At 32.1% G+C, this 56,426-nt stretch carries 69 protein-coding genes, 1 pseudogene and 1 riboswitch (1 of these 71 running past the window's edge); of the genes and pseudogenes, 64 read left to right on the top strand and 6 right to left on the bottom strand.

Annotation, left to right across the window (positions count from 1 at the left end):
* The 45 genes from rplC to BR66_RS0112505 form a co-directional block, all read left to right on the top strand.
* Nucleotides 1-481: the 3' portion of a 50S ribosomal protein L3 gene (gene rplC, locus BR66_RS0112725; protein WP_026883285.1), read on the top strand. It extends 152 nt beyond the left edge of the window; 481 of the gene's 633 nt are visible here — the last part of the coding sequence; the start codon falls outside the window, past its left edge; its stop codon occupies nt 479-481.
* A gap of 23 nt (nt 482-504) precedes the next feature.
* A complete protein-coding gene (rplD, locus tag BR66_RS0112720; protein WP_026883284.1) occupies nt 505-1,125 on the top strand; it encodes a 50S ribosomal protein L4 in 621 nt (206 codons plus the stop codon).
* A complete protein-coding gene (gene rplW, locus BR66_RS0112715) occupies nt 1,125-1,421 on the top strand; it encodes a 50S ribosomal protein L23 (protein WP_026883283.1) in 297 nt (98 codons plus the stop codon). Before rplD ends, rplW begins: the two co-directional genes overlap by 1 nt.
* A 61-nt stretch (nt 1,422-1,482) precedes the next feature.
* Nucleotides 1,483-2,316: a 50S ribosomal protein L2 gene (rplB, locus tag BR66_RS0112710; RefSeq protein WP_026883282.1), complete on the top strand. Its 834-nt coding sequence runs from the start codon at nt 1,483-1,485 to the stop codon at nt 2,314-2,316.
* 59 nt (nt 2,317-2,375) lie between these two features.
* Complete coding sequence (rpsS, locus tag BR66_RS0112705; protein WP_026883281.1) at nt 2,376-2,660, top strand: 30S ribosomal protein S19; 285 nt, start codon at nt 2,376-2,378, stop codon at nt 2,658-2,660.
* Nucleotides 2,661-2,681: 21 nt separating this feature from the next.
* A complete protein-coding gene (gene rplV / locus BR66_RS0112700; protein ID WP_026883280.1) occupies nt 2,682-3,017 on the top strand; it encodes a 50S ribosomal protein L22 in 336 nt (111 codons plus the stop codon).
* A 15-nt stretch (nt 3,018-3,032) separates the two neighbouring features.
* Nucleotides 3,033-3,704, top strand: a complete 672-nt coding sequence (gene rpsC / locus BR66_RS0112695; protein WP_026883279.1) for a 30S ribosomal protein S3 — start codon at nt 3,033-3,035, stop codon at nt 3,702-3,704.
* A gap of 18 nt (nt 3,705-3,722) precedes the next feature.
* Nucleotides 3,723-4,166, top strand: coding sequence for a 50S ribosomal protein L16 (gene rplP / locus BR66_RS0112690; RefSeq protein WP_026883278.1), 444 nt, complete (start codon nt 3,723-3,725; stop codon nt 4,164-4,166).
* Nucleotides 4,156-4,359 (top strand): 50S ribosomal protein L29, encoded by a 204-nt coding sequence (gene rpmC, locus BR66_RS0112685; RefSeq protein WP_035796198.1) that lies wholly within the window; start codon nt 4,156-4,158, stop codon nt 4,357-4,359. Before rplP ends, rpmC begins: the two co-directional genes overlap by 11 nt.
* Nucleotides 4,360-4,380: 21 nt before the next feature.
* Complete coding sequence (gene rpsQ, locus BR66_RS0112680) at nt 4,381-4,635, top strand: 30S ribosomal protein S17 (RefSeq protein ID WP_026883276.1); 255 nt, start codon at nt 4,381-4,383, stop codon at nt 4,633-4,635.
* A gap of 26 nt (nt 4,636-4,661) precedes the next feature.
* The gene (gene rplN, locus BR66_RS0112675; RefSeq protein WP_026883275.1) at nt 4,662-5,030 is read left to right on the top strand and encodes a 50S ribosomal protein L14; all 369 of its coding nucleotides are present in this window, start codon (nt 4,662-4,664) and stop codon (nt 5,028-5,030) included.
* Nucleotides 5,031-5,048: 18 nt separating this feature from the next.
* On the top strand, nt 5,049-5,372 hold the full coding sequence (gene rplX / locus BR66_RS0112670) for a 50S ribosomal protein L24 (protein ID WP_026883274.1): 324 nt from the start codon (nt 5,049-5,051) through the stop codon (nt 5,370-5,372).
* A 22-nt stretch (nt 5,373-5,394) separates the two neighbouring features.
* A complete protein-coding gene (gene rplE / locus BR66_RS0112665) occupies nt 5,395-5,937 on the top strand; it encodes a 50S ribosomal protein L5 (protein ID WP_026883273.1) in 543 nt (180 codons plus the stop codon).
* Nucleotides 5,938-5,951: 14 nt separating this feature from the next.
* On the top strand, nt 5,952-6,137 hold the full coding sequence (locus BR66_RS0112660; RefSeq protein WP_026883272.1) for a type Z 30S ribosomal protein S14: 186 nt from the start codon (nt 5,952-5,954) through the stop codon (nt 6,135-6,137).
* A 29-nt stretch (nt 6,138-6,166) separates the two neighbouring features.
* Nucleotides 6,167-6,562 carry a 30S ribosomal protein S8 gene (rpsH, locus tag BR66_RS0112655; RefSeq protein WP_026883271.1) on the top strand — a complete coding sequence of 132 codons (396 nt, stop codon included), beginning with the start codon at nt 6,167-6,169 and terminating at the stop codon, nt 6,560-6,562.
* 23 nt (nt 6,563-6,585) lie between these two features.
* Nucleotides 6,586-7,125 carry a 50S ribosomal protein L6 gene (gene rplF / locus BR66_RS0112650; protein WP_026883270.1) on the top strand — a complete coding sequence of 180 codons (540 nt, stop codon included), beginning with the start codon at nt 6,586-6,588 and terminating at the stop codon, nt 7,123-7,125.
* 23 nt (nt 7,126-7,148) lie between these two features.
* Nucleotides 7,149-7,511, top strand: coding sequence for a 50S ribosomal protein L18 (gene rplR / locus BR66_RS0112645; protein ID WP_026883269.1), 363 nt, complete (start codon nt 7,149-7,151; stop codon nt 7,509-7,511).
* 16 nt (nt 7,512-7,527) lie between these two features.
* Nucleotides 7,528-8,025 carry a 30S ribosomal protein S5 gene (gene rpsE / locus BR66_RS0112640; protein ID WP_026883268.1) on the top strand — a complete coding sequence of 166 codons (498 nt, stop codon included), beginning with the start codon at nt 7,528-7,530 and terminating at the stop codon, nt 8,023-8,025.
* An 11-nt stretch (nt 8,026-8,036) separates the two neighbouring features.
* Nucleotides 8,037-8,216 (top strand): 50S ribosomal protein L30, encoded by a 180-nt coding sequence (gene rpmD / locus BR66_RS0112635; protein WP_026883267.1) that lies wholly within the window; start codon nt 8,037-8,039, stop codon nt 8,214-8,216.
* Nucleotides 8,217-8,240: 24 nt separating this feature from the next.
* On the top strand, nt 8,241-8,681 hold the full coding sequence (gene rplO / locus BR66_RS0112630; RefSeq protein ID WP_026883266.1) for a 50S ribosomal protein L15: 441 nt from the start codon (nt 8,241-8,243) through the stop codon (nt 8,679-8,681).
* A gap of 1 nt (nt 8,682) precedes the next feature.
* Nucleotides 8,683-9,963 (top strand): preprotein translocase subunit SecY, encoded by a 1,281-nt coding sequence (gene secY / locus BR66_RS0112625; RefSeq protein ID WP_026883265.1) that lies wholly within the window; start codon nt 8,683-8,685, stop codon nt 9,961-9,963.
* A 17-nt stretch (nt 9,964-9,980) separates the two neighbouring features.
* Nucleotides 9,981-10,613: an adenylate kinase gene (locus BR66_RS0112620; protein ID WP_026883264.1), complete on the top strand. Its 633-nt coding sequence runs from the start codon at nt 9,981-9,983 to the stop codon at nt 10,611-10,613.
* 351 nt (nt 10,614-10,964) lie between these two features.
* The gene (locus BR66_RS0112615; RefSeq protein ID WP_026883263.1) at nt 10,965-11,231 is read left to right on the top strand and encodes a KOW domain-containing RNA-binding protein; all 267 of its coding nucleotides are present in this window, start codon (nt 10,965-10,967) and stop codon (nt 11,229-11,231) included.
* A gap of 7 nt (nt 11,232-11,238) precedes the next feature.
* Entirely contained in the window at nt 11,239-11,457 is a 219-nt protein-coding gene (gene infA / locus BR66_RS0112610; protein ID WP_026883262.1) for a translation initiation factor IF-1, read from the top strand.
* Between the two features lie 17 nt (nt 11,458-11,474).
* Entirely contained in the window at nt 11,475-11,588 is a 114-nt protein-coding gene (gene rpmJ, locus BR66_RS0112605; RefSeq protein ID WP_003373491.1) for a 50S ribosomal protein L36, read from the top strand.
* Between the two features lie 143 nt (nt 11,589-11,731).
* Nucleotides 11,732-12,103 carry a 30S ribosomal protein S13 gene (gene rpsM, locus BR66_RS0112600; RefSeq protein ID WP_026883261.1) on the top strand — a complete coding sequence of 124 codons (372 nt, stop codon included), beginning with the start codon at nt 11,732-11,734 and terminating at the stop codon, nt 12,101-12,103.
* Between the two features lie 15 nt (nt 12,104-12,118).
* A complete protein-coding gene (gene rpsK / locus BR66_RS0112595) occupies nt 12,119-12,514 on the top strand; it encodes a 30S ribosomal protein S11 (protein ID WP_026883260.1) in 396 nt (131 codons plus the stop codon).
* A gap of 27 nt (nt 12,515-12,541) precedes the next feature.
* The gene (gene rpsD, locus BR66_RS0112590) at nt 12,542-13,162 is read left to right on the top strand and encodes a 30S ribosomal protein S4 (RefSeq protein WP_026883259.1); all 621 of its coding nucleotides are present in this window, start codon (nt 12,542-12,544) and stop codon (nt 13,160-13,162) included.
* A 60-nt stretch (nt 13,163-13,222) separates the two neighbouring features.
* Nucleotides 13,223-14,170 carry a DNA-directed RNA polymerase subunit alpha gene (locus BR66_RS0112585; RefSeq protein ID WP_026883258.1) on the top strand — a complete coding sequence of 316 codons (948 nt, stop codon included), beginning with the start codon at nt 13,223-13,225 and terminating at the stop codon, nt 14,168-14,170.
* Nucleotides 14,171-14,251: 81 nt separating this feature from the next.
* Nucleotides 14,252-14,593 (top strand): 50S ribosomal protein L17, encoded by a 342-nt coding sequence (gene rplQ, locus BR66_RS0112580; protein ID WP_026883257.1) that lies wholly within the window; start codon nt 14,252-14,254, stop codon nt 14,591-14,593.
* A 64-nt stretch (nt 14,594-14,657) separates the two neighbouring features.
* Entirely contained in the window at nt 14,658-15,503 is an 846-nt protein-coding gene (locus BR66_RS0112575; protein ID WP_026883256.1) for an energy-coupling factor transporter ATPase, read from the top strand.
* Nucleotides 15,488-16,351, top strand: a complete 864-nt coding sequence (locus BR66_RS0112570) for an energy-coupling factor transporter ATPase (protein WP_026883255.1) — start codon at nt 15,488-15,490, stop codon at nt 16,349-16,351. The genes BR66_RS0112575 and BR66_RS0112570 overlap by 16 nt, the downstream gene beginning before the upstream one ends.
* Complete coding sequence (locus tag BR66_RS0112565; protein ID WP_026883254.1) at nt 16,344-17,144, top strand: energy-coupling factor transporter transmembrane component T family protein; 801 nt, start codon at nt 16,344-16,346, stop codon at nt 17,142-17,144. The genes BR66_RS0112570 and BR66_RS0112565 overlap by 8 nt, the downstream gene beginning before the upstream one ends.
* A 24-nt stretch (nt 17,145-17,168) precedes the next feature.
* Entirely contained in the window at nt 17,169-17,903 is a 735-nt protein-coding gene (gene truA / locus BR66_RS0112560) for a tRNA pseudouridine(38-40) synthase TruA (protein WP_026883253.1), read from the top strand.
* 131 nt (nt 17,904-18,034) lie between these two features.
* Nucleotides 18,035-18,469 (top strand): 50S ribosomal protein L13, encoded by a 435-nt coding sequence (gene rplM / locus BR66_RS0112555; protein WP_026883252.1) that lies wholly within the window; start codon nt 18,035-18,037, stop codon nt 18,467-18,469.
* A gap of 26 nt (nt 18,470-18,495) precedes the next feature.
* The gene (rpsI, locus tag BR66_RS0112550) at nt 18,496-18,888 is read left to right on the top strand and encodes a 30S ribosomal protein S9 (protein ID WP_026883251.1); all 393 of its coding nucleotides are present in this window, start codon (nt 18,496-18,498) and stop codon (nt 18,886-18,888) included.
* A 145-nt stretch (nt 18,889-19,033) separates the two neighbouring features.
* A complete protein-coding gene (locus BR66_RS0112545) occupies nt 19,034-19,657 on the top strand; it encodes a DUF47 domain-containing protein (RefSeq protein ID WP_026883250.1) in 624 nt (207 codons plus the stop codon).
* Nucleotides 19,650-20,651, top strand: coding sequence for an inorganic phosphate transporter (locus tag BR66_RS0112540; protein WP_026883249.1), 1,002 nt, complete (start codon nt 19,650-19,652; stop codon nt 20,649-20,651). The genes BR66_RS0112545 and BR66_RS0112540 overlap by 8 nt, the downstream gene beginning before the upstream one ends.
* A 146-nt stretch (nt 20,652-20,797) precedes the next feature.
* Nucleotides 20,798-21,490 (top strand): N-acetylmuramoyl-L-alanine amidase CwlD, encoded by a 693-nt coding sequence (gene cwlD / locus BR66_RS0112535; protein WP_026883248.1) that lies wholly within the window; start codon nt 20,798-20,800, stop codon nt 21,488-21,490.
* Nucleotides 21,491-21,683: 193 nt separating this feature from the next.
* Nucleotides 21,684-22,205 (top strand): citrate lyase holo-[acyl-carrier protein] synthase, encoded by a 522-nt coding sequence (locus BR66_RS23780; protein ID WP_051624226.1) that lies wholly within the window; start codon nt 21,684-21,686, stop codon nt 22,203-22,205.
* Between the two features lie 78 nt (nt 22,206-22,283).
* Complete coding sequence (locus tag BR66_RS0112525) at nt 22,284-22,997, top strand: tetratricopeptide repeat protein (protein ID WP_051624225.1); 714 nt, start codon at nt 22,284-22,286, stop codon at nt 22,995-22,997.
* A 260-nt stretch (nt 22,998-23,257) separates the two neighbouring features.
* Nucleotides 23,258-24,121 carry a DeoR/GlpR family DNA-binding transcription regulator gene (locus tag BR66_RS0112520; protein ID WP_278246815.1) on the top strand — a complete coding sequence of 288 codons (864 nt, stop codon included), beginning with the start codon at nt 23,258-23,260 and terminating at the stop codon, nt 24,119-24,121.
* A gap of 14 nt (nt 24,122-24,135) precedes the next feature.
* A complete protein-coding gene (gene pfkB, locus BR66_RS0112515) occupies nt 24,136-25,074 on the top strand; it encodes a 1-phosphofructokinase (RefSeq protein ID WP_026883245.1) in 939 nt (312 codons plus the stop codon).
* Complete coding sequence (locus BR66_RS0112510) at nt 25,074-25,517, top strand: PTS sugar transporter subunit IIA (protein ID WP_026883244.1); 444 nt, start codon at nt 25,074-25,076, stop codon at nt 25,515-25,517. The genes pfkB and BR66_RS0112510 overlap by 1 nt, the downstream gene beginning before the upstream one ends.
* Before the next feature lie 76 nt (nt 25,518-25,593).
* The gene (locus BR66_RS0112505; RefSeq protein WP_026883243.1) at nt 25,594-27,000 is read left to right on the top strand and encodes a PTS fructose transporter subunit IIC; all 1,407 of its coding nucleotides are present in this window, start codon (nt 25,594-25,596) and stop codon (nt 26,998-27,000) included.
* Nucleotides 27,001-27,114: 114 nt separating this feature from the next.
* On the opposite strand, the gene BR66_RS0112500 is transcribed toward BR66_RS0112505, so the two are convergent.
* On the bottom strand, nt 27,115-29,121 hold the full coding sequence (locus tag BR66_RS0112500; RefSeq protein ID WP_026883242.1) for a sigma 54-interacting transcriptional regulator: 2,007 nt from the start codon (nt 29,119-29,121) through the stop codon (nt 27,115-27,117).
* Nucleotides 29,122-29,442: 321 nt separating this feature from the next.
* On the opposite strand from BR66_RS0112500, the gene ptsP reads away from it, so the two are divergent.
* The 4 genes from ptsP (at nt 29,443) to BR66_RS0112480 (ending at nt 34,257) form a co-directional block, all read left to right on the top strand.
* The gene (gene ptsP, locus BR66_RS0112495) at nt 29,443-31,062 is read left to right on the top strand and encodes a phosphoenolpyruvate--protein phosphotransferase (protein ID WP_026883241.1); all 1,620 of its coding nucleotides are present in this window, start codon (nt 29,443-29,445) and stop codon (nt 31,060-31,062) included.
* A 193-nt stretch (nt 31,063-31,255) separates the two neighbouring features.
* Nucleotides 31,256-32,482, top strand: a complete 1,227-nt coding sequence (locus tag BR66_RS0112490; protein ID WP_026883240.1) for a tetratricopeptide repeat protein — start codon at nt 31,256-31,258, stop codon at nt 32,480-32,482.
* Nucleotides 32,483-32,965: 483 nt separating this feature from the next.
* Entirely contained in the window at nt 32,966-33,277 is a 312-nt protein-coding gene (trxA, locus tag BR66_RS0112485; RefSeq protein WP_026883239.1) for a thioredoxin, read from the top strand.
* Between the two features lie 119 nt (nt 33,278-33,396).
* The gene (locus BR66_RS0112480) at nt 33,397-34,257 is read left to right on the top strand and encodes an NAD(P)/FAD-dependent oxidoreductase (RefSeq protein WP_026883238.1); all 861 of its coding nucleotides are present in this window, start codon (nt 33,397-33,399) and stop codon (nt 34,255-34,257) included.
* Between the two features lie 110 nt (nt 34,258-34,367).
* Here the strand turns inward: BR66_RS0112480 and BR66_RS0112475 are convergent, their stop codons facing one another.
* From BR66_RS0112475 to BR66_RS0112465, 3 genes are all read right to left on the bottom strand, one after another.
* The gene (locus tag BR66_RS0112475) at nt 34,368-34,937 is read right to left on the bottom strand and encodes a cell wall hydrolase (protein WP_026883237.1); all 570 of its coding nucleotides are present in this window, start codon (nt 34,935-34,937) and stop codon (nt 34,368-34,370) included.
* A 128-nt stretch (nt 34,938-35,065) separates the two neighbouring features.
* A riboswitch (cyclic di-AMP (ydaO/yuaA leader) is annotated at nt 35,066-35,182 on the bottom strand.
* Between the two features lie 113 nt (nt 35,183-35,295).
* Nucleotides 35,296-36,273: a hypothetical protein gene (locus BR66_RS0112470; RefSeq protein WP_026883236.1), complete on the bottom strand. Its 978-nt coding sequence runs from the start codon at nt 36,271-36,273 to the stop codon at nt 35,296-35,298.
* A 106-nt stretch (nt 36,274-36,379) separates the two neighbouring features.
* On the bottom strand, nt 36,380-37,054 hold the full coding sequence (locus BR66_RS0112465; protein ID WP_026883235.1) for a BON domain-containing protein: 675 nt from the start codon (nt 37,052-37,054) through the stop codon (nt 36,380-36,382).
* Between the two features lie 159 nt (nt 37,055-37,213).
* Between BR66_RS0112465 and cdaA the strand changes: the two genes are divergently transcribed.
* From cdaA to glmM, 10 genes are all read left to right on the top strand, one after another.
* A complete protein-coding gene (cdaA, locus tag BR66_RS0112460) occupies nt 37,214-38,047 on the top strand; it encodes a diadenylate cyclase CdaA (protein WP_423219381.1) in 834 nt (277 codons plus the stop codon).
* Nucleotides 38,017-39,288 (top strand): CdaR family protein, encoded by a 1,272-nt coding sequence (locus BR66_RS0112455; protein ID WP_026883233.1) that lies wholly within the window; start codon nt 38,017-38,019, stop codon nt 39,286-39,288. Before cdaA ends, BR66_RS0112455 begins: the two co-directional genes overlap by 31 nt.
* A gap of 15 nt (nt 39,289-39,303) precedes the next feature.
* A complete protein-coding gene (locus tag BR66_RS0112450; RefSeq protein WP_026883232.1) occupies nt 39,304-40,938 on the top strand; it encodes an NAD(P)/FAD-dependent oxidoreductase in 1,635 nt (544 codons plus the stop codon).
* Nucleotides 40,939-41,048: 110 nt separating this feature from the next.
* A complete protein-coding gene (ptb, locus tag BR66_RS0112445) occupies nt 41,049-41,954 on the top strand; it encodes a phosphate butyryltransferase (RefSeq protein WP_026883231.1) in 906 nt (301 codons plus the stop codon).
* A 45-nt stretch (nt 41,955-41,999) separates the two neighbouring features.
* On the top strand, nt 42,000-43,067 hold the full coding sequence (gene buk, locus BR66_RS0112440) for a butyrate kinase (protein ID WP_026883230.1): 1,068 nt from the start codon (nt 42,000-42,002) through the stop codon (nt 43,065-43,067).
* 255 nt (nt 43,068-43,322) lie between these two features.
* Entirely contained in the window at nt 43,323-43,955 is a 633-nt protein-coding gene (locus BR66_RS0112435) for a YhbD family protein (RefSeq protein ID WP_026883229.1), read from the top strand.
* Complete coding sequence (locus BR66_RS0112430; protein ID WP_026883228.1) at nt 43,956-44,738, top strand: polymer-forming cytoskeletal protein; 783 nt, start codon at nt 43,956-43,958, stop codon at nt 44,736-44,738.
* Nucleotides 44,722-45,972 carry an MFS transporter gene (locus tag BR66_RS0112425; protein WP_026883227.1) on the top strand — a complete coding sequence of 417 codons (1,251 nt, stop codon included), beginning with the start codon at nt 44,722-44,724 and terminating at the stop codon, nt 45,970-45,972. Before BR66_RS0112430 ends, BR66_RS0112425 begins: the two co-directional genes overlap by 17 nt.
* Entirely contained in the window at nt 45,969-47,267 is a 1,299-nt protein-coding gene (locus tag BR66_RS0112420; protein ID WP_026883226.1) for an MFS transporter, read from the top strand. The genes BR66_RS0112425 and BR66_RS0112420 overlap by 4 nt, the downstream gene beginning before the upstream one ends.
* Nucleotides 47,268-47,402: 135 nt before the next feature.
* Nucleotides 47,403-48,752: a phosphoglucosamine mutase gene (gene glmM / locus BR66_RS0112415; RefSeq protein ID WP_026883225.1), complete on the top strand. Its 1,350-nt coding sequence runs from the start codon at nt 47,403-47,405 to the stop codon at nt 48,750-48,752.
* A gap of 124 nt (nt 48,753-48,876) precedes the next feature.
* Here glmM and BR66_RS0112405 read toward each other — a convergent pair whose 3' ends face one another.
* On the bottom strand, nt 48,877-49,911 hold the full coding sequence (locus BR66_RS0112405) for an LCP family protein (RefSeq protein WP_051624224.1): 1,035 nt from the start codon (nt 49,909-49,911) through the stop codon (nt 48,877-48,879).
* Nucleotides 49,912-50,159: 248 nt separating this feature from the next.
* Here BR66_RS0112405 and BR66_RS0112400 point away from each other — a divergent pair, with 248 nt between their 5' ends.
* The 5 genes from BR66_RS0112400 to BR66_RS0112380 all read left to right on the top strand — a co-directional run bounded on the left by BR66_RS0112400 (nt 50,160) and on the right by BR66_RS0112380 (nt 55,765).
* A complete protein-coding gene (locus BR66_RS0112400) occupies nt 50,160-51,053 on the top strand; it encodes an MYG1 family protein (protein ID WP_035796190.1) in 894 nt (297 codons plus the stop codon).
* A 241-nt stretch (nt 51,054-51,294) separates the two neighbouring features.
* Entirely contained in the window at nt 51,295-52,560 is a 1,266-nt protein-coding gene (locus BR66_RS0112395; protein ID WP_026883222.1) for an efflux RND transporter periplasmic adaptor subunit, read from the top strand.
* A gap of 93 nt (nt 52,561-52,653) precedes the next feature.
* On the top strand, nt 52,654-53,370 hold the full coding sequence (locus tag BR66_RS0112390; protein WP_026883221.1) for an ABC transporter ATP-binding protein: 717 nt from the start codon (nt 52,654-52,656) through the stop codon (nt 53,368-53,370).
* Entirely contained in the window at nt 53,367-54,557 is a 1,191-nt protein-coding gene (locus BR66_RS0112385; RefSeq protein WP_026883220.1) for an ABC transporter permease, read from the top strand. Before BR66_RS0112390 ends, BR66_RS0112385 begins: the two co-directional genes overlap by 4 nt.
* Before the next feature lie 128 nt (nt 54,558-54,685).
* On the top strand, nt 54,686-55,765 hold the full coding sequence (locus tag BR66_RS0112380; RefSeq protein WP_026883219.1) for a glycosyltransferase: 1,080 nt from the start codon (nt 54,686-54,688) through the stop codon (nt 55,763-55,765).
* Between the two features lie 131 nt (nt 55,766-55,896).
* On the opposite strand, the pseudogene BR66_RS26005 reads toward BR66_RS0112380, so the two are convergent.
* Nucleotides 55,897-56,426, bottom strand: a pseudogene (locus BR66_RS26005) (BclA C-terminal domain-containing protein); the annotation flags it as partial.

Raw genomic sequence — 56,426 nt, 5'->3', positions numbered from 1 at the left:
TGGTTTTCATGACAAAAGAGAAGGTTTGGTTAATAAACCGGTAAAAGGTCATTTTGCTAAAGCTGGAGTTACAACATATAAAAGATTCATAAAAGAATTAAGATTAGAAGATATAAGTACTTATGAACTTGGTGCTGAATTTAAAGCTGATATCTTTGCATTTGGTGACAAGGTAGATGTATCAGGAGTTTCAAAGGGTAAGGGATTTCAAGGAACAATTAAAAGATGGAATGCACATAGAGGACCTATGAGTCATGGTTCTAAGTTCCATAGAGCAGTTGGTTCAATGGGAGCTTCATCAGATCCATCAAGAACATTTAAAAACAAGAGAATGCCAGGACATATGGGCCATGTAAATACTACAGTTCAAAATTTGGAAATTGCTAGAATAATTCCAGAAAAGAATGTAATATTGATAAAAGGTGGAGTACCTGGACCAAACAAAGGTTTCGTAGTTATAAAAAGCGCAATTAAAGCTTAATTTATAAGAGAGGAGGATACAGAATGCCTACAGTAGGATTGTTTAATAAAGAAGGAAATAAAGTTGGAGATATAGAACTCTCAGAAAATGTATTTGGAGTTGAAATTAAAGCTTATGCTGTTCATCAAGTTGTAGTTGCTTTACTTGCAAACAAAAGACAAGGTAACCAAAGCGCTAAGACTAGATCAGAAGTTTCTGGAGGTGGAATTAAGCCTTGGAGACAAAAAGGTACTGGTAGAGCAAGACAAGGATCAATAAGAGCTCCACAATGGATTCATGGTGGAATTGTTTTTGCTCCAAAACCAAGAGACTATAGAATTTCAGTTCCAAAATCAATGAGAAGAGTTGCAATGAAATCAGCTTTAACTAGTAAAGTTGTTGAGAATGAAATTATTGTTCTAGAGAGTTTAGATATAGAAACTCCTAAAACAAAGGAAATGGTAAAAATGTTAGCAGCTTTGAAAACAAAAAAAGCACTAATAGTTGTAGCTGAATCAAATGAAAATGTATATAAATCACTAAGGAACATTGAAGGAGTTTCAGTAATACCTGCAAACAACTTAAATGTTTATGATATCCTTAAATATGATAATTTCATAATAACTAAGGATGCTGTATCAAAAATTGAGGAGGTGTATGCATAATGAATTTAACTAATTTTGATATTTTAAGAAAACCAATAATAACTGAAAAAAGTATGGTTGAAATGCCAGACAAAAAATACACCTTTAAAGTTGATGTGCATGCAAACAAATCCCAAATAAAAAGAGCTGTAGAAGAAGTTTTCAGTGTTAAAGTTGAAGACGTAAAAACAGCAAATATATTTGGAAAAACAAAAAGAGTTGGAGTACATGTTGGTAAAAGAGCTGACTATAAAAAAGCAATTGTTAAACTAACAGCTGATAGTACACCAATTGAGTTCTTTGAAGGAATGAAATAAGTAAATAGAATAGCTGTTATTGGCTGTAAGCCAGATAAGCGCAAAAAAGGAGGAATACAGAATGGCAATAAAGGGTTTTAAACCAACGACTCCTTCAAGAAGACATATGACTGTAAGTACATTTGATGAAATTACAACAAATGAACCAGAAAAATCTCTTCTTGTTGAACAGAAACGACAGGCGGGTAGAAATGCTCGTGGTAAAATAACTGTTCGTCATAGAGGCGGCGGAGCAAAGCAACAATATAGAATAATAGATTTTAAAAGAAATAAAGATGATATTCCTGCAAGAGTAAATAGCATAGAATATGATCCAAATAGAACAGCATACATTGCTCTTGTTTTTTATACAGATGGGGAAAAGAGATATATAATAGCGCCAGCCGGACTTAAAGTTGACGATATTGTTGTGTCAGGACCAAAATCAGATATAAAAATAGGAAATGTTTTACCACTTCAAAATATACCAGTTGGTACAACTGTACATAATGTTGAATTAGCAAAAGGCAAAGGCGCTCAACTTGTTAGATCAGCAGGTGCTAGTGCACAACTTATGGCTAAAGAAGGAAACTTCGCAACATTAAGACTTCCAAGTGGTGAAATGAGATATGTTAGAATCGAATGTAGAGCTGCAATAGGAACAGTTTCAAACCTTACACATGAAATTGTGAACATAGGTAAAGCTGGTAGAAAAAGACATATGGGATTCAGACCAACAGTCAGAGGTTCAGTAATGAATCCAAACGATCATCCACATGGTGGTGGTGAAGGTAAAGCACCAGTTGGACACCCAGGTCCACTTACTCCATGGGGTAAACCAGCGCTTGGTTATAAGACAAGAAAGAATAAGAAATATTCTAATAGACTTATTATTAAGGGTAGAAACACTAAATAGTTGAAGAGAATAGAAAATTCTCTTCTATAATAATAGTTAAGTGAAGGGAGGCCATCAACTTGAGTAGATCAGTAAAAAAAGGACCATTCGTACAAGAGATACTTCTTAAGAGAATTAATGAAATGAATAAGAGTGGCGAAAAGAAAGTTATAAAAACTTGGTCAAGAAGTTCAACAATTTTTCCACAAATGGTAGGTCACACTATAGCTGTTCACGACGGAAGAAAACATGTTCCAGTTTATATGAGTGAAGATATGGTTGGACACAAATTAGGAGAATTTGTTCTTACAAGAACTTTCAAAGGACACGGAGATAACACAGAGAAGTCTTCAGCACTTCGATAGTTTAGAAAGGAGGCAAAATCAATGGAAGCAAAATCTATAGTTAAATATGTTAGAATTTCTCAAATGAAAGTTGGAGTAGTTCTTGATTTGATAAGAGGAAAAAATGTTAACGAAGCTTTCGCAATATTACAATATACTCCGAAAGATGCAGCAGTTGTTATTAATAAAGCATTAAAGTCAGCAGTTGCTAATGCTGAAAACAATTTAAATCTAGATGTGAATAGTTTATATGTTGCTGATGCATTTACTGGTGCAGGTCCGACTTTAAAAAGATTCAGACCACATGCACAAGGTAGAGCATTTAAAATTAAAAAAAGAACTAGTCACATTACCCTAGTTGTAAAAGAAAGATCATAAAAGGAGGGAAATAGTGTGGGACAAAAAGTTAATCCGAATGGCCTAAGAGTGGGTATAATTAAAGATTGGAGTTCTAGATGGTATGCAGATAAGAAAAATTTTGCAGATTATTTAATTGAAGATAATACAGTTAGAAAGTATGTTAAAAACAAGCTTCAGAACTCAGGAATTTCTAAAATTGAAATTGAAAGAGCGGCTAAAAGAGTTAAATTAAACATTTTCACTGCTAAACCCGGAATGGTAATTGGTAAAGGTGGTACTGGAATTGAGTCTTTAAAGAAAGAACTTAAAGAATTAATTGCTAATAAAAATGTTTTAATCAATATTGTAGAAGTAAGAAATGCAGACAGCGATGCACAGCTTATGGCTGAAAACGTAGCTTCTCAATTAGTAAGAAGAATATCTTTTAGAAGAGCAATGAAACAAACTATACAAAGAGCAATGAAATTTGGAATAAAAGGAGTTAAGATCTCATGTTCAGGGAGACTTGCAGGAGCAGAAATTGCAAGAAACGAACAGTATCATGAAGGAACAATTCCACTTCAAACTTTAAGAGCTGATATTGATTATGGTTTTGCAGAAGCAGATACTACATACGGTAAAATTGGTGTAAAGGTATGGGTATATAAAGGTGAAGTTCTTCCTGTAAAGAAGACTATTGTAAAAAAGGAAGAAGCAAACGCGTAAAGGAAGGAGGAATACGGTATGTTAATGCCTAAAAGAGTTAAACGTCGTAAAGTTCAAAAAGGAAGAATGAAGGGTAAAGCTACAAGAGGTAACTTTATTGCTTATGGCGATTACGGTATACAGGCTTCGGAATGTGGTTGGATTACAAGTAATCAAATTGAAGCTGCCAGAGTTGCTATTAACAGATATGTAAAAAGGGGAGGAAAGCTTTGGATTAAGATTTTCCCTGATAAGCCAGTAACTGAAAAACCAGCAGAAACTCGTATGGGTTCTGGTAAAGGATCACCAGAATATTGGGTAGCAGTTGTTAAACCAGGTAGAGTATTATTTGAAATAGCAGGTGTAACTGAAGAACAAGCAAGAGAAGCTATGAGACTAGCTCAACATAAACTTCCTATAGCATCTAAATTTGTTACAAGGAAAGATTTTGAGGAAATGGGTGGTGAAATTCATGAAGGCTAAAGAATTAAGAGAAACAAGTCCTCAAGATCTACAGACAAAGTTGATCGATTTAAAAACTGAACTATTTAGACTAAGATTTCAGTTAGCTACTGGCCAACTTGAAAATCCTATGAGGATAAAAGAAGTGAAAAAATCTATAGCCCAGATTAAAACCATCCTTAGGGAAGAAGAACTAAGGGCGTTTGAACAGTAAAACTGAAAGGAGGTTTGTCCTGTGGAAAGAGGAAATAGAAAAACAAGAGTTGGTAAAGTTGTTTCAGATAAAATGGATAAAACTATTGTAGTGGCTGTTGAAACTAGAGTTCGTCATCCTTTGTATGGCAAAACTATAAACAGAACTACTAAATTTAAATCTCATGATGAAAATAATGATGCTAAAGTTAATGATAAAGTATTAATTATGGAAACAAGACCTTTGTCTAAAGATAAAAGATGGAGACTTGTAGAAATAGTTGAAAAGGCTAAATAGTCGGATTATGAAGGGAGGGTATTTAGATGATACAACAACAAACAGTATTAAAAGTTGCAGACAATTCTGGTGCTAAAGAAATTATGTGCATTAGAGTATTAGGTGGTTCCAAGAGAAAGTGGGGAAACATCGGAGATATAATTGTGGCTAGCGTTAAAAGCGCAACACCAGGCGGTGTTGTTAAAAAAGGTGAAGTTATTAAGGCTGTAATAGTGAGAACTGTAAAAGGTTTAAGAAGAGCAGATGGCTCATATATTAAATTCGATGAAAATGCGGCTGTAATTATAAAAGATGATAAACAGCCAAAAGGAACTCGTATCTTCGGACCTGTTGCCAGGGAGTTAAGAGATAAAGAATTTAATAAAATATTATCACTAGCACCTGAAGTTTTATAAGATTGGGAGGTGACTTAGATGGCATCAAGTAAAGTACATGTTGTTAAAAAAGATACAGTTGTGGTTATTTCAGGAAAAGATAAAGGAAAAATCGGTGAAGTTTTAGCGGTTAATCCAAAGAAATCAACTGTATTAGTTAAAGATGTTGGTATTGTAAAAAAACATCAAAAACCAAATAAAGCAAATATGCAGGGTGGAATTATAGAAAAAGAAGCTGCAATAAATAGTTCAAAAGTCATGCTTTATTGCACAAAATGCAAATCAGCTACAAGAGTGAGTCATAAAATTTTAGATGACGGAGCAAAAGTAAGAGTGTGCAAAAAGTGTGGAGAAACATTTTAGATTTTGAAAGGAGGGCTAATGGATGGCTGCAAGACTAAAGGAAAAGTATGAAAACGAAGTGGTTTCAGCACTAATGGAAAAACTAGGATACAAAAACGTTATGGAAGTACCTAAACTTGAGAAAATAGTTATTAACATGGGTGTTGGTGAAGCTAAAGAAAATACAAAAGTTTTAGAGTCAGCTACAGCGGACTTAGAATTAATATCAGGACAAAAACCAATTTTAACACGATCAAAAAAATCAATTGCAAATTTCAAAATTAGAGAAAACATGCCAATAGGCTGTAAAGTTACTCTAAGAAAAGAAAAAATGTATGAATTTGCTGATAAGCTTATGAACGTTGCATTGCCAAGAGTAAGAGACTTCAGAGGAGTTTCAAGTAAATCTTTTGACGGAAGAGGAAATTTCGCTTTAGGAATTAAAGAGCAATTAATTTTCCCTGAAGTTGAATATGATAAGATAGATAAAGTAAGAGGTATGGATATAATATTTGTTACTACAGCAAAAAGTGACGAGGAAGCAAGAGAATTATTGAGATTCCTTGGTATGCCATTTGCTCAATAAAAGGAGGTAATAACGTGGCACGTAAGGCAATGATCGAAAAATGGAAAAAAGAACCAAAGTTTTCAACAAGAGCGTATACAAGATGTAGAATATGTGGAAGACCACATTCAGTATTAAAAAAATACGGAATTTGCCGTATTTGTTTCAGAGAACTTGCGTACAAAGGCGAGATACCTGGTTGCATGAAAGCAAGTTGGTAATTGTTATCAAATGAAAGGAGGCATAAACCATGGTTATGACAGACCCGATTGCGGATTTGCTAACGCGTATAAGAAATGCTAACGTAGTTAAGCACGAAGTAGTAGAAATTCCTTCTTCAACTATTAAGAAGGCAATATCAAATATAATGCTTCAAGAAGGATATATTAAGAGTATTGAGGAATACAACGATGGAACAGTTCCAATGCTTAGATTAGGCTTAAAATATAAAAACAAAGATAGAGTTATTACAGGACTTAGAAGAATATCGAAACCAGGTCTAAGAGTTTATTGCAGAAAAGAAGAAACTCCTAAAGTATTGAACGGATTAGGAATTGCAGTAATATCAACTTCTAAAGGTATCGTAACTGATAGAGAAGCAAGAAAACTAGGATTAGGTGGAGAAGTTATCTGCTACATCTGGTAGTTAGATGAACAGGAGGTGTAATTATGTCAAGAATAGGTAAAATGCCTGTAGTCATTCCAACTGGAGTAACTGTAGCAGTAACACCAGACAACGTTGTTACTGTAAAAGGCGCAAAAGGCGAACTTATTAAGCCTATGCACAAAGATATGAAAATTGTTGTGGAAGATGGTAATGTTATTGTTACTAGACCAAGCGATGATAAAAACCACAGAGCTCTTCACGGATTAACAAGAGCACTAATAAATAACATGGTAATTGGAGTAACAGAAGGTTATTCAAAAACTCTTCAATTAGTAGGTGTAGGTTATAAAGTTCTATTAAAGGGCAAAAACATGACTTTGAGTCTTGGATTTTCACATCCAGTTGAAATAGCCTCAGTTGAAGGTATAGATTTTGTAACTCCTGATGCAAGCACGATTATTATTAAAGGTATCGATAAAGAATTAGTAGGATCTGTTGCTGCGGACATTAGAAAATGGAGAAAGCCTGAACCTTATAAAGGTAAAGGAATTAAATATAGTGATGAAGTTGTTAGACGTAAAGAAGGTAAGACTGGTAAGTAACTTTTAGAAAGGAGTGAAATTGTATGTTTAATAAACAGGACAGGAGCAAATCAAGAACAAGACGTCATATAAGAGTGCGTAAAAAAGTTTTTGGTACTGCAGAAAGACCTAGACTTGCAGTTTTCAGAAGTGAGAAGAATATATATGTTCAGATCATTGATGATATGGCAGGCAATACCCTTGTCGCTGCGTCAAGTAAAGATAAGGATTTTACTGTTAAATTAGGTAGTAATAAAGAAGCGGCAAGACTTGTCGGTGAAGTTATAGCAAAACGAGCAGCTGAAAAGGGCATAAAAGATGTAGTATTTGACAGAGGTGGATATGTATACCACGGAAGAGTTAAAGAACTTGCTGAAGGCGCAAGAGAAGCTGGATTACAGTTTTAAAAAAGGAGGGAAATAAATGAGAATCGATCCTAGCACACTAGACCTTAAAGAGAAAGTTGTACAAATAAACAGGGTTGCAAAGGTTGTTAAAGGTGGAAGAAATTTTAGATTTAGCTGTTTAGTAGTAGTTGGAGACGAAAACGGACACGTTGGAGTAGGAACTGGTAAATCAGTTGAAATACCTGAAGCAATAAGAAAAGGAATTGAGGATGCTAAGAAGAACCTTGTGAATGTTGCAATGGTTGAAGGAACAGTCCCTCATAGAGTAGAAGGAATCTTCGGTACTGGAAAAGTTTTAATTATGCCAGCTAGCGAAGGTACTGGAGTTCTAGCAGGAGGTCCTGCCAGAGCAGTACTTGAACTTGCAGGGATCAGAGACGTTAGAGCTAAATCATTAGGTTCTAACAATGCACGAAATATGGTTAATGCTACAATAAATGGTTTATCAAGATTAAGAACTGCAGAAGATATTGCTGCTCTTAGAGGTAAAACTGTTGTAGAAATAACAGGTTAGGAGGAGTTAGCATGGCTAAGATTTCAATAACACTTACAAAGAGCTTAATAGGTAGAAAAAAGACTCACATAGCTACTGTTAATGCCCTTGGACTTAGAAAAATAGGCAAAAAAGTTGAAAAAGAAGATTCTCCTCAAATAAGAGGTATGATAGAGAAAGTTAAATATCTTTTAAACATAGAACTAGTTTAATATAAAACAGGGGAGGTGCAAAATATGAAACTTCATGAGTTAAAACCTGCAGCAGGATCTAAAAAAGCTCCTAAAAGAGTTGGTAGAGGTACTGGTTCAGGCAATGGTAGAAATGCTGGTAGAGGTGAAAATGGTCAGAACGCAAGATCAGGAGGTGGAGTAAGACCTGGTTTTGAAGGTGGTCAGACACCACTTTACAGAAGATTACCTAAACGTGGATTTACAAACATATTTGCTAAGCAGATAGTTAGTATAAATGTTGATAGATTGAACATATTTGAAGATGGTTCAGTGATTACAGTTGAGACATTACTACAAAGAGGCGTTATCAGCAAAGTTAAAGATGGCGTAAAGATACTTGGCAACGGAGATCTTACAAAAAAACTTACTGTCAAAGTCAATAAATTTTCAAAGGTAGCAGCTGATAAGATTGAAGCTGCTGGAGGAAAAGCAGAGGTGGTATAGTTTGTTATCAACCTTACGTAAAGCATGGAAATTACCAGATTTAAGAAAAAGGCTATTGTGGACTATTGTCCTAGTTGTAATTTATAGAATAGGTATTCATATTCCAGTACCTGGAGTTGATACGTCTAAGTTAATTAATTTAACTTCACAGGCTGGATCAATAGGTGGGTTTTATGATTTAATGTCTGGTGGAGCATTTAGTAACTTTAGCATTTTTGCTATGGGTGTACTTCCTTTCATTAATGCATCTATAATTGTACAGCTTTTAACAATAGCAATCCCTTCTCTTGAAGCAATGCAAAAAGAAGGAGAAGATGGAAGAAAAAAAATACAAAAAATCACAAGATATAGTTCAATATTAATAGGAGCTTTTCAGACATTTGCTATGTATTCAATTATCAACTCTCAGGGAGCTCTTAGAGATACTTCAAAGTTAAATATGCTTTTGATTATGTTGACATTAACAACAGCATCAACATTTTTAATGTGGCTTGGTGAGCAGCTTACGGTTAAAGGTATTGGAAATGGAATTTCATTAATAATGTTTGTTAATATTATTTCAAGAATACCAACTTCTATTGGTCAAATTTCAAGTTTACAGCAGGCGCAGACTATTGATCCAGTTCAGCTTATAGTTTTAATAGTTGTAGTTGTGGCTTTATTTGTTGCAGTTGTTATAGCTTGCTTAGCTGAAAGAAGAATACCAGTACAGTATGCAGGAAAAGCTACTGCAAAAGGTTTAAAAGGACAGACATCACATATTCCTTTGAATATAAATTCATCAGCTATAATTGCAATAATATTTGCAATGGCTGTTATGAGATTTCCTTTAATGATTTTGCAGTTTTGGCCAAAATCAGCAGCATACAACATTATACTAAATGGAAAATATAGTATATTCAAAGATAGTAGTGTTGGTTATATGATTGCTGAATTTATATTTATAATATTTTTCACTTGGTTTTATACGCAGATCACGTTTAAACCTGATGAAATGGCTGAAAATATGCATAAATCATCTGGATTTGTTCCTGGTATTAGACCAGGTGAACCAACTGCACGATACATTGAAACTGTACTCGGTAATGTTTCTATATTATGGGGAGCATTTGCTGGAGTAATTGCAGTAGCACCAATGATACTACAATTGTATGTAAAATCTCAGGCAATGTATTTTACTGGTACAGGGATGTTAATAGTTGTAGGTGTTGCTCTTGAAACTATGAAAGCTATTGAAGCACATTTAGTAATGAGGCGTTACGAAGGATTTCTTAGTGAATAATAGTTGGAGATGATTTGATGAAAATTGTATTGTTAGGACCACCTGGAGCAGGCAAAGGTACGCAAGCAGAGCAAATTAGTAAGAGTTATAGTATCCCACATATATCCACAGGAGATATATTTAGAAAAAATATATCAGAGAGAACAGAGCTTGGTATAGAGGCAAAAGGATATATGGATAAAGGCTTACTTGTTCCAGACGAATTGACAATAGAAATTGTGAAAAACAGATTAGTTGAAGATGATTGTAAAAATGGATTTTTACTTGATGGTTTTCCAAGAACAGTTAAGCAAGCAGAAGCTTTAGACTCATTTCAGGGTAAAAAGATTGATATTGCTTTATTGATAGAAGTACCTAGAGAGAGTATTTTAGACAGAATGACTGGAAGAAGAGTATGCCCAGCTTGTGGAACTACTTATCACATTAAATTTAATCCACCCAAGATTGAAAACAAATGTGATAAATGTAGCACTGCATTAATACAACGTAAAGATGATGTTGAAGAAACTGTTAAGGCGAGATTGGATGTATATTATGAGCAAACAGAACCTTTAGCTAAGTACTACAAATCATCTGGTGTATTACGTACTGTTGATGGTACCAAGGATATAGATATAGTTTTTAAGGAAATCATTAGTGTCCTAGGTTAAAATTGAATGATTCTTAAGTTGATTTCATGAATCATGGGTGTAAGGTTGAGAATAAATAATTTTAAAAATCAAAGAATTCATTAAATCTAGTATAACTATTTTCTAACTCCATTTGATGACTGACGAGTTTATAATAGAGGTTGAGCTAGTTCATTATTTAGATGATGCTATGGATTCCTAGTTTTGAGATGTTACTTATTAACAATGCATGAAAATATAATATTAGAATTAAATCTAATGACTGGGCTATTGTTACTTATCATATAAGTTTGTTTGCTCATTATGAAAACACTGTGGCTATTTTAAATAATGCACCAGAAATATTAATTTTTGGTTTACAGGGGTGAATGGATGAATAATAATTACTTGGGTACTGTTGTATATTCAAAGGCAGGTAGAGATATTGATAGGAAATTCATAATTATGGATATAATAAATGAAGAGTATGTTTATATCTCAGATGGTGATTTGAGAAAAGTTGAAAAGCCTAAAAGAAAGAAAATGAAACATTTAATTATTACTGATATTGTTTTTAATGACGTATTGTCAAATAAAACAGTTAGTAATTCGGAGATAAGAAAGTTTCTGCAGTCATTAGGCAGTAATAAGGAGGCTTGATTACCTTATGTCAAAAGATGATGTAATAGAAATGCAAGGAGTAGTTGTTGAATCCTTGCCAAACGCAATGTTTGAAGTACAATTAGAAAGTGGTCAAAAAATATTAGCTCATATTTCAGGAAAATTAAGAATGAACTTTATAAGAATTTTACCAGGAGATAAAGTTACCGTTGAAATATCTCCATATGATTTGAGTAGAGGAAGAATAACTTGGAGAGCTAAGTAAAATGAGGAGGATTAGCTATGAAAGTAAGACCATCAGTTAAGCCTATATGTGAAAAATGCAAAGTAATTAAGAGAAAAGGCAGAGTTATGGTTATCTGTGAAAATCCTAAGCATAAACAAAAACAAGGCTGATATTAACAAAAATATTTTGGTTATTGTTAAATTTTGTTTTAGGACGGCTGCCAATAAAATATTAATAAATATTTTATTGCCTAAAATTTTATATATAAAATTTTTAAATGTAGAGTATTAATACCTAGGAGGTGTAAATTTTAATGGCTAGAATAGCAGGTGTTGATCTACCAAAGGAAAAAAGGGTAGAGATAGGTTTAACTTATATATTTGGTATTGGATTACCAAAATCTCATGAAGTGTTGAAAGCTACTGGCGTTAATCCTGACACAAGAGTTAAGGATTTAACAGAAGAAGAAGTTAACACTATAAGAGATTATGTTAACAAAGGATTCAAAGTTGAGGGTGATTTGAAAAGAGAAATCGCACTTAATATTAAGAGATTAGTTGAAATTGGATGTTATAGAGGCATAAGACATAGAAAAGGTCTTCCAGTTAGAGGACAAAAAACTAAAACCAATGCTAGAACAAGAAAAGGTCCTAAGAGAGCTATAGGGGCAAGAAAGAAAAAGTAATGAGGAGGGCTGAACATGGCAGTACAAAAAGCTAAGAAAACTAGAAGAAAAAAAGAAAAGAAGAATATTGAACATGGTTGTGCACATATCAAATCAACCTTTAACAATTCAATAGTAACTTTAACTGACACTGTTGGAAATGCTCTTTCATGGTCAAGTGCTGGAGGTCTCGGCTTCAGAGGATCAAGAAAAAGTACTCCTTTTGCTGCACAAATGGCAGCAGAAACAGCTGCTAAAGCAGCAATGGAACACGGTTTAAAGAGTGTAGAAGTATATGTTAAAGGACCAGGAGCTGGTAGAGAAGCTGCAATAAGATCTCTTCAAGCTGCAGGACTAGAAGTTACACTTATTAAAGACGTTACTCCAATACCACACAATGGTTGTAGACCACCAAAGAGAAGAAGAGTTTAATTATATAGTACAGGAGGTGTAAATTTAATGGCAAGATATACTGGAGCTGTCTGCAGATTATGCAGAAGAGAAGGTTTGAAACTGTTTCTTAAGGGAGATAGATGTTTTACAGATAAATGTGCATTTGCAAGAAGAGGCTATGCACCAGGACAACACGGAGCAAGTAGAAAGAAGATTTCAAACTATGGTCTTCAATTAAGAGAGAAACAAAAAGCTAAGAGAATATACGGAATTTTAGAAGGTCAATTCAGAGGTTATTATGAAAAGGCTGAAAAAGTTAAAGGTATCACTGGTGAACAAATACTTAGACTTCTAGAATTAAGACTTGATAATGTAATTTACAAATTAGGTTATGGTGATTCAAGAGCTCAAGCAAGACAATTATTGAACCACGGTCATTTCTTAGTAAATGGACATAAGGTTGATATAGCATCATATAAAGTTAGTGTCAACGATGTAATAACTGTATCAGAAAAAAGCAGAGGAACTGAAAAGTTTAAAACATTTGCTGAGAATCCAAAAACTTTACCAGCTTGGCTTACTGCAGACGTAGAGAACTTCCAAGGAAAAGTTATAGCTGAACCAAGTAGATCAGATATAGATGTTCCTGTAAATGAAACATTGATAGTTGAGCTATACAGCAAATAATTGATATAGAATCAGTTGCCCTCAAATAGTTTGCCATTTTATAAAAAAGGAGGGTTATAGATGTTAGAAATAGAAAAACCAAAAATTGAATGCGTAGAATCCACAGAGGATGGCTCTTATGGTAAATTTGTCATCGAACCTTTAGAGAGAGGTTATGGTATTACTTTAGGTAATTCGCTTAGGCGAATTCTCCTTTCATCACTACCTGGAGTTGCTGCAAATTCAGTAAAAGTTGAAGGTGTCCTTCATGAATTTTCAACTGTAAAAGGTGTTAAAGAAGACGTTACTGAAATGATTCTTAACATAAAATGTTTAGCATTAAAGATGAATGGTGATGGACCAAAGACTATTGTTATTGATGCTGAAGGTTCAGGTATCGTTACTGCTGGAGATATTAAAACAGATGGAGATGTTGAAGTTATCAACAAAGATTTACATATTGCAACTCTTGACAGCGATGCAAAATTGTATATGGAAATCGAAGTTAACAGAGGAAGAGGTTATGTTACTCAGAATAAGAATAAAAGAGATGACATGCCTATAGGAACTGTATCTGTTGATTCAATATATACTCCAGTTAAAAGGGTTAACTTTGCTGTTGAAAATACAAGAGTCGGTCAAATAACTGACTTTGATAAGTTAACATTAGAAGTATGGACAAATGGTACTATTAGACCAGAAGAAGCTATTAGCTTATCTGCTAAAATTCTTATTGAACACTTTAAACTATTTATGACTTTGACTGATCATGCAGATGATGTTGAAATCATGGTAGAAAAAGAAGAAGATAAGAAGGAAAAAGTACTTGAAATGACTATTGAAGAATTAGATCTTTCAGTTAGAAGTTATAACTGCTTGAAGAGAGCGGGAATAAATTCAGTGCAAGAATTGACAGAAAGATCAATGGACGATATGATGAAAGTTAGAAACCTAGGAAAAAAATCACTTGAAGAAGTTGAACAAAAACTTGAAGCTTTAGAGTTATCATTAAAGCAGATTGAAGAATAAATCATATAAAATAAAATTAAGCATACCAAATGATTTAACCAATCATTTGGGATGCTAAATTCATAGTGAGGAGGAGCATAAATGGCAAAGGATCGTAAGCTTGGTCGTCCAACTGACCAAAGAAGAGCAATGCTTAGAAATCTTGTTACTAGTTTCTTGAAATATGGTAAGATACAAACTACTGTTACAAGAGCTAAAGAAACAAGAAGTCTGGCAGAAAAGATGATTACTCTTGGAAAAAGAGGAGATTTACACGCTAGAAGACAAGCACTTGCATTTATAACAGAAGAATCAGTAGTAACAGAAGTGTTTGATACATTAGCAACTAAATACGCTGAAAGAAACGGTGGATATACTAGAATCATGAGAGTAGGTCCAAGAAGAGGCGACGCAGCTGAATTAGTTATACTTGAACTAGTATAACTTAAAAGGGGATTAAGTTGAAGACTGACTTAGTCCCTATTTTATTAATGGTCGAGGTGTTATTATGGAAAATAACATGGTTGAGTGCAGAAATGTGACTTATAAGTACGAAAATGCTGAAGAAAATACATTTAGTTTAGCTCTGGATAATATAAGTATTGATATAAAAAAGGGCGAATTCATAGTAATATTAGGTAGAAATGGCTCAGGTAAGTCAACACTTGCAAAACATATCAATGCACTTATGGTTCCATTTAGTGGTAAAGTTATAGTAGATGGGTTAGACACTTCTGACGAAAAAAATATTTGGAATGTAAGAAATAAAGCTGGCATGGTATTTCAAAATCCAGATAACCAACTAGTAGCCACCATTGTTGAAGAAGATGTAGCTTTTGGGCCTGAAAACCTTGGAGTAGAACCAAAGGAAATAAGAACAAGAGTTGATGAAGCATTGAAAAGAGTAGGTATGTACAAATATAGAAAGCATGCTCCTCATTTATTGTCTGGTGGTCAAAAGCAAAGAGTTGCAATAGCAGGAACTTTAGCAATGAAGCCGCAGTGTATAATTTTTGATGAATCTACAGCTATGCTTGACCCATCAGGAAGAAAAGAAATTATAAAAACAATAAAAGACTTAAATGAAAACGCAAAAATAACCATTGTTCTTATAACACATTATATGGAAGAAGCAATAGATGCTGATAGAATAATGGTTATAGATAATGGAAAGATAATAATAGAAGGATCTCCAAGAAAAGTGTTTAAAGAGGTAGAGACAATGAAAAAAATAGGGCTTGATGTACCTCAAATGACAGAACTTGCATATGAATTAAGAAAAGAAGGTATAGATGTTAAGGATGATATTTTATCTATAGATGAGATGGTGAATGAATTATGCCAATTAAAATAGAAAATTTAACTCATATATATATGCCAGGGACACCTTTTGAAAAAAAAGCTTTAGATAATATAAATATTGATATACAAGATGGTGAATTTGTAGCATTGATTGGACATACCGGTTCAGGAAAATCAACTCTAATTCAGCATATAAATGGGCTTTTAAAGCCTACCACAGGAAAGATTATAATTGATGGAACAGATATTACTTTAAAAACTTCAAAACTGGCGGATATAAGAAAAAAAGTAGGTCTCGTATTTCAATATCCAGAATATCAAATATTTGAAGAAACAGTTGAAAAGGACATTGCTTATGGTCCAACTAATTTAAAGCTAGATAAAGAAGAAATTAAAGTAAGAGTAAAAAGGGCAATGGAAATGGTAGGTCTTGATTATGAAACCTTTGGTAAAAAATCTCCATTTGAGATTAGCGGAGGACAAAAGCGAAGAGTTGCTATTGCCGGGGTTGTTGCAATGGAACCTAAAGTTCTTATACTGGATGAGCCAACAGCAGGTCTAGATCCAAAAGGTAGGGATGATATTTTAAATCAAATTGTAATGTTCCAAAAAGAATATAATATGACAATAATACTGGTGTCACATAGCATGGAAGATGTTGCAAAGGTTGCAGGTAGAATTTTGGTTATGAATAATGCAAAATGTATTCTTGATGGAAGTCCTAAGCGTATATTTAGGGAAATAGATACACTTGAGAGCATAGGGCTTGCAGTACCACAGATCACATATTTAGCTAGAGAGCTTAGGAAAAAAGGCTTCGATATTTCAGAGGATATTTTCACTGTAGACCAGGCTAAAAATGAAATTTTAAATTGTTTAAGGGGCGTTAAAGATGCTTAAGGATATAACTATTGGACAATACATTCCAGGAGATTCATTTGTGCATAAATTGGATCCTAGGGTGAAAATAATATTATCTTTATTATACATAATAGATTTGTTCTTAATAAATCACTATGTTGGATATATATTTGTAATAGCATTTACAGCAGCTATAATTATAACCTCTAAAATTCAATTGAGATATATTTATAATGGTCTTAAACCAATATTCATACTACTTATAATTACTGCACTAATGAATGTTTTAATGACACCAGGAGACAATTTGGTTTTTAAATATGGATTTATAACAATTTACAGAGAGGGTCTTAATTTAGCTGGTTTCATGATGCTAAGGCTCGTTTTCCTAATAATAGGTACATCATTATTAACACTTACAACATCACCAATAGAGTTAACTGATGGGCTTGAGAAGCTAATGAACCCACTTAAGAAGATAGGTGTTCCAGCTCATGAATTAGCAATGATGATGACTATTGCACTTAGATTTATCCCAACACTAATAGATGAAACAGATAAAATTATGAAAGCACAAATGGCAAGAGGCGCAGACTTTGAATCTGGTAATTTGTTTCAAAGAGCAAAAAGCCTTATACCAGTTTTGGTTCCACTTTTTATAAGTTCATTTAGGAGAGCTGATGAGCTTGCTATGGCAATGGAAGCAAGATGTTATAGGGGTGGGGACTCTAGAACAAGAATGAAGGTATTAAAACTTGAATATAGAGACGGAATTGCTACAGCAGTAACAATACTACTTATTGTAGTTTCAGTTGCTATAAGGTATATTTAAATTAGCATTTTAGGATGTGAAAGCATGAAAAATGTGAAGCTTGTCATAGAATATGATGGAACACTTTACTCAGGATGGCAAAAGCAGAAGAATGCTTTAACTATTCAAGAAGTAATAGAAAAAGTATTGTATTCTGTAACTGGAGAAAAAATTAATATTTTAGGCTCAAGTAGAACTGATGCTGGAGTTCATGCTAGAGGATTTGTTGGAAACTTTTTTACATCCAGTAACATTCCAAGCGAAAAGTTTAAAGATGTATTAAACGGAAGATTACCTAATGACATAGTTATTCAAGAATCAAAGGAAGTTGCTATGAATTTTCATTCAAGATATTGTAGTAAGGGAAAAACATATAGTTATACTGTCCTTAACAGACCTCAAAGGTCAGCTATTGGAAGGAATTATTCCTTTTACTACAGGAAAAAATTAGATATTGATGCCATAAAAGAGGCAATGCCTCTTATCATAGGAACGCATGATTTTTCTGCGTTTAAGAGCACTGGTGGAAGTGCTAAAACTGATATAAGAACAATATCTAATTTTGAAATAGCAATTAAAAATGATTATTTGATTTTTTATATAACAGGTAATGGATTTTTGTATAATATGGTAAGAATTATTATGGGTACTATAATACAAGTGGGGCTTGGAAAAATTGAATCCCAAAGTGTGAAAGACATAATTTTATCTAAAGATAGAAATATGGCAGGACCTTGTTTACCAGCAAATGGGTTATGTTTAGAGAAAGTATATTATTAGTTGAAATTTGTTGACACACGTGGGAGATTGTATTATACTTAATGTGTTTGTATAACGTTGATTTGAAAGATCCACTAGCCCCGGGTCTTTGACATAGGACGTAATTTGTGTAAAGTTCAGGGAGGAAAAATATGAAATCATATATTGCTAAACCGCAGGAAATTGAAAGAAAATGGTACATCGTTGATCTTGACGGATTGACTTTAGGTAGAGCTGCAAGTCAGATTGCTGCTATACTAAGAGGAAAGAATAAACCAACATTTACACCACACGTAGACACAGGTGATTTTGTTATTGTTATTAATGCTGAAAAGGTAGTATTAACAGGCAAAAAATTAGATCAGAAAATGTTAAGACATCATTCATTTTATCCAGGTGGATTAAAAGAAATGTCTTATAGAGATGCGTTGGTTAGAAAGCCAGAATTCGTATTTCATGAAGCTGTAAGAAGAATGCTTCCTATCGGAGTATTAGGTAGAGAAACACTTAAAAAATTGAAAATATACAGTGGCGCTGAGCATGGTAATGAAGCTCAAAAACCAGAAGTATTACAATTAAAATACTAAGATCATAATTGAAAGGAGGAAGTAAAATGGCTAAAGTACAGTATATAGCGACAGGTAGAAGAAAGAAAGCAATAGCTAGAGTTAGATTAGTACCAGGAGAAGGTAAGGTTACAATAAATAAAAGAGATCAAGAAGAATATTTTGGATTAGAAACATTAAGAATGATTGTTAATCAACCATTAGTTCTAACTGGAACAAAAGATAAATTTGACGTTTTAGTAAATGTTAATGGTGGTGGGTTCACAGGTCAAGCTGGTGCTATCAGACACGGAATATCAAGAGCTTTATTAAAAGCTGATGAAACATTAAGAGGCGAACTTAAAAAAGCTGGTTTCTTAACAAGAGATTCAAGAATGAAAGAAAGAAAGAAATATGGTTTGAAAAAGGCAAGAAAAGCTCCACAATTCTCAAAGAGATAATTGTACAAAAGAGGGGAAGAGTCCTCTCTTTTTTTCTTGCAATGAATAGTATAAAATTCATTAAATATGTATATTAAAGTAAAATAATATCAATTTGTGTTATGATTTTTGTTGGTAAAATTTGTTTCAATATAGGAGGATCAATATGTTCAGTTTATCGCCACGGGATGATAAATTTTTTGATTTATTTATAGAAAACGCTCATACAATTTACGAAACAGCCTTGTTATTTCAGGAATATGTAAAGGACACTACATGCATGGAAGAAAAACTTGCAAAAATTAAAGATTTTGAACGCTTATGTGACAATCAGCAACATAACATATTAAATGAACTTAACAAAACATTTATAACGCCTTTTGATAGGGAAGATATTTATTCAATCTCAAAAAAAATGGATGATATAGTAGATTTTATTGAAGCAAGTGCAAGCAGATTTGTAATGTTTAATGTTACATCAATAAATCCAAAGGTAATTGAGTTAGCTGATTTGGTTGTAAGATGTTGTGAAAATGTAATAAAGCTAATGGAACAATTTAAGCATATGCAAAATAATAACAAGCTTACTGAGCTTATTATTGAAATTAATAAAATTGAAGAAGAAGGTGACCTAATCTTCAGAAAAGCAGTTAGGCAACTCTTTGTGGAGGACATACCTGTACTTGATGTAATCAAGTGGCGTGAAATATATCAATATGTAGAAAATACAATTGATGCCTGTGAGTCAGTAGCGAATATTATCGAAGGAGTTGCTATGAAGAATGCCTAGTTCGATAATTTACTTGACTGCATTAATTGTAGTTCTTGCACTTGTATTTGATTTTATAAATGGATTTCATGATAGTGCTAATGCAATAGCAACATCAGTGTCCACAAGAGTACTTAGTATGAAATCAGCGGTATTAATGTCTGCGGCAATGAATTTATTAGGTGCTTTTATGAATGAAAAAGTCGCAAAAACTATTGGAGAGGGTATAATAAATCCATCTCTAATTGCTCCATCAGTTATAATTGTTGCAATCATAAGTGCAATAATTTGGGATTTAGTAACTTGGTATTTTGGAATTCCTAGTAGTTCATCTCATGCTTTAATAGGGAGTCTTGTGGGAGCTGCTATAGTATACCAAAGTTCAGTTACAGTTGTTGATTGGTTGGCCTTTTTTCAGAAAATTATAATACCATTATTTTTATCACCAATACTAGGTTTCTTTTTCGGATATATGTTTATGATAGCGTTAAAATGGATACTTAGGAAATCAAGACCATCTTCAGTCACAAAGTTTTTTTCAAAGGCTCAGATTGTTTCGGCTATGTTTATGGCATTAAACCATGGAGGGAATGATGCACAAAAATCTATGGGAGTCATTACTATGTCATTAGTGAGTGCTGGGTTTTTAACCAAATTTGCCGTGCCAATTTGGGTTACACTTTCTTGTGCGCTTGCAATGGCACTTGGAACATCCTTCGGTGGATATAAAATAATAAAAACTATGGGTATGAATATGGCCAGGCTTGCCCCGGTTAATGGTTTTGCAGCAGAAACTGGTGCAGCAGTAGTAATATTTTCGGCTACTATGATGAATGCCCCTGTAAGTACAACTCAGATAATATCAACATCAATAATGGGAGTTGCGGCATCACAGAGGTTTTCATCAGTAAGATGGATTATTGCTAAAAGTATAATATGGGCATGGGTAATAACAATTCCAGCTTGTGTTTTAATGGCTAGTATTCTATCATTAATTTTGAAATTAATTTGGTAATTTACATAAAAATATAAGATATACGTTAAGCAAAAACGCTACCATCAATAAATTGATGAGATGGCGTTTTTTATTATTCATAATCAAAAATATATAGAGCATAATAATATCATGATCATGAAATATAGGAAAAAGGGGTGAAAACAATGAAAAACAAATTTATAATTGTTATCATGGTAATTATGTTTACAAGTATAATGTTTGAAAATGATGTGGTAAAGGCTGATGTAAATAAACAATCCATAGACAAAAATGAAAAATTGATATTAATAGATCCAGGGCATGGTGGAATAGATGGTGGAGCAGAATCGAAAAATGGAACTGTGGAAAAAAATTTAAATTTAAATATAGGATTAAAACTTAGGCAGTTATTAAAGAATGAAGGTTTTAAAGTAAAAATGACAAGGGAAAAAGACCAAGGGTTGTATAGTGACTCTGGAAAAATAAGAAAGAAAAAACTAGAAGATTTGAATAATAGGTGTAAAATGAAGGAGGATAGTAAATGTGATATGTTTATAAGTATACACATGAATATGTTTCCACAAAAAAAATATTATGGACCACAAGTGTGGTATTCTGATAGTAAAAATAGCATGGATTTAGCACATATATTGCAAAAAGGATTGATAAGTGATTTAAATGATGACAGCGAGAGAGTTGAAAAGCCAGCATTAGATTTATATAAAATATTACGTTGTAAAAATAGTATTCCATCTGTAATAGTGGAGTGCGGTTTCTTGTCAAATGAAAGAGAAGAACAAAAATTGAACAACGATAAATATCAGAATAAAATAGCAGAATCTCTATGCAAGTCAATTAAAATGTATTATTATAAATGATAAGATATATATTAGTCATATTTCCTGGGAAATGTGACTAATATATTAATAAGTGAAGATATAAAACTAACATGCTTTTTTGCAAATAGGACAAGAAGTGTATCGGTGTGTCAAAAAAAGTGTTTAGTATTTGCAAATAAAAAAACATAAAGAGAGGAGCAAATGGGGATTTAATAGAATATCTCCGTAATAAATGGAAAAAGACATTGAAAAAAATATTTTTTATAAACAACAACAAAATATTTTTCAAAACCATTTAATTGAAAGATATAACAAGACTCTTCTATCAATAGGTATAGGCTATCCAGTAAATGATAAAAATAATACTATTACAAAAAATATTATAACTTGTATAGAACGTGTTTTTAATGACATGGTCAAAGAAAGTATGTTCATGAAGATATTTAGAATTACTTTTGAAGGACCAGTTATAACTATCTTGTTGGATCTAGATGGATATAAGGTTAAAGAAATCTGTAGTCAAATAGAGCATAAGCATATTCTAGGCGGAATTGTAGATTTAGAGGTATACGATGCTAATGGAAATCTTGTGGCTAGTAAAGATATAAAGTATGGTGATAAAAAATGTATTATATGCGGGGAAAAAGATTCGATATGTAAAAGCAAAAAAAAGCATAATCAATCTGAATTATCAACCTGTATAACAAATATATATATAAAATATACAAAGAGCCATTATGGGAAAGAATACTAAATCGTAATGTGGTGTAAGGCTTGTATTAAAAATAACGGATACATAATTATAAATGTATGAAATTTAATGGAGGAAAAAATGCATAATAAGTTATCATTTAAAATTAGAATAATAATATTAAGCATATTTTGTGTTATAGGAATCAGTATGTTAATCTATACTGCCATAGGTAATCGACTAATAAATAATGAAAAAGCAACTACTAAACAAAATAAAAATGAAAAAATAACAGCTATAAATCCTAAAAACAACAAGGATGATAACAAAGTAAAGGATGCTCAGAATGAAAAGCAAAAGCAAATTGATAGTTTTACTGAAAAAGGATATGAGGATTTTGGTGCTAAAAACTATGCGGTTTCAATTGATGAGGAAAATCAAGCTTTGCAACTTGATGATAATAACGCTAGGGCACACGCCGTAAAGGGAATAGCAATATGTTACTCTAAACTTGATATTGCAAATTTTAATCAAGGGTTAGCTGAGATAGATAGATCGCTGCAAATTGACCCCAATTATGGATATGCTAGATTTAATCGAGCATTGACCTTGGAGCGCTTTGGTAAATACGATGAGGCCTTAATTTGGTATGATAAAGCCTTACAGGTAGAAAATTTTGTATGGAGTTATTATGGAAAAGCCTGTATCTATGGCAGAAAAGGTGATGTAGATAATTCTGTTAAATATTTAAAAGTGGCAATTAGTATGCAAGCTAATATAAAAGATGAGGCTAAAAATGAAGAAGACTTCGCTAATGTAAAAAATAGTGATGCTTTTAAGCAATTAGTATATTAAACTGTAAATGTAAAAAATACAATATAATGTTTGATAATGATTATTTACGAACTTATATGCAAATTTAATTTAAGTAATGGCTACTACTCATGATATTTAATCAAAGTAGTAGCCATTATATTTGTGATTCAGAAAAAAATAAACAATTATGGCTAAGTTGGATGTAAATGGCTTAATAAACCAAAACAAATGATCGTTTAATCATGAATAAATGATTGATAATGACTGTAAGTGAAACAATTAATAAAAATATTTAACAAATGAAAAGAAATAAACAAAAAAGTGTTGACAATATTAGTGTAAATGTTTACAATAAAATTAAAGAAACACAAAGAAACAAAAATAAATGGATAAGAGTGATGAAAATGTTTGCTGAAGAGAGACAAATGGAAATAAGTTTAATTCTAGAAAAAGTGGGAAGTATAAAGGTAAATGAATTATCAGATCATTTTAATATTTCAGAAGCTACGGTAAGAAGAGATCTTCAAGAAATGGAAAGTAAAAAATTATTAACTAGGACACATGGTGGAGCAGTAAAAGCAGAGATTACAAATTTCGAACCTAGTTTTATGGAAAAAAAGGATGAAAGGCATGAGGAAAAATTTGCAATTGCAAGTTTTGCTGCTGGACTTGTCAAAGATGGGGACACAATTATTTTAGACTCAGGTACAACCACATTGGAAATTGCAAGAAATATAAAAGCTGAGAACATAACTGTGGTAACAAATTCTATAGATATTGCAGTAGAACTTTCAAATAGAAATAACGTGGAATTAATTCTCACAGGTGGTACGCTTAGAATTAACACTCGAGCAATGGTAGGTTATATTTGTGAAGAAATGCTTAAAAACTTTAGAGTAGATAAAGCGTTTATAGGAGCAAATGGAATATCACTTATTGATGGAATAACAACTCCAAATTTAGTTGAAGCACAAGTTAAAAAGGCTATGATAAATTCAGCGTTAAAACCAATAATAGTAGCTGATAGTTCTAAATTTGATAATATCTGTTTTTCGGTAATATGTCCTATAACTCATGTATATTCAATTATAACAAGTGGAGATATTTCACAGGACTTAATTGACAGCTACAATAATCAAGGAGTAAAAATTGAAATTTGCTAAATGGGGTGACGAGTATGGTTATAACTGTAACATTGAATCCAGCAATGGATAAGACATTAACCATTGATAATTTCACCATAGGGGATGTCAATAGAGTAATTGGGTTAAGATATGACATTGGAGGAAAAGGAATCAATGTATCAAAAGTACTTAAAAATTTTGGTGTTGAATCTATTTGCACAGGTTTTCTTGGGGGAATACTGAAAAATGGATTTGAACTAGAACTTAGAAAAAGAGAAATAAAAAATTCCTTTATAAATATTAGCCAAGAGACTAGAACAAATACAAAGATAGTGGATCAGTTAAATGGAACTTTTACAGACGTAAACGAGCCAGGACCTAATATAAGCGAAATAGAAATGGATGAATTCCTAATTAAATTTAAAAGTCTTTGCCAGGATGATGACATAGTTGTTTTATCAGGAGGTGTTGGTCCATCTATTGAAAAAGATATATATAGAAAACTTATTAAAATAGCAAAGGGAAAAGGAGCATTTGTAATTTTAGATGCAGATGGAGAGCTTCTAAAGGAAGGTATAAAAGAAAATCCAGATGTAATAAAACCTAATGATCATGAGTTGGAGCTTTTACTTAATAAGACAATTGATACTGAAGAAAAAATGATATTAGAGGCAAAAAAAATTATTGATGGTGGAGTAGGAAGCGTGCTTATATCTATGGGGCATAAGGGTGCCATGTATATAACTAAAAATAATTCACTTTATTGTAATGGTCTAAAAGTTCCGGTGAAAAGTACTGTAGGTGCAGGTGACTCAATGGTAGCTGCACTTGTATACAGTAAAATAAATAAATTTAGTAATGAGGATACATTGAGGTACGCAGCAGCAAGTGGAACAGCAGCGGTATGTTTAGAGGGAACTGAAGCGTGTAATCTTGATCAAGTAAACGAATTCATACCGAGATTTAATATAGAAAATAAGGAGGAATTTTAATGGGAGTAAAAGACATGTTTTCGGAAAATAGAGTCGTCTTTGAATTAAAAGCAAAAACAAAGGATGAAGTACTAAATGAACTTATAGAGGTTTTGGTAAAAGATGGAAAGATTAATGACAAAGATGTTTTTAAAAAGGCAGTTTTAGCAAGAGAAGAGGAATTTTCAACAGGAATTGGTATGGGAATAGCCATTCCACATGGTAAGTCAAATTCTGTTACTGAGGCTTCAATTGTATTTGGTCTAAGTAAACAAGGTATAGATTATCAATCAATGGATGAAAAACCAGCACACTTATTTTTTCTCATAGCAGTTCCAGAGGAATCAAGTGATGTACATCTAAGAGCATTAAGCGAAATATCTAGAAAATTAATGCATACAGAAACTAGAGAAGGCATTTATAGTGCCAAGAATTTTGCGGATTTTATAAAGGCATTTGACTAGAAATTAATAATTAAAGAACTAGTGTATAAAAACACTATTCTATATAAATGAGTATAAAATAAGGGGGGAGTAATAAATGAAAAAACTAGTAGCTGTAACATCATGTCCTACAGGCATAGCACACACTTATATGGCAGCAGAAGCATTACAAATGGCAGCTAAAGAGATGGGGTATGAAATTAAAGTTGAAACTCAAGGTTCAGTGGGTGCTGAAAATATACTTACTGATGAGGACGTAGCAGCAGCTGATGCAGTAATAATTGCAGCAGATACAAACGTAGATAAAGCTAGATTTGCAGGTAAACCGCTTTTAGAAGTGCCAGTTAAGGATGCAATAAAAGATTCAAAAGGACTTATAGAAAAAGCATTACAAGAAAAGGCAGAACCTAAATCAGATTCTAGCATGCCTGTGGTAAAAAAGAAAGAAAGAACAGGTATATACAAACATTTAATGACAGGCGTATCTTTCATGATACCATTTGTTGCAGCAGGTGGATTACTTATAGCTTTAGGTTTCGCTTTAGGTGGAATTTATGTTTTTGACTGTCCAGGAACTTTTGCAGAAGCATTATTTGTTACAGGTAAAGGTGCATTTGCACTTATGCTTCCAATACTATCAGGATATATAGCTTACTCAATTGCTGATAGACCAGGTTTAGTTGCAGGTTTCATAGGTGGAGCTTTATCAAGTGGAGCTATTGCTAGTGGACAATTCTTAGCTCATCCACTGGCAACTGGTACTAGTGGATTCTTAGGTGCTTTACTATTTGGTTTTGCAGCAGGTTATATAGTTTTAGGCATAAAGAAGTTTATTAAGCTTCCAAAAACATTAGAAGGTTTAATGCCAGTTTTGATTATACCAGTACTTTCATCAGCAATAATAGGATTATTATATATGTTCGTCTTTGGTGGCCCGCTAGTAGCGATAAACACAGGTCTGCTAAGCTGGTTAAAAAGTTTACAAGGTACAAACGCAGCATTACTTGGTTTAATTCTTGGATTAATGATGGCATTTGACATGGGTGGTCCAGTTAACAAAGCAGCATACATTTTCGGAACAGGTACAATAGTAGCAGGCGGATCATCCATAATGGCAGCAGTTATGGTAGCAGGTATGATTCCACCACTTGGAATAGCTTTAGCTTCAACAGTATTAGCTAAGAAGAAATTTACAGAGCCAGAAAGAGAAGCTGGAAAAGCAGCATGGGCACTTGGCGCATCATTTATAACAGAAGGCGCTATACCATTTGCAGCAGGAGATCCACTAAGAGTTATACCTGCATGTATGGCAGGTGCTGGAGTTGCAGGTGCATTATCAATGATGTTTGGTGTTAGACTTGCAGTTCCTCACGGTGGGCTATGGGTAGTTGCAATACCAAACGTTGTTTCAAACTTAGCACTATACTTGGTAGCAATGGTAGTTGGAACAATAATTACTGGTGTTATACTTTCAATAGTTAAGAAAGACTTATCAGCTGAATAACAACTTATAAGTGACAAGATATAAGTTAAGGAATAAACAATATAAAAAACAGTCAACCCAATATTATTATATTTGGTTGACTGTTTTGCATTACCCAAAAACTTAAACTAGTTACTATTCTTTGAGAATACCATATTTCTTGCATTTAAGTCCAACTGTCCTATGAGTTATGCCGAGGGCTTTGCCTGCCTTGTTATAGGTCTTATATTTTTTCATAGCCAAAGTTATTATCTCTTTTTCATAATCCTCAAGCTTTTTAAGTTCATCAGTTTCTCTAAAATTAATCAGACCACTTGAGATTGGTTTAATATTGGTAATATACATAGGTAAATCATTAACAGTTATCATGTTTGTGTCGCACATGTTAATGGCACGTTCTATTATATTTTCTAATTCGCGAATATTGCCTGGAAAGTGATATGATTCTAAATATTGTTGGCAATCACTATCAATAGAGGTTACGGATTTATTAAGTTTTTGGCTGAGCTTGTTTATAAAATACTCCACAAGTACATTTATGTCTTCTTTTCTTTTTCGAAGTGGTGGCAAGGGAATTGTAATTACATTAAGTCTATAATATAAATCTTCTCTAAAATCGCCTGTTTCAATCATTTCTTCCAAGTTTCTATTTGTAGCAGCTATTATCCGTACATCAACCTTTTGGGTTAATATACCACCTACACTTTCAAATTCTCTCTCTTGAATTACTCGTAAAAGTTTCACCTGCATAGCCTTTGGCATGTCCCCTATCTCATCAAGAAAAATTGTACCGCCATTTGCTATATTGAATTTACCAGGTTTACTTTTTATGGCACCTGTAAACGCACCTTTTTCATATCCAAAAAGCTCACTTTCAAATAGATTTTCCGGAATTCCAGCACAATTAATTCTCACAAGAGGCTTATCTTTTCTTAGACTACTATTATGAATAGCTTTAGCAACCAGCTCTTTGCCTGTCCCACTTTCACCTCTTATTAAAACTGTTGAAGTTGTAACAGAGGCTTTTTCAGCAATGATTAGTGCATCCTTTAGTGTTCTAGAACTACCTATTATATTGGAAAAACTACCGCTTAATTTTGTGTGTCTTATAAGTTCTGATTTGTAATAACTTAATTCCTCCTCAGACTTTTCAAGTTTACTTGCTATGTCCTTTATTTCATTAACTGTCTTTGAAATAGAAATGACACCTCTAAAATAATTGTCAACGAAAATTGGCTCTACGGTGGAAATTATATCAACATCATTTTTGCTGTAGAGAATATTTTCTATTGATTTCTTAGAATTAAAAACATCCATTCTATAGCCAGATGGAGAAATATCCTTTAGATCTTTTCCTAAAATTTCAGAAGATTTTAGGTCAAAATTTCTTTCATATGAAGGATTAACATAGCTGATTTTTCTGTTTTCATCAACAAAACAAATTAAATCATGAGAAGTTTCAAGTATTTTTTTGAATTTCCCATTAAGCTCCTTCATTCCAATTAGTTCAGATACATCTTGAAAAACTGCAATTGCTCCTATAATTTCACCGCCAGAAATAATAGGGGATCTATTTGCAAGCACTACCCTATTATTAATGTGTTGCATTTTACCAATTTGTTTTTCTGCTGTAGAAATCACTGCAGGGAGCTCTGAAGTTGGAATAATATCTGAAACAGATCTTCCAAGGACTTCATCATTATTTTTTTCTATAATATTAAGTGCATAGGGGTTTATAGAAGTGATATATGAATTCGCGTCTATGACGATTATTCCCATGGGGATACTTCCAAGAATCTGCTCATTAGCAATAGTATTTTGCTCTATAATTTTATCTAAATTAGAACTAGGAGCCCTATTTTCTTCAAGACCACTATTTATAAATGTACATAGAGAAAGAACGGCGTTTTGACCATCAAAGGTATCCTCTTTACAAGAAACCTCAATTAGCTCTCCCCTTTGTATCTTTTGTGATACGAGAGCCAGCATGCTCACTGCCATTGGTTCCCCAGCGTCAATCTTTTTTATATACAGATTTATATTATACTTGTTTTTAAGTTGAGAAGATTTATGGACTATCATAGCTGCTATTCTAGTATGGATACCATTTTCACAATTCACAATAATGGAATTTTTAAACATGATTTTCTCCTTATAAAATATATTAATGTAAAAAAAAGAAAATACTAATAAAATGGCGAAAGTTGATAAAAAGTATCAGCTTGTCACTATTGAGTTGATAATATTAACCAACCTAATAATACACCGTATTATCAAAGAAATCTAGTGATTTATAAAAAAATATTTAACTAAGTTGATAATTTTTATCAATAATTGTTATGTATAATTAACCTGCAAAATAAAGAAACTAACATTTTAAAGGGTTTTAAAGGTAATAATAAAGTTGGCATGATTATTGCTTATTATTAATAAGGAACATAAGTTAGTTTATTAGGAGGAATAATGATGAAAAAAGGAATTGCTGCTTCAAAAGGATATGCTATTGGTAAGGTATTTGTAAAGACTGACAATGAAGTTAAAATAACTGAAAAAAAAATAGATGATATAGTTGCCGAAAAAGAAAGATTAAATGTTGCAATTGAGGCTTCAAGAACACAACTTAAAGCAATAAAAGAAAAAGCTGAAAAAGAAATAGGCGCAGACAAGGCATCTGTTTTTGAAAGTCATATAATGCTTTTGGATGACCCTGAATTTACTGGTGCAATGGAAACAGGGATTGCTACAGATTCAATTAATTCGGAAAAGGCTGTTTCAGATGTTATAGACACCTATGCTGCAATATTTGAAGCAATGGAAGATGCTTATATGAAAGAGAGAGGCGCAGATGTAAAGGATGTAGGAAAAAGAATCCTTGATAATCTTTCAGGAAATGCTGATGGAGGAATGGATAGCATAGAGAAAAACACTGTAATTGTATCTCACGATTTAACACCTTCAGATACAGCGCAACTTGATAAAAGTAAGGTAATAGGTTTCTTAACAAATATAGGCGGAAGAACATCACATAGTGCTATAATGGCAAGAACCTTAGAAATACCAGCTGTTGTTGGACTTAATAGTATAACTGATAGCGTGAAAAATGGTGACTTGATTATAGTTGATGGAACAGAAGGTATTGCAATAATAAATCCAGATCAAGCTACAGTAAAAGAGTACAGTGAAAAGAAGAAAAAGTTTGAAGAAGAAAAAGAAGAACTAAAAAAATTAATAGATCATAAAACTGTAACTAAAGCAGGAAAAAGAGTAGAGGTTTGTGGTAACATTGGTAAAGCTAAAGATGTAGAGACTGTTATTGCTAATGGTGGAGATGGAGTCGGCTTATTCAGAACAGAGTTCTTATACATGGATAGAGATTCAATGCCAACTGAAGATGAACAATTTGAAGCTTATAAACATGTAACTGAAAAAATGGGAGACAAAACGGTTGTTATAAGAACACTAGACATTGGTGGAGATAAAAAACTTACGTATCTTCCACTACCAGAAGAAATGAATCCATTCCTTGGATTTAGAGCAATTAGATTGTGTTTAGGCAGAAAAGATATATTCAAGGTTCAATTAAGAGCATTACTTAGAGCTTCTTCTTATGGTAACCTTAAGATCATGTTTCCTATGATTTCTTCACTGGGAGAATTTTTAGAAGCAAAAGAGATTTTAAAAGAATGTATGGGAGAACTTAAAGCTGAAGGAAAGTCATATAATGAAAACCTTGAAACAGGAATAATGGTAGAAATACCAGCAGCTGCTATAATGGCAGATGAACTTGCAAAATATGTTGATTTCTTTAGTATAGGAACTAACGATTTAATACAATATACACTTGCAGCAGATAGAATGAATGAACAAGTTTCATATTTATACAATCCAATGCACCCAGCTGTTTTAAGACTTATAAAAATGACTATAGAGGCAGCTCATAAAGAAGGAAAATGGTGCGGAATGTGTGGAGAAATGGCAGGAGATGAAAAATTCATTCCAACTCTTGTAGAATATGGTTTAGATGAATTTTCAATGAGTGCTTCTTCTATATTAAATGCTAAAAAATATATTATGAAAAACTAGTTTTAAAGATTAATTTCAAAAATTAATTAATATTTTGGGGATGTAAGTAGATTTATTTAAATAAATCCACTCACATCCCTATTTTACTTGTAGTTAAGAGCAAAATGTTTGATAATAGAGTATATGTGTAACAATAATATGCATGAACGGGTAAATAGGTTAAAAATCAATACATTACAAAGGTGATTAAATTATGGATAAAACTAGAAGGTACTACAACAAGGCAATAGAGTGTTACCAAAATGGATATATTGAAACTGCGATAGAATTTTGTGAGAAAAGCATTTCCTATGATATAAAAAATAAAGCATCTTTAGATCTAAAGGGCATATTATATTATCTAAAAGGAGACATTTCTGGTGCAAAGGCATTGTGGAGATTAAGTGAGAGAGAAAACAATGATAGTGTTGCAAAAAAATATTTAGAGGGAATAGAAAATGATGAAAAAAGGCTTGAACTTTATGTTAAAGCAATAGGTTTAATTCAGGAAGTAAAGATAAATGAAGCACTAAAATTATTAATAACATGTGCAGATAGTGATTTCAATAGCATTAATGTGAATAATTATTTAAGTATTTGTTACATGAAAACTGGTGAATTTGATATTGCTATAGAGTGTGTTGAAAAAGTATTAAGCATTGATGTGAAGAATGAAATTGCAATAGATAATAGGAAAAATTTAATAAAATATGGAGTAATAAAAGGCAAAAAAGCATATGGCAAAGTAATTTGTGTTTTTGGAGTAATTTGTGTCGCTATCTTATTAATATTTATTTTCAAACCAATAAAAAACACAAAAAATGATTTAAAAGTTACAAGAAGTAGCCAAATAAATAAAGCTAGTGCTAAAATCACTAAACCTAAGATAAATAAAAAATCAGATAATAAAGCAGTTCAGGTTCAATTTCCAGGAGTAGATTTTAAAAATGTTCTAGTTAATAAAGATTTTGAAAAATTATATGATTATTGTGAGAAGTGGAAAGATCAAAAATTAGAACCTAGTGATAAAACTTTAGTAACTCAGGGAATAAATCTTTTGACTAGTGATGGAGCTACCTATTTTTATAAGAGCGGAACTGCATTTTATAGCAATAAAGATTATAATAACTCTGTGATAGAGTATTTAAAAGCATATGAATATGGTACTAGCAGTTATCTATTACCTCATATAATATATTTTATGGCTAATAGTTATCAAGAGCTAAATGATTATAACAATGCATTAAAATATTATGGTGTGTATGATACTAGCTATAGTAAAGGTGACTATGAAGAGACTGTATTATATCAGATGGCAATTATGAGCCGAGATAAAAATGATGAAGTAGCGAAAAGATATGCTACTAAACTAGTAGATAATTATCCCAAATCAATTTATAACAATTCAAACATACAATCTATAATTAATAGCAATAATTAAATAGGCCACTTTACACGAGAAGGTAATTTATAACACATAAATCAGAGTGTAAAGTGGTATATTTCTAACAAAAGCTTAGTTTATAAATCTCAGTTTTGCTATTGACACTTATATTTTTATATGTTAAATTGTATATACAAACAGATTGCATGCAATTTAATTGAGCTTAACTTTAAAATATATGTGGATGATTTTATTAATATTTATGATGTTAAAGCTAAAAATTCTTCAGAAAAAGAAATAAAATAAGATTTTAATCAACAACTAAAGTAATTGATATTTGAGAAGAAATTTTAAAACTTATATATTATAATATTATATATTTAACATAGACTATTAATATATAATTTATTCAGTTGTGAAATTAATATTAATTAGAATGTAATCATCTATGCAATTTGAGGTTATTGACTAATTATCTATTTAATAATACAATTAAAATAAATACAATACCTATATGGGGTATATCTAAGGAGGAAAATTATGGTTAATGAAATTAATGACGCTAGTTTTAGTCAAGAGATTAGTAAAGGAACGGTAATAGTAGATTTCTGGGCTGTATGGTGCGGACCTTGTAAAATGTTAGGACCTGTAATTAACGAACTTTCAGAAGATTTAAGTGGAAAAGCTAAATTTGTGAAGGTGAACGTGGATGAAAATCCAGCAACGGCAAGTCACTATAAAATAGCAAGCATTCCTACTGTTATTGTATTTAAAGATGGTGAAGTAGCTGAAACTTTAGTAGGATTTAGACCTAAAGCAGCCTTAAAAGAAATAATAGATAAATATATATAACAAGTAGCGTAAGGATATTGTTATACAATATACCTAAGGGTTATGGAGCGAAAGCTTAGTAAACTCTTAGGTATTTTTTAAACATATAGCCACGTACTTTATTATTTGGAGATGATTAAGTGGAAGAAAGATATGATATTGCAATAATCGGAAGTGGACCAGCAGGACTTTCAGCTGCTATTAATGCCAAGATTAGAAATAAAAAATTTATTTTGTTTGGAACAAATAATTTGAGTTTTAAGATAAAGAAAGCTCCTAAGGTAAATAACTATTTAGGTTTTCATGAAATTACTGGAGAAGATTTGGGAAAAAAATTCAAAGATCACATAGATAATATGGGTATTAAGATAACTGAAGAGAGAGTTAATGCTGTTTATGCAATGGGAGATTATTTTACGCTTATGGTTAATGAAAAGGCTTATGAAGCAAAGACTCTTATAATTGCATCAGGGATGGAGTTCACAAAACCTTTAAAAGGTGAGGAAAGACTGCTTGGAAAGGGAGTTGGATATTGTGCAACATGTGATGCTCCATTGTATAAAGGGAAAACAGCAACAATAGTGGGGTATACAAAGGAAGCTGAAAAAGAAGCTAACTATGTAAGTGAATTAGTTTCAAAACTATATTATGTCCCAATGTATAGAGATTCTTATAACCTTAATAAAAATATTGAAATAATAAATGAAAGACCTAAAGAGATAACAGGTAAAGATATTGTAGAAAAATTAGAATTTAAAGATTCTGAAATAGAAACTGATGCAGTGTTTATTTTAAAGGATAGCGTTGCACCATCACAATTGGTTCCAGGTCTTTTAGTTGAAGACGGACATATAAATGTAGATAGAAAGATGATGACAAATATTGAAGGCTGTTATGCAGCAGGTGATTGTACTGGAAAGCCATATCAATATTTAAAAAGTGCTGGTGAAGGTCAAGCAGCAGCGTTAAATGCAGTTGAATATTTAGATTCTAAAAAGTAGAAAGTTGCTATGCAATTTTCTACTTTTTATTTTATATTAGATATTTAAATGAATTTTAATTTCAGTTAAAATTATCAAATAATTTTTTAGTTATGGGATATATTAAAAAACTAATGTGCTATGAAAAAAACATGGTTTCCAATGGGTTTAACATTATATTTTTTTATGGCATCCATCCAAGTAGATTTAGATAATTTGGGATTGTAAAAATATAATGCATTTGCAGTTGGATCATTACCGCCTAGTGCAGCGTAGACGGCATCATAACACGTTTTATTAGGCTCAGCATCTATTTGTCCGTCTATAACACAAGAAAAAGCATATTTTTGTTTAATAACTCCGTCTATGCTTTTGGGAAATTCGTTATTTTTTAACCGATTAAGTATAACAGAGGCAACGGCTACTTTTCCCTCGTATGGTTCAGCATTACTTTCTTTATATACCACCTTTGCCATTAAATTTATATCATCGCTGGTAATGGCAAAGGCTCTTCCTTCCGTATTGAATACTTCAACAGTGTCTGTTTTTTCGTGGTAGAGATTAGTTGAACCTCTATTTATAGAAGGTGGTGGATTATTACTTTTAGCATCCTCGGAAGTTAAAACCTGTGCACTAGAGACACTCGGGGGTAAAAAACCTAAAAACAGAATACACAAAATAGCCCAAATACTTTTTTTCATTTCATATTCCTCCTTTTATTCATACAATATCAGCTATAAGGGTTTTATAAATTGGAACCTTACAACTGATGAGATTTGTATTGGTTCAGCTAAACATCAATATGTATAAAGCACCACACATGCTGGTTAGCTGAACTTTATTTACGAGGTTAGCTGACGGGTTCGGTAAAGGCACAACCTACGCTAAAAGCGATTCACCCCCAAAACTTGGTTTCCCCGTATGACTTAGGCTATTGGTATTATTCCCTATATAAAAGAAATAATACAAAGTTAAAAAATTTTTTCAGTTTCTATTATCATTGGTAAATTAATTAAATTTATTCCATTACTAATTTTTATATAGTAAAATGGTGATGCCTTAAGAGTGTTGTTTATCTTTTAATAAGGTAAAATCACTATTCATTAAGTCTAATTTGGAATTGGCATCTTTATATAAATTTGAAAGGTCCTTTGAGCTGTAAACCTTAGCACCTTTTTTTTCTTTATTAATAGCATTAATAAAACTTTTAAGGTAAAGATCATAATCGTCAAAAACTTTTTTTAAAGCACTATATATACTTACTCTATTTTCGGGTACAATAATTTCTGAAAAGTGTTCGCTTAAATAATTGAAATCATTTTGGTTTTTAGTGACCTTTGCTATGGCACTATCATAGGATATACTATTTTTTCTAGCACATTCTGCATAGTAATATAGGTTACACTTTATGGAGCTAAATTTTGTTAGTACATCTTGTAAATTATTATCAAATTCTGAATTCTCATTGTTTATTATTTCATTCTCTTTTTTTGTCCTTATAAAAGATGAAACCATGTTAGATGTGTTATTAACTAAAGTATTAATGGACGCTGGAAGACTAAAAGCACTGTCCTTTGACTTTATGTTAAGATAATATTTGTTACAACTGTTTTTATAATTCGTTACATTGTTTACGGAAGTGCTTATATCAGGTGAATCTGGATTATTTATTATGGATAGTAGTTGTTTATAGATTAATATATTAAAATTGAGACCTTCATTGAGACAATCAAATGTATTTTTATAATTGTCATAATCATCATGATTCTTTATGGTAGCATTTAATTTTGATAAAGAAGTTATAGTTTGCGGAAGGATTAATTTGGCACTTTTAGTGTTGATAGTTTGTCCATCAGTTATTGCAGAGGCAGTTATATTTATTTTGGCAATATCTTTTATGTATGTACTAATTTCATTACGACATCTATTATATTTACTCAAAACATAAAAATCAAAAATCATAAAAAAAACCGCGAATATAGTGAACATAACGGTGACAGATAAAATAAGTATCTTTTTATTTCTACAATCTAACATAATAAATCCCCATCCCAATCAATAAAATAAAGTCCAAGCTTCAATCTATATATACTAATAAATCAAAAAGATATGATATATATTTTGAGAAAATCACTTGAAAATTTTAATTAAGCCCACTGCCTACAGTCTGCATCTTAAGTTTGTTATTCACTTGTTCCACTCCTGGAATTGATTGCAAGAGAGTTACAAGTGCATCAAAATCCTCTTTTTTTTCAGCATATCCTGTGAGGGTAACCTTTCCTCTAATAACAATAGCAGAGATATCGTTAACATTAATTTTAGATTGCATTAGTGCCATATTTATATCATTTGTCAGTGAAGTATCATCTTTAAAGGCTGTAAGTTTAATAGTACCAACAACATTTTTAACCCCAAGTGTTTTGCCAGCTTCACTTATAGCTATTTGGCGGTCCCTTTCAGTTAAAACTTTACCAACTAAAAGTGCACTTCCAGCTGAAACTTTTCCACTTACACCTAAAATTCTATCTTTAAATTCACTGTTTCTTAGATTTTCATTTAAAAGCTCAGTTAATTTTTTATCACTTTCACCACCATCTAAAGAAATAATTATATTATTTTTAACTTCCGTCACCCCATCAATTCTATATGCGATTCTTTCACAATTAGCTTTCTCTGCTAGTACATTAGTGAATCCGTCTAAAGTTACTACTCCATTAACTGAATTTACTTTTATATCTTTGGAAGTAAATTTCATGGATTTAATTAATTCTGATTTTATTGAAGTTTCGATTTTCTTATCATTAACTAGTTTATTCATAAAAACATCACCTTTCAAATTTGTATATGTCATTAGTATTACCTAATAATTTTATTAATATTTTATAAATTATTGTTTCCTTTGCCTACACATAACTTCAATAGTGTATAATTAATAATAGCTAGAATTAAGGGAGTGAAAAAATTGGATACTATAAATATGATTATTGGTGCAGTTAAAACAATAAATGTAACTTCTATATTGGATATTCTTGCGGTTTCATTTATCTTTTATAAAGCTTATATGCTCATAAAAGAAACAAGAGGAGAACAACTTTTAAAGGGAATACTTTTAATAATTTTGCTTATACCAATAAGTAGTATTTTTCATCTTACTATGCTTAATTGGATTCTACAGAGGACTATAACTATTGGAGTTTTATCAATAGTAATCATATTCCAGCCAGAAATAAGGAGTGTGCTTGAACATCTAGGTAGAAGTGCATTTAACGATTTGCACGTTTTTCAGGATAAGGAAAAAATGAATGAAGTTATAACACAAATTTTAAATGCGGTTTTTATCCTTTCAGAAACAAAAACAGGGGCACTAATTGTTATTGAGCAAAGGACAAAGCTTGAAGATATAATTAAAACTGGGACTAAAATAGATGCTATAGTAAGTTCAGCATTATTAGAAAATATATTTGTAGTTAACACACCACTACATGATGGAGCCACAATAATTCGAGAGGATAGGATAATAGCCGCAGGGTGTTTTTTGCCACTTTCTTCAAATTATAATATAAATAAAAAATTAGGAACAAGACATAGGGCGGGTATAGGAATATCTGAAAATTCTGATGCTCTTGTAATCATTGTTTCAGAAGAAACTGGAGTGGTCTCTCTAGCCATAAATGGTAAATTAACAAGAAGTTATACTAAGGAAAAATTGAAAGATATTTTATTAAGGGTAATTCTTATTAGATTTTCTAAAAAGGACTCATTTAAAGAGAAGGTGAAGATGTGGAAAAGAAAAATAATAGGCAAATATTAATAAAAGTATGTTGCGTAATTGCCTCTTTTTGTTTGTGGCTTTATATTTCAAATTGGGAAAATCCAATAAGTACATATACGTTAAAAAATGTTTCAGTGGAACTTATTAACTCAGATTCATTATCACAATCTAACCTTACCCTAGCTCCAAATCAAAAATTTTCAGTACCAATAACTATAAGAGGGACGAATTTAGAGGTTATGAAATCAAAAGCAAGTGATTTTACAATAGTTGCAGATATGAGCGTTTATGCGGTTAAAGAAGGTGAAAACAGGATACCTGTTAATATAGTTCATTATCCAGACAATGTAAACATTCAAAATAGTAATAATATGTGGATAGATGTGGAAATAGATAAGTTAACCGAAAAAACTGTTCCTGTAAAAGTAAAGTTACAAGGAAAACCTAAATATGGATATTATTATTTAGAACCCACATCAAGCCAAGGGGAAGTTGCCATTAGTGGACCAAGTAAATCTGTTGAACTAGTGAGTAATGTGATAGCAAATGCAAACATTGATAGTCTAAATGCAAATTTAGATGCAGAGGAAGTACTTGAAGCAGTTGATAAAAGTGGTAAATCAGTACCCAATATTATAATAAAACCTCAAAAGATTAAAGTTACTGTTCCAATAAAAAAGAATGAAACGGTTGGTACAAATGCAGTAACTGGAGGAAATCAAACTAACACAGCTGATATAAAATCAAAAACAGTTAGTATAAATGTATTAACTTCAGGAAAGCAATCTACCGGGGTTGATATAAAATCTATAGCTCCTGTAGAACAGACTGTACAAATAACAGGTACCTCAAATGAAGTTGATGGTTTAACTTCAATTAACACTGAACCTATAGATTTGAGCAGTATAACAGGTGCGAAAACTATGAGTGTTAAACTTGCTTTACCAAGTGGAGTCACAACAATAAATGGAACTACTACTGTAAATGTAAAAATAAATGTGGATACAATAATTCAAAAAACTTTTTCAGCAAATATAACTCTTACAAACTTGCCAGACGGGTTTAGTAGCACTTTGGATAATAATGCTGTAAATGTAATAGTATCAGGCGATTCTACCATTATAAACGCAATAAAAAATGGAGATATAAGTGGAACTATTGATGGAACTTCTTTTAAAGAAGGAGTAAATAATGCTCAACCAGTTTTATCATTGCCTCAGGGCGTTAAGAATATGGGAGTAACTCCAAATTCAATAAATGTTACACTCACTAAAAAATGATCAGGAGGAACACACGTGCCAATAAAAGTAAATAATATAATTTTAGATATAGAAGATGACATTTCAAATTTGAAAAAAACCGTAGCAGAAAAGTTAAAAATTTCAGAAAATGCTTTGCTAAAATTCAAAATATTAAAGGAATCCATTGATGCTAGAAAAAAAGATATTGTTAAATTTAATTATGCAGTAGAAGTGTCAACAGAAAAAGAACAGCAGCTAGTAAAAAAACTTAATAATAAAGATGTAATATTTGAAGAAGAGTTTAATGGAGAACAACTTGTTATGGGAAATGAAAAACTTAGGTCTAGACCAGTAGTAATAGGTATGGGACCTTCAGGAATGTTTGCAGCATTGCTTCTTGCAAGACGTGGGTATAAACCCTTAGTAATTGAGCGAGGAGAAGATGTGGAAAACAGAACTAAAACTGTGCAGAAATTTTGGGATAGTGGAATCCTCAGCACTGAATCCAATGTTCAATTTGGAGAAGGTGGAGCAGGCACTTTTTCTGATGGAAAGTTAACTACAAGGATTAAAGATAGAAGATGTAAATATATTGTAGATGAATTTATTGGTTTTGGAGCACCGGAAGAAATAGCCTATTCAGGGAAACCACATATAGGTACGGATATATTAAAAGGTGTGGTTAAAAACCTTCGTGAAGAAATTATAAGTCTTGGTGGTGAGGTAAGGTTTAATAGTAAACTTCAGGATATTATTATAGAAGACGGAAGCTTAAAAGCTATAGTAGTAAACGGAGAGGAAATACCTTGTGAAGCACTAATACTTGCAATTGGTCATAGCTCTAGAGATACTTATGAAATGTTATATAAAAATAATATATCAATGGAGGCAAAACCTTTTGCCATTGGAGTAAGAGTAGAGCACCTTCAGAGCATGATAAATGAAAATCAATATGGAAATTTGGCAAGTCATCCAAGACTGAAAGCGGCAGATTATAGGCTTACCAGTAAATCAGAGAAGACGGGAAGAAGTATTTATAGCTTCTGCATGTGTCCCGGAGGTGAAGTAGTGGCAGCATCTTCAGAGCAAGGCAGGCTGGTGACAAATGGTATGAGTAATTATAAAAGAAATGGTGAAAATGCTAATTCTGCATTAGTTGTAACAGTAGGTCCACAAGATTTTATAAATGAAAGCAGTAAATTTGGTAGGGTTTATGATATGGATTATCCTCTTTTAGGTATGGAATTTCAAAGATTTTATGAAGAACTAGCATTCAAAGTTGGTGGTAGTAATTTTAATGCACCTGTACAACTGATGGGAGATTTTTTAAAAAACAGGGTGAGTAGCAGAATAGGAAAGGTAAAACCAAGTTATACACCTGGATATAAACTTGTGAATTTAAGTGCATGTTTACCAGATTATGTTGCAGAATCTTTAAAAGATGGAATTAAAAATTTTGATAGAAAGATAAAAGGATTTAGTGACTATGATAATATTTTAACAGGAATTGAGACTAGAACCTCTGCACCAGTTAAAATAATTAGAAATGATGAAATGCAAAGTATTTCTGCAGAAGGTATATATCCAAGTGGAGAAGGCTCCGGCTTTGCAGGTGGTATAGTGTCAGCAGCAGTTGATGGATTAAAATGTAGTGAAAGTATAATAAAAAAATATAAAATTTCGGATTGAATATTCTGAAAAATCATGTTTCTTGTGAAATTTTTGTTAAGATATAGGTGAGATGTTTTAAATTTAAAATTATTATAGGTAAAAAAATATTTAAGAAGAGGTGCACATTAATGATTAAAAGTTTTGATGAGATTATACTAAAGGTTAAAAGTAAAGACATAAAAACTGTAGCAGTAGCAGTAGCACAGGACAAACCAGTTCTTGAAGCTATTCGTGATGCAAAGAAAAACGGAATAGCAGAAGCAATACTTGTTGGAAACAAAAATGAAATAATATCAATAGCTTTAAAAGTTGGTATGAATATTGACGAATTTGAAATAGTTGATGAACCAGATATTAGAAAAGCAACTTTAAAAGCAGTGGAACTTGTATCAAAGGGTAAAGCTGATATGGTAATGAAAGGTTTAGTTGATACTGCAACCTTCTTAAGATCAGTATTAAACAAAGAAGTAGGCCTTAGAACTGGAAAACTTATGTCTCACGTTGCTGTTTTTGAAACAGAAGCTTTTGACAGATTATTATTTTTAACAGATGTTGCCTTCAATATGTACCCAACATTAAAAGATAAAATTCAAATAATAAACAATTCAGTAAAAGTTGCCCATGCAGTTGGAATTGAATGTCCAAAGGTAGCTCCAATTTGTGCTGTTGAACTTGTAAATGAAAATATGCCTGCAACATTAGATGCAGCTCTACTTTCAAAAATGAGTGATAGAGGTCAATTTAAAGGATGTATAGTTGATGGACCTTATGCCCTTGATAATGCTTTAAGTGAAGAAGCAGCAGCACACAAGAATGTAACAGGAGCCGCAGCTGGAAAAGCGGATGTACTTTTACTTCCCAACATAGAAACGGGAAACGTTATGTATAAAACAATGACATACATGACTAACTCAAAAAATGGATGTATATTAGTTGGAACTTCAGCTCCAGTTGTATTAACTTCAAGAGCTGATAGCCATGAAACAAAAATGTATTCAATAGCTCTTGCAGCACTAGTTGCAGGTGAAAAATAGTATTGACCTAGTACTCAGTAAATAAATAGGAAAAGGAGTAAAAATATGCATAGATTGTTAATAATCAATCCAGGTTCTACCTCAACAAAAATTGGCGTTTATGAGGATGAAACTCAAATATTAGAAGAAAATTTAAAACATTCCGCAGAGGAAATAGCAAAATATGATACAATTTATGACCAGTTTAAATTTAGAAAAGAAGTTATACTGAACTATCTAAAAGAAAAGGGTATTGACATAAAAACTTTCAGCGCAGTTGTTGGAAGAGGCGGAATTATAAAACCTATTGAAAGTGGTACATACACAGTTAACGATGCTATACTTAAAGATTCAAAAAATGGTGTCCAAGGACAGCATGCATCAAATCTAGGAGCTATTATTTCCGATGCAATAGCAAAAGAAATTGGAGTTTCTGCATTTATAGTAGATCCTGTTACAGTTGATGAAATGCAAGAAGTAGCAAAAATATCAGGAATGCCAGATGTAAAGAGAAGAAGTATATTCCATGCTCTAAATCAAAAGGCAGTTGGAAAAAGATATGCAAAAGAAAAAGGAGTCAAATACGAAGATTTAAATCTTATCATTGCTCATATGGGCGGTGGAACATCAGTTGGAGCACATTCTAAGGGAAAAGTAATTGATGTTAACAACGCTCTTACTGGAGAGGGTCCATTCTCACCAGAAAGAAGTGGTGGAGTTCCACTTGGAGATTTAATTGATATTGCTTACAGCGGAAAAGTAACTCATGAAGAAATGAAGAAAAAAATCAACGGAAAAGGTGGAGCAGTTGCATATGCAGGGACAAATGATTTTAAAGTTGTAGCTGACAAAGCTGATGCTGGGGATAAGGATTCAAAACTAATATATGATGCATATATATATCAGATAGCAAAAGAGATTGGTCAGGATGCAGCGGTATTATCAGGAAAAGTTGATGCTGTACTACTTACTGGTGGAATATCATATAACAAAGGTATCACAGGTAAAATCGCAGCAAGAGTTTCATTTATTGCTCCAGTAGTAGTTTACCCAGGAGAAGACGAACTTTTAGCGTTAACTCAAGGTGCTCTTAGAGTATTAAACGGAGAAGAAAAAGCTAAAATATATAAATAAGTCGCAGCCAACAAAATAACAAGTATAGTTACAAACTTTTAACTAAAAAGCTTTGGTCTAATAGTAAGATATTAGACCAAAGTTTTTATTTTTTGGAAAATTTTCAATAAAGGTATTTACAGTGTAACAATGTTTTGTTACACTAAATTAAGAAGCCAATAATTAATTGTAGATTTAGAATACTGATTTAATAAAATGGCTCCAAAATGTAAAGAGAAAAATGGAATTAAAAAAAAATAGTATAGGAGGAGTTACATGGAAGAAAATTTAATATCCAAGAAAGAACTTTTGGAATTAACTAAAATTTCTTACGGTCAGCTTTATAGATGGAAAAGGAAAAAAATAATTCCTGAAGATTGGTTTATAAAAAAGTCTTCATTTACGGGACAGGAAACTTTTTTTCCAAGAGATAAAATTCTAGAAAGAGTTAAAAGAATTAAAAATATGAAAGATGAGGCGTCCCTTGACGATTTAGCAGAAATTTTTTCTCCCAAATCGTCAGATGTAATGTTAACAGGTAGTGAACTTTCAAATAGGAAAATCATTATAAAGAATGTAATACAAATATGCTATCCCAGTGAAAATATGGATAAAACTTATAGTTTTAATGAAGTCTTATATATGGACGTGGTACAAAGATATCTTATGGACGGTGGTATATCCATTGAAGAAAGTAAAATTGTATTTGAAACTATAAAAAGCAGTTATAGTAATTATCTTGAAAAAAATTGTGAAATAGTATTTATACGAAAAATGGGTGTAGGCATAAGCATGATTTTAGCGTTACCAAATCAGATATATTTTGAGAGCTTGGCAAAAATTATAATGAGATTGCAAATAAATAAATGTATTGAAGAATTAAAATTAAAATTAGAGGAGTTGTTTTAAATGGATGGTACAAGACAAAATTTTAAAATATCAGGAGCTGGTAGTTGTAGCGGTGGAATATACGATGAAGTGAAAATAAGTGGATCAGGAGTAATTAATGGCGATATAGATTGCAATACTTTAAAATCTAGCGGATCATCAGATATAAAAGGAAATATAAAATCGCAGCTAATAAAATGTAGTGGATCGTCTTCGGTAAAGGGAAATGTTGAAACTGAAACTTTGGAAATTAGCGGATCATCAGATATTAAAGGAAATCTTACTGCCAGTGATGTAAAGATTAGTGGTAGTTCTGGTGTAGATGGTGATGTTAGAGTAAAAAAACTAAAAATATCAGGTGGCTCAGATGTTAAGGGAAATTTATATGGTGGAGAGATAAGAGTATCTGGAGGAACGAAAATAGGCAAAGATTGTGAATGTGAAAGTTTTATAGCTACAGGAAAGTTTGATATAAAAGGATTATTAAATGCAGATGAAATTGATATCCAGTTGTATGGAAGATGCAAAGTTCGTGAAATAGGTGGACGTAATATAAATATAAGTTTTTCTTCAAATCATGGAGGGATTATATCTCAATTTGTAATGGATATGTTTGTTGGCATTAAAGAGCTTATTACAGATTCTGTAGAAGGTGATGATATCTTTTTAGAAGGAACAACGGCAAAAATAGTAAGAGGAACAAATGTAACCATTGGTGAAGGCTCAAATATTGAAAAGGTTGAATATACTGGAGTCCTTAAAGTAATAAATGGGGGAAGGGTTCAAAATGAAGTCAAATTGTGATGAAAGATTATGGACGCGAAGTTTATTTATTTTATGGCAGGGACAATTAGTTTCCAGTCTAGGAGATGCAGCTTATAGCATAGCCTTAGGCTTCTGGGTTCTAAAGGTTACTGGATCAACTGCACTAATGGGAACACTTATGGCAGTATCCACTCTGCCAGGAGTTATAATAGCACCTTTTGCAGGAACCCTGATCGATAGAAATAATAGAAAAAAATTATTAATTTTAATGGATTTATTAAGAGGGTGTAGCATTGTATTATTGGGTATTCTAGCATATAATAACAATATTAAGGTTTGGATGGTATTTATAGCTGGAATCATTTTAAGCATATGCGGGGCAATATTTAGTCCTGGAATCAATTCATCAATACCAGACTTAGTGCCTAAGTCAAAAATTACAAATGCAAATTCTGTATTTGCAATTGTAACTAATGGAGCTAATATGATGGGTAATATTGCAGGAGGTTTTTTATTTCAGATTATTGGTGCGCCATTAATGTTTCTTTTTAATGGATTATCATTTGTGTTTTCTGGGCTTTCCATATTGCTAGTAAAAATTCCAGCCATAGAAAAGAAAAATAATCAATGCTTTTTAGAGGATCTTAAAGATGGGTTTAGTTTTGTATGGCGATTAAAAGGCCTAAGATATACTCTTTTAATTGCAGCAGTTGATAATTTTTTTGCTAATATTGCAATAATATTATTATTGCCTTTATTCCAAAAGACACCTAATTTAGGGCCAGCTAAATATGGTATTGTTATGGCATGTTTTATGGGAGGAATGTTTGTGGGGTTTATCCTTACATCAATAATTAATATTCCTGCTTTAAAAAAGCTTAAGATTTTTATAATTTCAGGTATCATATATAATGTATGCCTTATAATTGCAGTAAGCCAAAGTATACTCATTATAATGGCAGTAATGATATTTGTTGGAGGAACATTTAATGCTATATTTAATGTTTTAATCATGTCATCAGTGCAATTGGCAACGCCTCAAGAAAAAAGAGGCAAGGTAATATCATTTATAACTATGGTGACACAAGGATTAACACCTTTTGCCATGGCACTTGGGGGTGTATTAGGTAGTTTTTTGCCAATAAGAAGTGTTATGTCAACATGTTTTATAATAACTCTTTTATTGGTGATTCCATTTGCATTTAATAAGCATTTTAAGAGATTCATCAATTTTGATTATGAAAATGAAACAGTGGAGGATATAATGTTATGAACTTTTTAGTCTTAAAGAAAAAAGACCTAGGTTTACTAATGTTAAGCGAGTTTATATCTTTAATTGGGACTCAAATGCAGGAACTTGCATTATCATTATATGTATTAAAAACAACTGGTTCTGCAACTCTATTTGCATCAGTATTAGCCATATCTATAATTCCGCAACTAATACTGGGACCACTTGCAGGGGTTTTTGCAGATTGGTATGACAGGAAAAAAATGATTGTATATCTAGATTTATTAAATGGAATAATTGTAGGAATATTTACAATTATATTTATATTAAATGGTTCATTATCAATGACCGAGATTTATATTTATGTAATAATATTATCAGTAATTACGGCATTCTACAGGCCGGTAATAGGAACTATTCTGCCAAGTATAGTTAATGGAGAGGAACTAGTTGCTGCAACTAGCCTTAGCTCATTCATTTCAAATTTATCCACTTTGATAGGACCTGTAATAGGAGCTATGCTTTTCGGCATTTTTGGTATTTTCATAATATTATTAATAAATTCATTTAGTTATATTTTTGCAAGCATATTTGAAATGTTTATAAATGTTCCGAAGAATAATAAAAAGCCAGAAAAGGTTAATCTTCAGGTTTTTAAAAATGATTTTATTGGTGGAATTAAATTTATAATAGGAAAAAAATTTATATTGACTGTAGTTATTATGGCAGTAATAGTAAATTTTACATTAGCTCCACTTACCATAGGATTGGTTTATCTATCAAAGACAATTTTAAAAGTATCTGATTTTCAATATGGGTTGTTAGAAGGATGTTTTGCTGCATCAATGATGATGGCACCAATTATTATGGGGCCAATCCATAAAAAAATGAAGACAGGAACAATTCTATTTTTCAGTATATTTACAGTAGGAATATTAATAATAATAATGGGAATTATACCAACAAATATTTACTTGTGTCTTTTTAGTGGAAATATAATTCCATATTTAAGCGTACTATTCTTATGTTTTCTAGTAGGGATAATGGCAACTATGGCAAATATTGCACTAAGCATTGCCTTTCAGAAAACTGTACCTTTAGAAATTATGGGGAGAGTGGGGGCAGTAATATCTACGGGATCTTTAGCATCAGTACCCCTTGGACAAATGTTATTTGGAGTATTGTTTGATAAAGTTAACACTAGTATTTGCCTAGTAATTATGGGTATTATACCTGTGATTACAATGATGATTTTCAGAAAAAATCTAATGAAATACAGTGATGCTCTGCCACCGGAGTCAAATGATATAGTAACATCGGATGAAGTTACGACTTAGCCCTGACAAAGTTACAGTTAACAGGTTATTAGTTGCGATTGTAATAATTGTTAGTATACGGTTACTATGATATAATAGGGCTATGAGTGCAAAGTTAGGCTCATCAAATAAAAGGAAATATAGTGAGGTAAATATATGAGCAGAATGTTTGGTACAGATGGTGTTAGGGGAATAGCTAACGAAGAACTAACACCACAAATAGCATATGATTTAGGTAGAGCTGGAGCATATGTATTATCAAAAGGATCACATAAACCTAGAATATTAGTTGGAACAGATACGAGAATATCAAAAGATATGCTTGAAAATGCTTTGGTAGCTGGAATACTATCAGTAGGTGCAGAAGCAATGTGCGTAGGGGTTATACCAACGCCAGCAATAGCATATCTTACTAGAAAATATAAATTAGATGCAGGTGTAGTAATATCCGCTTCTCATAATCCAGTAGAATATAATGGTATAAAATTTTTTAATTCACAAGGGTATAAACTTTCAGACGAACTTGAAGACCAAATACAGAGTACAATCGAAGGCAAATTTATCGGTGTTCCATCACCAACTTATGGAAATGTAGGAAAAAAAGTAGTAGAAGATTCTGCTTTTGAAGATTATATTGAGTTTGCAAAGGGAACTATAGATTGTGATCTTAAAGGACTTAGAGTAGCTCTTGACTGTGCAAATGGATCTAGTTATAAATCAGCCGTTAGAACTTTCAGAGAACTTGGTGCTGAAGTAGTCGTTATAAACAATGATCCTGATGGAATAAATATAAATGACAGTTGTGGGTCTACACATCCAGAGGAACTTATGGAATATGTGATCAAAAAGAAATGTGATTTAGGACTTGCGTTTGATGGGGATGCTGACAGATGTCTTGCAGTAGATGAAAAAGGTAAGCTTATAGATGGAGACTTTATCATGGCAATCTGTGGCAAAGATTTAAAAGATAAAGGAAAATTAAATGAAAATGTTGTTGTTACTACAGTAATGAGTAACATGGGACTTTTTATTGCACTTGATAAGGAAAATATAAATACTATAAAAACAAGAGTTGGAGACAGATATGTGCTTGAAGAAATGCTAAAGCAAGGTTATAAACTTGGCGGAGAGCAGTCAGGTCACATAATATTTTTAGATCACAATACAACAGGAGATGGTCTTGTAACAGGGCTTCAAATATCTTCAGTTGTTAAGAATAGCACAAAAACTTTGTCGGAACTTGCTTCAATTATGAAGAAACTCCCACAAATATTAGCAAATGCAACAGTTCCAAATGATAAAAAGAACATATATAATGAGGATGAAGAAATTAAGTCTGAAATCAAAAGCATAGAAGCTAGGCTTAATGGCTGTGGAAGAGTATTAATAAGACCTTCAGGAACAGAACCATTAGTAAGAGTAATGCTGGAAGGTGAAGATCAAGTAGAACTTAATAAACTAGCACATTCACTAGCAAAACTTATTGAAGAAAAAGCAAACCTTTAATAGGGTACAAGGGGTAAGGGGCCGCCTTGAAAATAGAATTTAATTTCTATCTTCAGGCGGCCCCTTCCATTTTGCAGAGGGCTTTTGTGCTTTATTCCAAAAATCATCTGCAACTTGTAACTGTTCATTTTACCTTACTTGCATCCTCTTCAAATATAAACTTATGAAGATCAGCATTATTTAAAGCTTTATTCCAACCTAAAAAATAAGTGCCTTTTATAGTTGTAGTGTAATTATAGCCTGGTTTGTCTTCAGGCAGTCTAAACTGCTCTATTGTTTTAGTTTTGTTAATTATAATAGATGAAGTTTCTGATAGCATATCAGTTTTTGAAAGTGAAGTTTCAACATCAGGTAATATTGTATCAAGCATTGAAGACGCCTGAACAAGATTAAGACTGGATAACTTTTTGAAAACTGCAGTTAAAACGGTCCTTTGTCTTTCGGTTCTTTGGAAATCTTCGTTTCCAACATATCTTATTCTACAGTAGCCCAAAGCCTGTATACCATTTAAATGTTGTAATCCTCCATGAGTTAAGTGTTGTGGAGTTACATTCTGTAATTTTGATACTTCGTCAATATATCCATTGGCTACTTTTACTTCGTCAGAAGATATATCAATGTCAACGCCACCGACTGCATCTACGATTTTGTCAAAATCTCCAAAATTTACTTTTATGTAGTCCTTTATATTCATATCAAAATTGTCATTAATTGCTTTGATTGAATACTGCCCACCGCCTTCTTTATAGATAACGTTTATTCTATCTTGAGTAGTTCCGGCAGTAACCCCTTCGCCTCTAATATTGTCAATAAGCATGTCCCTCATTAGTGAAGTGATTTTTATCTTATTATGAGTTTTGTCAATAGTTAGAATCATTATTGAATCAGCAAGTCCAAGATTAGTATTAGGATCACGGGTATCCACGCCTAAAAGTAATATGTTAGTATAATTTTTATCAATGTTGCTATCATCAAAGTTTTGTGTCTTTATTCCTAAATCACTAGGTTTTTTAGATATGCTAACTCCATTTACTTTCGATAATTTACTGTTTATAAATAAAAGAGTTCCTGATGCTCCTATCGCTAAAATTATTAATATGACTACAGGAATAATTATTATTTTCTTTTTCTTCTTTTTAGCCTTAATATTTTTTTTCATTGAAAATTCCTCCGATAACTGTTTTAGTTAAATAACATCCAATTTATATCATACATTTATATGAAAAACCTGTCAATTAAATCAAAGTTTTTACCAATGAAACCAATATATTGACGATAGTAATAAAAGTACATATAATAAGGGTATGAAAAAAATAACATAAATGTTCAATTGGATTTTCACAGATAAAATATAGTATTATGTTGAATTTATAGTTGAAATTTAAAATAAAAGGGAGAATAATTAATATGGGAAAATTTAAGATTGGAACACATAACGGAACATTTCATTCAGACGAAGTTTTTGCATCTGCAATAATTCTTGGAATTTTCGAAGAAGCTGAAATTCTTAGAAGTAGAAAACCTGAATTATTGGAGTCTTGTGATATTGTTTTTGATGTGGGTGGTGGTAAATATGATCATCATATAGTTGGTAAGCAATATAGGGAGAATAAAGTTCCGTATGCAAGTGCAGGATTAATTTGGAGAGATTTCGGAAAACAATACCTTTCCCAAAATGCTAAGGATTTAAATGAAGATGAAACAAATAAGGTATTACAATCTGTTGATGATTCTTTATTTGTAACTATTGATGCATTGGATAACGGAGAGGATATTTTCACTTCAGAACTTAAAATTAAAACCATATCAGCTGTTATTTCTGATTTTAATTCTAGTTGGAATGAGTCCACATTATCTGATGAAAAATTTAATGATGCAGTTTCTTTGGCCAAAATTGTTTTGAAAAATCAAGTGAATAGGGTTGTTTCACAGATAAAGGCAAAAACAATTATTGTGGATGCATTTAAAAATAGAGAACAACCTGAACTTTTGATTTTGACAACGTTTTGTCCATGGCAAGAACACCTAATATCCATGGATAAAAATCATGAAGTTTTATTTGCTATATATAAGGATGTTAATAACGGATATAGAATTCAGGTTGTCCCTAAAAAATTAGGAGAATTTGCAGCAATAAAAGATCTTCCAAAAGAATGGGCAGGTAAATCTGATGAAGAAATTGTGAAGGCTACAGGTGTAGAGGATGCCATATTCTGTCATCCTGGTAGATTTATAGCAGGCTGTGCATCTTATTCTGGCATTATGAGAATGGCTCAAATGGCAATTGAAGCTAAAGTCTAATAAAATTAAATAGTAGTTATTTATGGCAAAAGATATTAGTATTAAGGATTTTTCCTTATGCTGATATCTTTTTTTATTTACCCAAAAATATTCAAGCCATCTTTGACTTGTTATTTTCTTGAGGATGATTAATCACACACAGTTCACATATATATTCCATATTTCCATTGAAATTTCAGTTTATAATTACATTATTGAATAAGAACAAAAAGAAAACACTACAATTAGTGGGAGGTAAATAATGAAAAGTAAAATAATGAAAGCAATAATAATAGGTATAGTAGTGATTGTAATTGGTGCTGGTGGTTATTTAGGATATAATAAATTTTTTAAGAAAACAGTATCAACGTTAGCAACAAAATATTATAGCTCAACTGTTAAAAGTATGAATCTATCAAAAACTATTCAAGGTACAGGAGCTGCTTATGCGGGTACAACATCTGCAGTATCACCTAATAATAACGGTACTATTTCAGGGTTAACTGTTAAAGTTGGCGATACGGTAAAAGCAGCACAAAAACTTTTTGTTAGCTCAAGTTCTGATCTCACAAAGGCAGTAACTGATAATACAAAAAAATTGACCAAAGCTGAGGCGCAGCTTACAAGTGATGAAACTGCACTAACGGATGCAAATACACAACTTACAACTGATGAAAGTGCTACCAAGGTTGATGCTACTAAAGTTTCCTCTGATAAAAAGACAATAACGGATACTAATAGTAAAATATCAGATGATAAAGATTCAGTAACTGATGCGAGCACTGCACTAGCAGATGCTAATACCGCAGTAAATAATCAAACTGTAACATCGCCTATAGCTGGTCTTGTAACATCAGTAGATAGTGTTAACGGAGATTCTGGACAAAGTGGTAAAAGTGTAGTCACAGTAACTGATATGAACACAATGAAAGTTAAAGTTTCAGTGGATGAATTAGATATTTCATCTGTGGCAGCAGGTCAAAAGGCTACTATTAAATTTGATGCCTTAACAGATAAAACTTTTACAGGTACCGTTGAATCAGTAGCCCAGGCAGGAACCACAACTAGTAATGTTACAACCTATGATGTTGTTGTAAATATTAGTAATCCAGTAGGAATAAGACTTGGAATGAATGCGGATGTTACCATTGCAGTACAAAGTAAAGACAATGCAATTGTAATACCTGAGGAAGCTTTGGTTGAAAGCAATAGTAAAAAATATGTAAGAGTTGAAGATAGCACAACTTCTAATGGTGGACAAAATACTAATAGTTCTTCAGTTTCAGCGTCAAATAGTAAATTAGTAGAAATTACAACAGGTATGGAAACTGAAGATTATATTGAAGTTACAAAAGGGGTTACAACAGGAGAGGCTATACTAGTCCAATTACCTTCAAGTAGCAGTAGTACTAGTACTCAAGGTGGTATGGGTGGACCAAGCGGCAGTGGTGGCGGAATGCCAAGTGGCAGTGGTGGTGGAATGCCAGGTGGCAGTGGTAGCAGTTCTAAATCAACAACTACAAAATAAATTGAAATAGACTAGTTAAAAGCTAAAATTGAAATTGAAATAGAGCTGCCTAGCGGTATCTTACTACTATGAAAAAGAATGGAGGTAAGCAGTATGTCAGAAATATTAAATGATCATAACTTAATCCAGATGGTTAATATAGAAAAATCATATAAGATGGGCGGAAGCACTTTTAAAGCTATAGAAAATGTTAACCTGAAAATAGATAAAGGCGAATATGTAGCCATTGTTGGACCATCGGGTGCAGGTAAGTCAACGCTTATGAATATTATTGGGTGTTTAGATAATGCAACATCTGGAGAATATTCTTTAGATGGTCAAAATACAAAATGTAATGATAATAAGCTAGCAGAAATAAGAAATAAGAAAATAGGGTTTATTTTTCAAAATTATAATTTGATTGCAAAGTTAAGTATATTGGACAATGTAGTATTACCACTCCTTTATTTAGGATATACGGGTAAAGCTGCAAAAGAAAAGGCAAAAACACAATTGGAGAAAGTAGGACTAGGCAAGCATATAAAACACAAACCAACAGAATTATCTGGTGGTCAAATGCAAAGAGTTGCTATTGCAAGGGCCCTAGTTACAGATCCACAGATTATATTAGCAGATGAACCAACAGGTGCACTTGATAGTAAAACTGGAAGAGAAGTACTTAAAATGTTAGAGGATTTGAATAGTGAAGGAAATACAATTGTAATGATTACCCATGATAGGGATATAGCTAATAATGCAAAAAGAATTATTACAGTTAGGGATGGTCACATAACTTCTGATGAATTGAATAACAAAGAGGTGACGGCATGAAAATAACACAATTATTTAAAATGGCACTTTATTCTGTGTGGAATAACAAAGTACGTTCATTTCTTACAATGCTTGGAATAATTATAGGTATATCATCGGTAATTATTCTTGTGGGAATGGGCCAAGGTACAGAAAAGGAAGTAAGTGATGAAATAAGCAGTTTGGGAACAAATCTTATTACGGTATCCCTTACAAAGACTTTAAATATTACTGAGGCAGATTTAACCGAGCTTAAATCTAAACCGGGTATAAAAGCAGTAGCACCAGAAGTTTCATCAAATAATGTAAATATAAAGGCTGGAAGTAAATCCAGTACCACATCAATAGAGGCATCAAATGCAAGCTATGCAGCTATAAAAAATTACACAGTAAGTTCAGGGAGATTTATAACTGATAGAGATGTTAAAAACAGATATAATGTATTGGTAATAGGAACCGAAACTGCAAATAATATTTTTGGATATACAAATGTTGTTGGTCAGTATATGTATGTTAGTGGTATTCAGTATAAAATAGTGGGAGTTTTAACAGCGGCAGGAACATCTACTACTGGTAGTAGTGATGATAAAATAATACTTCCAATATCCTCGGCGCAAAGGTTGTTAAAGACATCTACTATAAGTACCTATTATGTTGAGGGTGAAAGTCAAGTAAAAATAGATACAGCTATGTCTTATTTGAAAATGTTTCTAAATAAAAAATATGGACTTAGAAATTTGGCAACTAGTACAACTACAAATACTTATTATAGGGTGCTCAGCCAAACAAGTTTAATTACCACAGCTACGTCAACGTCTACAAGTATGAGTAATATGCTAGCTGGAGTTGGAGCTATATCACTTCTAGTTGGTGGAATTGGAATTATGAATATAATGCTTGTTTCGGTAATTGAACGAACTAAAGAAATAGGAACAAGAAAAGCAATTGGGGCCAAACGAAGAACGATACTAATACAATTCTTGATTGAAGCATCAACTGTTAGTGGCGTAGGTGGTATTATTGGTGTACTTTGTGGTTATGCAGGAGCATATATTGCAAAAACATTCTTCTCCACATCCATAGTAATTTCAAATAATATAGTATTAGGAGCTTTTGTATTTTCAGTTCTTGTAGGTTTAATTTTTGGAATTTATCCTGCAAACAAAGCATCAAAGTTGAATCCTATAGAAGCATTAAGATTCGAATAATATTATTGAAAGAACAAAACAGATTTTGTAATAATAATTAATTGTATAAATGTATTTCTTAATCTACTAAAGGACAAAGCACCTCGAATTTCATATTATATAATGAGAAATTGAGGAGAGTGAATTACATGATTACTATTAGTTTGTGCATGATAGTTAAAAATGAAGAAGATGTAATAGAAAGATGCTTAAAATCTGTAAAAAACATTGCTGATGAAATAATAATAGTAGATACAGGATCAAAGGATAGCACTAAAGAAATTTGTAGAAAGTATACAGACAAGATATATAATTTTAAGTGGAATAGTAATTTTTCATCTGCAAGGAACTATTCATTTTCAAAAGCTACAAAGGAATATATACTATGGTTAGATGCGGATGATGTTATTGTTGATGAAGATATAGAAAAATTTGAAAATTTGAAATATGACTTAGATGAAAAAGTAGATGTGGTAATGATGAAATATAATGTTGGCTTTGATAATAATGGCAATATAACACTGTCATATTACAGAGAGCGTTTGTTAAAAAGAAGTAGTGAATTTCAATGGAAAGAACCTGTGCATGAATATCTAGAAATAAGTGGTAATATAATAAATTCTGATATTTGTATAACACATAAAAAAGAACGTGCCTATGTATCAGATAGAAATTTATCAATATATAAAAAAATGATATATAAAGGTAAAGAATTGTCCCCTAGAGGAATTTTTTATTTTGCTAGAGAATTATATTATAATAGAATGTATGATAGTGCCATTAAATATTTTAGAAAGTTCTTAGATACAAAACAGGGGTGGATTGAAGACAATATAAATGCTTGTTTTAACCTTTCGCAATGTTATGATTATAAAAATGATAGAAAAAGCATGTTAAGAGTATTACTGAAAAGTTTTGAATATGATAACCCACGAGCTGAAATTTGCTGTCAACTTGGATATTTCTATTTTCAAAATATGGATTATGAAAAAGCAATTTTTTGGTATGAATTAGCAACCCAAATAAAAAAACCGGAAAATGGCTGGGGATTCATATCCCATGACTATTTTGGATACTTACCAAACATACAATTGGCAGTATGTTATGATAAGGTTGGAAATATAGAAGAGGCAATTAGATGCAATAATAAGGCGGGAGAATTTAAAGCAAATGATGAGGCAGTGAATTATAATAAGAAATATTTTGAAAAAATTTTAGCTGAAAAATAGATGCTATTAAAAGTACATTAAGAAGCAGCAGTAAAACTTTTGTTTTTAAAAGTTTTACTGCTGCTTAATTTTATCTATTAATGTTAACACTAAGGTGGAAACTCTACCTTAGGTTAACTTAGTTAATTTTATTAGCCTAGCCTTTCGATTACAATAGATGCACTTACTACTGGTTCACTGCTAAATGCAGGGGTATTGTTTAAAGTAATATTACCACCTATATTTCTAAGGGTAAGAATACTACCCGAAATTAAATGAGTTATCACATGACCACTGAATGTTTGACTTCCAGATCCTATACCAAAATTAGATCCATTTATCAAACTACCACCAACATATAGGCCCAATGCTGCAGTACTTTGTTGTACATATGCTTCCCAAGAAATAAGATAGTCACCAGTTTGATTGATGGTTATATCTGAAGCACCAGCAGTATGTGATATGAATCCAGCTGGTGAGATAATACCATTATTACTAAATACAACTGGATCTTCAAAACCTAAACTTTGAGTGTTGATATCGAAGAAGTTAGCGTACCCTAAAGGACCACCATCTGCACCAGTAGCACCAGTAGAGCCGGTAGCGCCAGTAGAGCCAGTGGCACCAGTAATACCAGTAGCCCCAGTAGAGCCGGTGGCACCAGTAATACCAGTAGCCCCGG

The sequence above is a fragment of the Clostridium akagii DSM 12554 genome (genome assembly GCF_000686725.1).
GTDB lineage: Bacteria > Bacillota > Clostridia > Clostridiales > Clostridiaceae > Clostridium_I > Clostridium_I akagii.
Note: the sequence above shows the minus strand (reverse complement) of the source record. Positions and strands in the feature narration are given on the sequence as shown.

Excerpts from the sequence above, each read along its gene's own strand:
- BR66_RS0112540 (WP_026883249.1), top strand. The coding sequence starts at position 19,650 with ATGCCTAGTTCGATAATTTACTTGACTGCATTAATTGTAGTTCTTGCA.
- rplF (WP_026883270.1), top strand. The coding sequence starts at position 6,586 with ATGTCAAGAATAGGTAAAATGCCTGTAGTCATTCCAACTGGAGTAACT.
- BR66_RS0112390 (WP_026883221.1), top strand. The coding sequence starts at position 52,654 with ATGTCAGAAATATTAAATGATCATAACTTAATCCAGATGGTTAATATA.
- BR66_RS0112575 (WP_026883256.1), top strand. The coding sequence starts at position 14,658 with ATGGAAAATAACATGGTTGAGTGCAGAAATGTGACTTATAAGTACGAA.
- rpsM (WP_026883261.1), top strand. The coding sequence starts at position 11,732 with ATGGCTAGAATAGCAGGTGTTGATCTACCAAAGGAAAAAAGGGTAGAG.
- rplV (WP_026883280.1), top strand. The coding sequence starts at position 2,682 with ATGGAAGCAAAATCTATAGTTAAATATGTTAGAATTTCTCAAATGAAA.
- BR66_RS0112545 (WP_026883250.1), top strand. The coding sequence starts at position 19,034 with ATGTTCAGTTTATCGCCACGGGATGATAAATTTTTTGATTTATTTATA.
- pfkB (WP_026883245.1), top strand. The coding sequence starts at position 24,136 with ATGGTTATAACTGTAACATTGAATCCAGCAATGGATAAGACATTAACC.
- BR66_RS0112585 (WP_026883258.1), top strand. The coding sequence starts at position 13,223 with ATGTTAGAAATAGAAAAACCAAAAATTGAATGCGTAGAATCCACAGAG.
- BR66_RS0112395 (WP_026883222.1), top strand. The coding sequence starts at position 51,295 with ATGAAAAGTAAAATAATGAAAGCAATAATAATAGGTATAGTAGTGATT.
- BR66_RS0112525 (WP_051624225.1), top strand. The coding sequence starts at position 22,284 with ATGCATAATAAGTTATCATTTAAAATTAGAATAATAATATTAAGCATA.
- BR66_RS0112385 (WP_026883220.1), top strand. The coding sequence starts at position 53,367 with ATGAAAATAACACAATTATTTAAAATGGCACTTTATTCTGTGTGGAAT.
- BR66_RS0112435 (WP_026883229.1), top strand. The coding sequence starts at position 43,323 with ATGGAAGAAAATTTAATATCCAAGAAAGAACTTTTGGAATTAACTAAA.
- rpsH (WP_026883271.1), top strand. The coding sequence starts at position 6,167 with ATGGTTATGACAGACCCGATTGCGGATTTGCTAACGCGTATAAGAAAT.
- BR66_RS0112420 (WP_026883226.1), top strand. The coding sequence starts at position 45,969 with ATGAACTTTTTAGTCTTAAAGAAAAAAGACCTAGGTTTACTAATGTTA.
- ptsP (WP_026883241.1), top strand. The coding sequence starts at position 29,443 with ATGATGAAAAAAGGAATTGCTGCTTCAAAAGGATATGCTATTGGTAAG.
- rpsK (WP_026883260.1), top strand. The coding sequence starts at position 12,119 with ATGGCAGTACAAAAAGCTAAGAAAACTAGAAGAAAAAAAGAAAAGAAG.
- rplD (WP_026883284.1), top strand. The coding sequence starts at position 505 with ATGCCTACAGTAGGATTGTTTAATAAAGAAGGAAATAAAGTTGGAGAT.
- truA (WP_026883253.1), top strand. The coding sequence starts at position 17,169 with ATGAAAAATGTGAAGCTTGTCATAGAATATGATGGAACACTTTACTCA.
- rpmD (WP_026883267.1), top strand. The coding sequence starts at position 8,037 with ATGGCTAAGATTTCAATAACACTTACAAAGAGCTTAATAGGTAGAAAA.
- BR66_RS0112405 (WP_051624224.1), bottom strand. The coding sequence starts at position 49,911 with ATGAAAAAAAATATTAAGGCTAAAAAGAAGAAAAAGAAAATAATAATT.
- rplX (WP_026883274.1), top strand. The coding sequence starts at position 5,049 with ATGGCATCAAGTAAAGTACATGTTGTTAAAAAAGATACAGTTGTGGTT.
- rpmJ (WP_003373491.1), top strand. The coding sequence starts at position 11,475 with ATGAAAGTAAGACCATCAGTTAAGCCTATATGTGAAAAATGCAAAGTA.
- BR66_RS0112470 (WP_026883236.1), bottom strand. The coding sequence starts at position 36,273 with ATGTTAGATTGTAGAAATAAAAAGATACTTATTTTATCTGTCACCGTT.
- ptb (WP_026883231.1), top strand. The coding sequence starts at position 41,049 with ATGATTAAAAGTTTTGATGAGATTATACTAAAGGTTAAAAGTAAAGAC.
- rplB (WP_026883282.1), top strand. The coding sequence starts at position 1,483 with ATGGCAATAAAGGGTTTTAAACCAACGACTCCTTCAAGAAGACATATG.
- BR66_RS0112430 (WP_026883228.1), top strand. The coding sequence starts at position 43,956 with ATGGATGGTACAAGACAAAATTTTAAAATATCAGGAGCTGGTAGTTGT.
- BR66_RS0112565 (WP_026883254.1), top strand. The coding sequence starts at position 16,344 with ATGCTTAAGGATATAACTATTGGACAATACATTCCAGGAGATTCATTT.
- BR66_RS0112380 (WP_026883219.1), top strand. The coding sequence starts at position 54,686 with ATGATTACTATTAGTTTGTGCATGATAGTTAAAAATGAAGAAGATGTA.
- rpsE (WP_026883268.1), top strand. The coding sequence starts at position 7,528 with ATGAGAATCGATCCTAGCACACTAGACCTTAAAGAGAAAGTTGTACAA.
- BR66_RS0112425 (WP_026883227.1), top strand. The coding sequence starts at position 44,722 with ATGAAGTCAAATTGTGATGAAAGATTATGGACGCGAAGTTTATTTATT.
- rpsI (WP_026883251.1), top strand. The coding sequence starts at position 18,496 with ATGGCTAAAGTACAGTATATAGCGACAGGTAGAAGAAAGAAAGCAATA.
- rplN (WP_026883275.1), top strand. The coding sequence starts at position 4,662 with ATGATACAACAACAAACAGTATTAAAAGTTGCAGACAATTCTGGTGCT.
- BR66_RS0112520 (WP_278246815.1), top strand. The coding sequence starts at position 23,258 with ATGAAAAGAAATAAACAAAAAAGTGTTGACAATATTAGTGTAAATGTT.
- rplM (WP_026883252.1), top strand. The coding sequence starts at position 18,035 with ATGAAATCATATATTGCTAAACCGCAGGAAATTGAAAGAAAATGGTAC.
- BR66_RS0112400 (WP_035796190.1), top strand. The coding sequence starts at position 50,160 with ATGGGAAAATTTAAGATTGGAACACATAACGGAACATTTCATTCAGAC.
- buk (WP_026883230.1), top strand. The coding sequence starts at position 42,000 with ATGCATAGATTGTTAATAATCAATCCAGGTTCTACCTCAACAAAAATT.
- BR66_RS0112500 (WP_026883242.1), bottom strand. The coding sequence starts at position 29,121 with ATGTTTAAAAATTCCATTATTGTGAATTGTGAAAATGGTATCCATACT.
- rplW (WP_026883283.1), top strand. The coding sequence starts at position 1,125 with ATGAATTTAACTAATTTTGATATTTTAAGAAAACCAATAATAACTGAA.
- BR66_RS0112475 (WP_026883237.1), bottom strand. The coding sequence starts at position 34,937 with ATGAAAAAAAGTATTTGGGCTATTTTGTGTATTCTGTTTTTAGGTTTT.
- BR66_RS0112510 (WP_026883244.1), top strand. The coding sequence starts at position 25,074 with ATGGGAGTAAAAGACATGTTTTCGGAAAATAGAGTCGTCTTTGAATTA.
- BR66_RS23780 (WP_051624226.1), top strand. The coding sequence starts at position 21,684 with ATGGAAAAAGACATTGAAAAAAATATTTTTTATAAACAACAACAAAAT.
- rpmC (WP_035796198.1), top strand. The coding sequence starts at position 4,156 with ATGAAGGCTAAAGAATTAAGAGAAACAAGTCCTCAAGATCTACAGACA.
- infA (WP_026883262.1), top strand. The coding sequence starts at position 11,239 with ATGTCAAAAGATGATGTAATAGAAATGCAAGGAGTAGTTGTTGAATCC.
- glmM (WP_026883225.1), top strand. The coding sequence starts at position 47,403 with ATGAGCAGAATGTTTGGTACAGATGGTGTTAGGGGAATAGCTAACGAA.
- rplR (WP_026883269.1), top strand. The coding sequence starts at position 7,149 with ATGTTTAATAAACAGGACAGGAGCAAATCAAGAACAAGACGTCATATA.
- BR66_RS0112490 (WP_026883240.1), top strand. The coding sequence starts at position 31,256 with ATGGATAAAACTAGAAGGTACTACAACAAGGCAATAGAGTGTTACCAA.
- rplE (WP_026883273.1), top strand. The coding sequence starts at position 5,395 with ATGGCTGCAAGACTAAAGGAAAAGTATGAAAACGAAGTGGTTTCAGCA.
- BR66_RS0112465 (WP_026883235.1), bottom strand. The coding sequence starts at position 37,054 with ATGAATAAACTAGTTAATGATAAGAAAATCGAAACTTCAATAAAATCA.
- BR66_RS0112505 (WP_026883243.1), top strand. The coding sequence starts at position 25,594 with ATGAAAAAACTAGTAGCTGTAACATCATGTCCTACAGGCATAGCACAC.
- rplP (WP_026883278.1), top strand. The coding sequence starts at position 3,723 with ATGTTAATGCCTAAAAGAGTTAAACGTCGTAAAGTTCAAAAAGGAAGA.
- BR66_RS0112620 (WP_026883264.1), top strand. The coding sequence starts at position 9,981 with ATGAAAATTGTATTGTTAGGACCACCTGGAGCAGGCAAAGGTACGCAA.
- cwlD (WP_026883248.1), top strand. The coding sequence starts at position 20,798 with ATGAAAAACAAATTTATAATTGTTATCATGGTAATTATGTTTACAAGT.
- trxA (WP_026883239.1), top strand. The coding sequence starts at position 32,966 with ATGGTTAATGAAATTAATGACGCTAGTTTTAGTCAAGAGATTAGTAAA.
- BR66_RS0112570 (WP_026883255.1), top strand. The coding sequence starts at position 15,488 with ATGCCAATTAAAATAGAAAATTTAACTCATATATATATGCCAGGGACA.
- cdaA (WP_423219381.1), top strand. The coding sequence starts at position 37,214 with ATGATTATTGGTGCAGTTAAAACAATAAATGTAACTTCTATATTGGAT.
- rpsD (WP_026883259.1), top strand. The coding sequence starts at position 12,542 with ATGGCAAGATATACTGGAGCTGTCTGCAGATTATGCAGAAGAGAAGGT.
- rplO (WP_026883266.1), top strand. The coding sequence starts at position 8,241 with ATGAAACTTCATGAGTTAAAACCTGCAGCAGGATCTAAAAAAGCTCCT.
- BR66_RS0112615 (WP_026883263.1), top strand. The coding sequence starts at position 10,965 with ATGAATAATAATTACTTGGGTACTGTTGTATATTCAAAGGCAGGTAGA.
- rplQ (WP_026883257.1), top strand. The coding sequence starts at position 14,252 with ATGGCAAAGGATCGTAAGCTTGGTCGTCCAACTGACCAAAGAAGAGCA.